The following is a 57,671-nucleotide window of genomic DNA, read 5'->3' on the forward strand; positions in this document are numbered from 1 at the left end:
GTAGGCAAACGAAAGCAGAAAACGGTGTTTCAGTGTACGAGGTGCTTTGAAAAGTTTTTTACATTCCTCTTTTGACAAAACCTCAGGCAATTTCTTTTCCTTTTTAATCACGGGAAGCTTGATAGCATGCTCATCCTGACCAAATAGTCTATACCAAATCGGATCGCCGAAGCGACCTCATTCCGAATACAGTCTGCTTGAAATAGCTCTCCGAAAACCCCTCGTGTACAGACTTGCGGTACAGGTAGCCGTTGACCTCCGCAATGGATACCTCATGCGGTAACCGCATAAAGTGCAATGCAAGATGTGCCACGTTTCGACCATAATTGGTCACCAAACTCTTGCTCAACCGGTCCAGTACAACGCGCTCCTCAAACATTGAGAATGCTTCCCCGAACCCCGGAACCAAGTCTTTAGCCTTGCTAATTGTTGTTGTAAAATCTCCTTTCCTGAATGTCATAAAATGATTGATTTAATGAACTTTCAAGAAAGGATTTATTACGCTATATTGTCCCAGAGATCGGGAGCTACAGAAGGTTTAGTTCAACAGCAGTTTGGCAAAATGGCGGGTTTAGTGTTAAATTCAACGGCAGTTCATTGATTGAACTTTGGTTCAAAAATGAACATTTGTTCTTCGACTTTCACTACATAGCCAAGCTGAAAACCATTGGCAGTAATGGTATAAATCCTTCACAACGAAGAAACTACAACTTAAAAACATAAATTTGTAGCACATAGAAACAAATAATGGACAAACGGTTTACGGACATAATTCAGCTTATAAAGCAATCTCGGACAAACGCAATAAGAGCCGTTAACGCTGAACTGATTAACCTCTATTGGAATATAGGAGAATATATCAGCAAGAAAATTGAGGAATCTGAATGGGGTGACGCTATTGTAATCGAATTAGCCAAGTACCTTCAAACCAATGAACCCGAAATAAAAGGCTTCTCCGATAAGAATATTTGGAGAATGAAACAATTTTACGAGACTTACAAGGACTTTCCAAAACTCTCAACACTGTTGAGAGAAATTAGTTGGTCTCATAATTTGGCTATATTTTCAAGATGCAAGACAGCAGAAGAAAGAGAATTTTATTTGAAACTTGCCAAACAAGAAAATTACAGCTTCCGAGAACTCGACCGACAAATTTCCGCCAGCCATTTCGAGCGGACAATGATAGGTAACACAAAACTCTCAACAGCGTTGAGAGAAAGTAGTAACGACTTAACAAACACCTTCAAAGACAGTTATGTATTTGAATTTTTGAACTTATCTGAACCGCACAGCGAAAATGAGTTACAACGTGGACTTGTAAGACAGATGAAAAACTTCATACTTGAACTTGGAAAGGATTTCCTGTTCATAGGAGAAGAATACAAATTGCAAGTTGGAAACAGCGACTTTTTCATAGACCTACTTTTTTATCACCGTGGACTGCAATGCTTGGTTGCATTTGAACTCAAAGCTGACAAATTTAAGCCAGACCATTTGGGACAGCTGAACTTTTATTTGGAAGCATTAGACCGGGACGTGAAAAAACCGATTGAAAATCCAAGTATTGGAATATTGTTGTGCAAGGACAAAGACAATGAAGTTGTTGAATATTCTTTAAGCAGAAGCCTCTCTCCGACAATGGTTTCGGAGTATAAAACACAATTACCAGACAAGAAGCTTTTGCAACAAAAATTACATGAACTGTTTGACAATGAAACGGACGAGAAATAGAACGACTTCGCAAAGCGCCAAAACGTAATTTATCACCGTATTACACCACCATATTCTCAAACATTTGAAACAAAAAAACAAACCTAAAAAATAAAAATCATGGCACTTATCAATCCGCACATTAACTTCAACGGAAATGCCGAAGAAGCATTCAATTTTTACAAATCAGTATTTGGCGGGGAGTTCGCAAAGATTATACGCCTCAAAGATATATCAAGCCCTGAATTTCCGGTAGCAGAAAATGATGCAAATAAGATCATGCACATTGCTTTGCCAATTGGCAACAACGTTTTAATGGCCAATGATGTTCCGGAATTTATGGGACAAGTAAATGAAAATGAAAACAGGTCTAAGATATCGATCAGTGCAGAAAGTCGTGAAGAGGCTTACAAATTATTTAGCGGACTTTCAGCTGGCGGAAGCATTGAAGCACCTATTGGCGACAGTCCCTGGGGTTCCTATTTTGGAATGTTCAGAGACAAATTCGGTATTGAATGGATGGTGGATTTTGACCCAAAATATAGCGGAAAAGTATAGGCAAAAACAACGAAAGCCTGACAGCGGTTTGGCAAAAAAAGCAATGTTCTGCTATGACACTTTTGTTAAACAAACATCTGTGCATCTAATGAACCGCATCGGCCGATTAGCAACTACGTCGATTTACGCAAAGCTTGTAAATCCGAATTTGCATGCAGTTAAAAGTCCATTTGATACACTTTATGGCTTACGAGGCTGCACACATGGGTGGTCTGACATCCCGGTCAGCAATTATCTGTATAATTCCCCATAAAGATAAAATCCGGAATAATCTCATTCGTACAACGGTCGTATTCACCACATTTTGAGGTGAAACGCGTTTTCGTATATTTACTCCCCAAACTCTCAAAATGAGGCGAATACATATGAGTTATGCGCAACTTCGCAAGACACACTTAGAGATAAATTGAATAAAGTTTTAAACAGAGATTAGGATTTTCAATTAATAAGCAGATAAAACCATGGCAAAAAACAAATTACTAAGAATGGACAATGTCGGCATCGTCGTAGAATCCCTCGATGACGCCATCTCTTTTTTTACGGAAATAGGCCTGAAGCTCGAAGGACGAGCCACAATCGAAGGAGAATGGGCTGGTCGCGTTACCGGACTGGGTTCTCAGTCCGTAGAGATTGCTATGATGGTTACTCCTGATGGCCACAGCCGACTAGAACTTTCGAAATTTATGGCACCACCCATTATATCAGATCACCGGACTGCGCCTGTGAACGCCCTTGGTTATCTGCGTGTCATGTTCACCGTTGAAGACATTGACGAAATGGTATCCAGACTAACCAGGCATGGTGCTCAACTCGTTGGAGAAGTGGTTCAGTATGAGAACTCGTATCGACTATGCTACATTCGGGGAACCGAAGGACTTCTTATTGGATTGGCAGAAGAAATTGGTAACAAATGAGTAAAGGCAGCGCATCACAGCGGTTTGATGAATGTCGGGGTTTTGTGCCTCTATAACAGTGAAGTGCTAAATCAAACTGTTCTGCTTTGTATAAACATTTGCACTAAAAATCCCGCCCTCCGTCAATCCGAAAACCGTTGTTCCACATCTTAAAATCCAAAAAAAGTTATCTATGAAAAGAATTTTAGTTTTAGTTTTTATTGCAATAATTACAATGGGTTTAGTTTATGCCCTGGTTCACTATATCCGGATGGACGGCCTTTCATTCGCATTTGCCCTGAACTTTATGCTGATGGCATGCGTGCTGACTTTTACTGAAACATTGAAAAGCCAACTAAATTCTCCTTACTTTAATGAGAAGAGCTGGGAAATGAGAGGAAAAATATATAAGTCCCTTGGAATAAATTTTTACAGAAAATTATTAGTTTGGACTGGTTGGGAAAAACTGAACAAAAAATCCAAACCGGTAGAAAAGAATACAAACACTTTGCTGAATCTACATTATCTAACAAAACAAGATGAACTGGGGCACATCATTATTATGCTTATTGTGCTGGGATTTAATATTTTTGTAGCATTTAAGTTTGGAATTCTCAAATCGTTGTGGCTGCTGATATTAAATATCTCATTAAATATATACCCAATTTTTCTTCAAAGATACAACCGACCACGAATAGAAAGAGCCATAAATTTAAGTAAACGTAGATAATCCCGCCCAAAACCTCACCGAACCTTCCCCTCTCCCAACCTCTTGTAAAACCAATGTTTCAGTATTTCCGCACAAAACAAATACATCGTTACAATACCCAATAAAACGAAGTAAAACCTGAACGGCAACGGCCCAAATCCCAGCTGTGCGGCGAATGGAAGCCAGGGAATAAAAAGTGCGAGCAGGGCAACAAGGATAGTCGTCCCCAACAAATATTTCCCAGTTTGGCTTTTGAAAAATGGCTTCCGGGTGCGTACCACCAGCACAATCAAAGTCGCAGACACGACCGATTCGATAAACCAGCCAGTCTGGAATTCTGTCTCCCCTGCTTTGAAATAATATAAAAGCACTCCGAAAGTCAGGTAATCAAACACGGAGCTTAACAGGCCGAACACGATCATGAAACGCTTGATGAATGCGATATCCCACTTCCTTGGTTTTTTGATCCACTCCTCATCCACGGTGTCAGAGGCGATGGTCATACCCGGAAAATCCGTCATCAGGTTCGTCAGTAATATTTGCTTTGGTAAAAGCGGCAAAAACGACAAGAACAAGGATGCTCCCGCCATGCTGAACATATTGCCAAAGTTGGCACTGGTGGCCATGAAAATGTATTTCTGTGTATTGGCAAAAGTGCGCCGGCCTTCTTTTACACCTTCAATGAGCACGTTCAGGTCCTGGTCCAAAAGCACAATATCAGCAGCCTCCTTGGCTACATCTACCGCCGTATTGACAGAAATGCCCACATCAGCAGCATGCAACGCCGACGCATCATTGATACCATCTCCCATATAGCCGACCACCTTTCCGGCTTTTTTCAAAGCGAGGATAATACGCTCCTTTTGGTTCGGTTCCACTTCCGCAAAAATATCGGTTCGAAGAACCTGATGTCTTAAAGCATCGTCACTCATGTGCCTGAGATTTTCCCCCGAAAGAAACACCGCATCCTTCATACCGATCTTTTCACTCAAGCTTTTGGCCACGAGCAAATTATCTCCGGTAATGACTTTCAAGCGTATACCGAGCGTGGAAAGATGGGTTATGGTATCATTGATTCCCGGTTTAGGCGGGTCAAACAAAGTCACAAAACCTGCAAAAACCATGTTATTCTCATCCTGCTTGTGGATTGGGCCGTTATTTTCCCAGTCCCTGTATGCTACGCCCAGTGTACGGTAACCCTGCCCGCTGAAAAGCTGATAGTTTTTATTGATTATTTCTAAAACCGATGTTAGCGGCACTTTTTCTCCTTTTTCGTTCTCAGCCAGACTGCAAGCGGCAAGCACCTGGTTTACAGCACCCTTTGTGACCATCTTCACGGTGCCTTCCATTGCAACAAGCAAAGTCAATCGTTTTCTTATAAAGTCATACGGTATTTCATCCAGCCGTTGCGCCTGTTTGAACCCCGGAACATCGAATCCGGAAATGGCTTCATCAATCGGATTTTTAAATCCCTGCTGCAACCCAGCATTCACCTTAGCCAGCGACATGATTTTCGGGCTCTCTACGCCAAAACAATCCGTTCCCTGATAAACTTTCACCTTCCCTTCCGTGAGTGTTCCTGTCTTATCCGAGCACAAAACGTCCATGCTGCCAAAATTCTCGATGGAACTCAATCTTTTGACAATGACATTTTTCTTTGCCATCTTTCTGGCTCCCTGTGATAGATTCACTGTAATGATCGCAGGCAGTAACTGAGGTGTTAGCCCGACTGCGATGGCGAGGGTAAACAAAAATGAATCCAGTATAGGCTTATGCAGAAACACATTAATTCCAAAAATAACAAGAACCAGAAGCATCGTGATCTGCATAAGAAAATACCCGAACTTTTTAATTCCGATCTCAAATTCGGTCAAAGGGATCCTGTTTTTCAGGCTTAGACTGATGTTTCCAAAACCGGTGGAAGTTCCTGTTAGCATCACCAATACGCGAGCCGAGCCACTCACCACATGCGAACCCATGAAAACGGAATTGGAACGTTTAGCCATCACCGTTTCAGCTGGCAAAACGCCCGGCATCTTATCCACCGGAAAAGTTTCTCCGGTAAATGCAGCTTCGTCTACAAACAATTCGTTGGACTCGATGATCAGACAATCCGCAGGAACCACATCACCGGCATCAAGCACAACAATATCGCCAGGCACAATTTCTTCAACCGGGATTTCTTTTTCGGTTTGATCGCGAACAACAGCTGCCGTAATGCGCACCATCGCCAGAAGCTGAGCGACTGCACTTCCGGCGGCCCTTTCCTGCCAAAAACCAAGACCGCTGCTGATCAGAACAATAACAAAAATGATCACCGCGTTGGTATGATCATGCAAAAAATAAGACAAAGCGGCCGCAAGCAGCAGGATAATCGTGATCGGACTTTTAAACTGGTTTAGAAACAGTAAAAGATCTGTCTGGTGGTCTGCCGAGGTGATGCTATTGGCTCCATATTGTTTCCTGCGCTGATTTATATCTTTTCCCGCAAGTCCGGTCCGCGCGGAATTTATTTGTTTAAAAGCCGCGTTCAGGTCCAGTGACCAGAACGCAACGTCCCGATTTTCGCTTACTATATTTTTCATTTCAAATGATGATGATCAAAACCAGACACGCTTCCTTATTTCACTTTCAACATACTTGCATTAATTGCGACCACAATGGTACTCAAAGCCATCAAAGCAGCGCCTACTGCGGGATTTAACAAAATACCCCAGCGGTACAGAACACCGGCAGCCAACGGCAAGGCAACGATGTTATAGGCAGTAGCCCAAATTAAATTCTGAATCATTTTTCGGTGTGTTGCTTTACCAAATAAAATGAGGCTGACAATGTCTTTGGGGTTGCTGTTTACCAGCACAATGCCAGCTGTTTCGGCTGCAATATCGCTGCCGCTGCCTACGGCAATACCGATATCGGCTTGCGCCAAAGCCGGCGCGTCGTTTACACCATCACCTGTCATGGCAACAAACTCCCCGTTTTTTTGAAGCTCCTTTATTTTTTCAAGCTTCTGATCCGGCAGGACTTCGGCCGTAAAACTGTCCATGCCCAGGGTTTCACTCACACTTTTAGCAACCTTAGCATTATCACCGGTCAATAAAATAGACTTGATATTATTTTCTTTCAATGTCCTGATCGCAGCTGCCGATTCCGGCCGAATCTGATCAGAAAGGGCGATATATCCTGCCAGCTCGTTATCGATTATCAAAAAAACAACGGTTTCCGTATCATTGACTTTCAGGTCTTTGACCGTGATGTTATTTACCTTCAAATACCCCGGACTAACGACACGCATGGTTTTGCCTTCAACCGTTGCCTCGATACCCTGGCCGGTGATGGCATTGAAATTTTCAGCTGATGGAATATTCACGGAAAGTTCTTTCGCTTTTTCCAAAATACCGGTGGCAATGGGATGCTCTGATTTTTGCTCCAATGCAGCCGACAGGCGAATGATCTCATTTTCAGTCATCTCCTTTTTGACAGGAACAACTTTTGAAACCTCAAATTTACCAATGGTCAGTGTGCCTGTTTTATCAAATACGACGGTGGTAATTTTCCGGGCATTTTCAAATGCCGACCTGTTTTTAATTAACAGACCGTTTTTTGCAGCCAGCGAAGTCGATCTGGCCACCACCAGCGGTACAGCCAGACCGAGGGCGTGGGGACAGCAGATCACGATGACCGTCACCATACGTTCTATGGCAAAAGCAAGATTATGTCCGCTTAAATACCAATACAGAAATGTGACAATGCCTGTACCGAGGGCGATAAAAGTGAGCCATTTTGCGGCGGTGTCTGCAAGCAGCTGTGTTTGGGATTTGGCTTTCTGCGCATCATCCACGAGCTTGATCACCTTGGAGAGGTACGAATCTTTGGCTGCGTGGGACACCGTTACTTGTATTGAACCATTCCCGTTGATAGAACCCGCAATCACCTTATCTCCGTTTATTTTTTTCACCGGTTTCGATTCGCCAGTCAGCATCGACTCGTTCAGATAGCTTTCTCCTTTTGAAATCACACCATCGGCCGCTATTCTTTCACCGGGCTTTACAAGAATAATATCATGCTGCTGAAGTGTATCCGTTTTTACATCCTGCACCACATCACCAACCATCCTATGGGCATCAGACGGCATCAACTGCACCAGTAATTCAAGCTCTTTTGATGCACCGGCGATAGACTTCATTTCAATCCAATGCCCCAGCAGCATCACCAGTATCAGCGTTGCCAGTTCCCAGTAAAAGTCCATGCCGCGCAGACCAAAAACCGTTGCTGTACTGTACAAATACGATACCGTAATGGCAAAACCGATCAGCGTCATCATGCCCGGATTTTTTTCTCTCAGCTCACTGACCAGCCCTTTTAAAAATGGCCGACCTCCGTAAAAAAAGACAACAGTTGACAAAACGCAAAGGATGTAGGATGAGCCTGCAAACTGCCAGTTTACACCCATGAACTGCTGTATCATCGGTGAGAGCAACATGATGGGCAGCGTAAGCACTAAAACGACATAAAAGCGCTTTTTAAAATCTGCAATCATCATCGAATGATGATCCGCCCCGCCCATGTCGTGCATTGGCATTTTATGCATGGAATGTTCCATATTGTGGTGATTTGTTTTAGACTAAGGAATGGTTAAACCCTTGTGCAAAAGTGGTTAAAATTGCTGTGACAGCCTAAGCGACCACCGAATCTGCAAAGATGAAATTCACGAGCGCCGGAAGTGTTATATGGCGGGTGGAATAAGTTATATAAATCACATGTTGGAAGGGGCAACGGCTTGTCGAATTTCGAAAAAAAGGTTGGCAGATTGATGGGTGGGAGTTCTTAGGGGGTATGAGGCGGTAGAAATTCGGAAAAGCGCTACTGGTATTTTTAAGATAAATAAAGGGAGTGCTAGAAGACTTTCGTATATTACGGAGGGGGGCATAATTCTTTTACAAACGTTCGTCACAAACTCAGTTAAGATTTTTTTTGTAAATTTCCTCTATAAATGTCATGACAAAAGCTATCCATCCCCAGCTAATAAACGGGGTTTAAAATAATTTCCTCTGCGAGCTTTCAGCTCAAACGCAATTTCTTGCCAGTACGACCCTGAATGCCAGTTTGAATAACGGGGTTCTCCCACCACAAATTTAAGGGCCTTAGTGTCGTACAGGTTTTACCACCCTATGCAGCAATTGCTACGTAGGGTTGTTTCTTTTCCAGAATATGCCATATGACGACCAGTATTTTTCTGGCATTGGCAATAAGTGCCTTATTATGGTTCATCCGCTTTTTGAGGGTATTATACCTTACACAAAACCGGCTGGATTTTGTACGACTGGCTCCCCAGGCGCATTGCACCAGCATCACCCTGAGATATTTGTTGCCATGCAGCGTTTTCCTGCCTTTGATCTTACCCGCACTTTCGTCGTTACGCGGTCTAAGTCCGGCCCATCCTACCAGGGATGAAGCTGTCAGAAAAGCTTTCATGTCCACACCTACCTCGGCTATAATGCTGGCGGCGCTGTGCTCCTTGATACCTGGTATAGTCTGCAACAGATCCATTTGCTGGCAATAGTATTGCCGGCAAAGCTCTAAGAGCTTTTGCTTACAATCACTCAACTGTTTTTCAAAGAATTCCATCTCAGCAAAACCCATCGCGAGCATATCCGTATCTACCTGTGATATGATGCCTGTAAGCGAATCCTTTATGCAGTCTATTCCATGCTTATTGGTGATCCTGCCATGCACTAGTTTCACCAGTTGCTGTGGGTCATGATTACCCTCTGAGAGGGCCTTGATCACTTTTCGCATCGACTTGCCACCAATGTTGGACAAATAGTTGCTCAGCCGGATATTACACCGCTGCAAAATTAAATCCATTCCTTGTTCGGCACGCTGTAAATGCCGGTTCAGATAGAATATCTTCCGGTTATAGTGCCGAAGTTGCTGAATTTGATCATCAGGGATGAAGCTGGATTTGATTAATCCCTTTTGCAGTACAATAGCAATCCAGTGCGCATCTTTTACATCCGTTTTTCGCCCGGGAAGCTGACGGATAAAGTAGGGATTTACCAACTTTACATCAAATTCAGATTCCAGAACACGCCATACCGGAACCCAGTAGATACTGGTGCTTTCCAGGGCTACTTCCTTCACATGATGCAGGCACAGCTGCTGACGCAAACGTTCAAGCTCAGGAGTTAAAGTGCCGAACTTCTCTTCAAACTTCTCACCAGAATCTGTTAATATGCACATAAAGACACTATCGCAGCGGCGAACCGTCTTTGTGTACGTCAAGGCCACAAAATCCTTCCATAATTGTTTGGTTTTTGGTACATCACTATAACGCTTTTGGTGGTGATTCTGTGGCCCATTTTTATTCAACGCGATTATAAATCTCGTTTTTATGTTAGTTTGAACTGAAATTTTAAAACGACGAGTAAATGAAATTGCCTAAATACCCATTGGCTTCAAGCGACAAAATGATGACCTTTCAGTTTGTAAGCGACGGAAATAAAGGGCTTATTCATAAACTTGTCAAATATCAACCAACCAACTTGAAGGGCCTGTACAATCTTGCATTTGGCGACAAAGACCTCGAAACCGGAGAAATTGATGATAAAGTAATTTCAAACAATGGAGATAGCGAAAAAATTTTGGCGACAGTAGTTGCGGACAGTTTATGCATTTACCGACAAATATCCTGATGCCTGGATTTATGCAACGGGGAGCACAAAAGCAAGAACAAGACTTTACAAAATGGGAATTTCAAAATTTTTGGAAGAAGTGACATCAGATTTTGAAGTGCTTGGGGAACTAAATGATGATTGGGAAACTTTTAAATCCGATATTGAATATGAAGGTTTTTTGGTAAGACGAAAAATAGAAATAGTAAAAAAATAGAAATATGAAAGTGACAGACGAATTAAAAAAGAGAAAAACTCCAATCGTAAGGGTTGACAAATCGTTGGACAAGTTTGACGACAAAGTATTGTTTCCGGAAAAACTTGAAAAGGCAAACGAAATGCTGAAAAAGATTGGATTACCAAAACAGTGGACTACCAAACAAGTATAGAAAAAGTACCATTATTAACAAATAGGGCTTATACTGGGCGTAGCCGAAATATTGGCACTTCGACCGAGCTCAACACATGCGCTTCGGTAGCTGTTTCCATTTGGGTTTCAATATGGCATGAATATTTCAGGTATAGCGGACTGCCACGTGAATTTATCATTGTCTGCCAAGATTTCCCAATACCCCCTACATTCCAACTACTTATTATCATTTTACGCAGACCTACAAAGAAGTAAAGGTAAATGCTAGCCGTTGTTCCTTAGACAAAATGAGTCGGAATGATCTGACACAAAATGCCGGTAGTGAACTCTGCAAACTATGGAACAGGTTGCCGTGAGATGCTTTATGTGGCCAAATATTGCATTGCGAATTTCCCTTTCTGAGACAATCTCCTTCTGCCAAAAATCCTCAAAACTACCACGACAGCCTAAGCGATCACCGAGCATGCAAAGATGAAAATCACTAGAGTGGGAAGTGCTATATGGCGGGTGGAATAAGTTATATAAATCACATGCTGGAAGTGTATTCGGTCTGTTGAATTTGGGAAAGGAATGGTAGATTTATGGGGGGAAGTTCTTATGGGGTAGAAGGTTGGGGAGGTTTAATATTCTTATTGGTGTTTTTATATTGATCGTTGGTATGTTTAAAACAAACTTAAATACAAGAAGTGCTGCGAAAGTTTGATATATTACTTAGTCAGCGGCAATAGCGACACTATAAAGGCAATGAAACATCACTTTGGCGATTTTTTAGACAGGACAGGCGACTATTGGACGACAGTTCCAAATAGAGAAAGATTTGCGTTTATTGCAGACTTTGAAATTGCCAACAAAAACGATGTAAAAATTCTAACGATTAATAAACATCAAAAACAAGAACATTGGGAACAGGTTTTTGAATGTCTAAATCTTGAAGAATTAACCTTGCACGACCCAAGCAAAGAACAAGTTCAAGCAATTCGTAAATTGACGAAGCTCAAACGAATTAGAGTAACATTTTTTCGAGCAACAGACATAGAATTTCTTGGCGACTTAACAAATATAGAAGAAATTATACTGGAATATGTTTCTGGCTTTTCGGACTTGACACCATTACTTAAATTGACAAAATTAAAATCAATGCATTTTGAAAACCTTCGCAGAGTTTCAAATTTTGACGGGTTAAAAGGACTTGATAGTTTGAGGTACTTACATATTGATGGCACACTCGACTGGAATCAACCAATTGAAAATTTTGAATTTTTGAAAGGACTTCCGAACCTTGAAGTTTTCTCATTAGGCTTTATTATTAACAAGACAGAATTTCCTGCATTTCTACCAATTTTGCATCTGAATAAATTACAGAAAATTAAAATTGGACGGGCAACATTTAAAACTAATGAATATGCATTTCTTCAAACTGCTATACCCAACGTTGAAGGATGTTCGTGGGACTTATGTTGGGACTATCAAAACAATTTTGAATTTTTAGGTAAACGAGCAGGATTCGTAAAAAAGAATAGTCCAATCGTGAAAGATCGTTGCGACGAATTTATTAAACAGTATAACCAAATGAAAAAGGAAGCAATGGCAATTATCAAAAGCTACTGTGGCTAAGATTGCATTGGCATCATAGGGGCTGACGAACATAGGCTCAACTTTTGTAATTCTATCGCACCGATGACCCGGTTATCCTTGGTGCAAGCATTGGGCTGACGAGCCTTGATTTCTCTACTTCGATATATTCAAAAATCCAGCAAAAACCTCAAAACGCCCACCCCCATGAAAACCACCCTATCAACCCTCTTCGCCACCATCGCCTGGCTCGCCGTTTTGACACAGTATTATTTAATGATAGAAAACAGGGTTGCTTCGATTTTTGAAACGACAATCCGCTTCTTCAGTTTCTTTACCATTTTGACAAATTTACTGGTCGCTATCTATTTCACCTTGTCTTTGATCAGGAAAAAAAATGGCTCTTTGTCAATCATTCATAAGCCGGGGACTTTAACTGCCGTCACCGTTTACATCACGATTGTAGGACTTGTTTACCAGATCATTTTACGTCCTATCTGGGATCCAAAGGGCTTGCAAATGATTGTGAATGAATTACTTCATTCGGTCATACCCGTCCTCGTTATTATTTTCTGGTATTTGTACGAAGAAAAAATTCCGGTAACCTATCAACAGATACCGAAATGGTTGATCTACCCGCTTATTTACCTGATCTATATTTTAATCCGGGGAGATTTTTCTAATTTTTACCCTTATCCATTTGTTGACGTAGCAAGTCTCGGTTTATCAAAAGTATTAACCAACAGCGCAGGGCTCATCGTATTATTTATTTGTATATCAGCCTTATATATCAAACTTGGAAAAACCGTCATGAACAAAAAATGAGAACGCCAGCTACCGACAGCACATTTTTTATAGGCGAAGTTTCCTGCTCCGCAGACAGTTTCGTGGTTATGAAAGTTCAGTTCTCAGAACGAACATTTGTGTTAAAAAGCACTTTTAACATTAAGGATACTCAACAATATTTATGACTGGACAAGTAAACCACAAACCGCTGATATTGATAGGTTGTTTAATATGGATAGCGTCATTTTTCGGAGAAGCATTTTTATATCAACCTTATTCAACAGTTGGAATTGTAATTTCTCCGATTTTGACACTTATCGGACTTTTTCATTGGTTCAAGTTTTATAAATTAACGAGAGGGCATTATCCAAAATTTTTGACCGCTTTAAGAGAAAATCAAATTAGAATGAGAAAAAATCCTTTTGCAGGAATGGAATTTATGTTTAAGCATATTTTAGAATTCTGGACTTTTTCAATTCTATTCTGGATGACACTTGTTCTGATTATGGTTCTGACGTTTAGAGAATCTGAGGCATTTGAGGCGACGAAAAGATATTGCGAAAATGATAGAGAAATTTTATCAAAAACAGGTAAAGTTAGGTACTTTGGCATTTTAATTGGAGGAGAAATTTCAACAAAAGGTGAAAGTGGCAGTGCAGACCTTTCATTTACAATTGTTGGCGAAAAAGGTAATTTCTCATCAAACTCTCAGCTGACAAAATCGAATGACGAGTGGACGGTCGACAATTTGACAGTCCGATGAATAAATTTACCTGATCTATATTTTAATCCGGGGAGATTTTTCTAATTTTTACCCTTATCCATTTGTTGACGCAGGAAGTCTCGGTTTATCAAAAGTATTAACCAACAGCGCCGGGCTCATCGTATTATTTATTTGTATATCAGCTTTATATATCAAACTTGGAAAAACCATCATGAACAGGAAATGAGAGAGCAGACAGTTTTATGGTTACAGAAAGTTCGGTGCTATGCCTGAATAGCGGCGGCGAACAGAATTTGAGTTAAAAAGCACACCAAATCCCATAAATCAAATTCCTTTTCCGCAGAAGAACAATTCAAAATGACTCAACAGTAATCAAAAGCGGATATGAATGATAAACTGGAAACTGTACTGAGCAATACAGCCCGCACTTTAATGGCCGATGGAAAGGGCCTGCTCGCCATGGACGAAAGTTCACCGACGAGTAACAAACGATTTGCACTATACGATATCGCTCAAACACCAGAGAACCGTCGAGATTACAGGGAGCTGCTTGCCACCACACCAGGTCTGGGAGAGTATATCAGCGGTGCCATTTTGTATGAAGAAACGGTTCGCCAGCTGACGTCAAAAGATGAAAGTTTTATTGACGTATTAGACCGCGCCGGCATCATTCCGGGAATAAAACTAGATACAGGTACGACCGATCTGGCCAATTTTCCGGGTGAAAAAATCACGGAAGGACTCGATGGATTACCCGCCAGGCTGATCGGTTTTGCAAGCCTGGGGCTACGTTTTGCAAAATGGCGGGTCGTTTTTTCGATTGGCGAAGGAATTCCTACGGACGAATGTATCCATGCAAATACGCAATCACTGGCCAGATATGCCGCTTTATGTCAGCAGGCCGGACTGGTCCCGATCGTAGAGCCGGAAGTGCTGATGGATGGAAATCATAGCTTGGCAACATGCTTTGAGGTTACGGAAAGGGTACTGAAAAGCCTGTTTTATGAATTATACAAACAACGGGTTTTGCTTGAAGGAATCATCCTGAAACCTAATATGGTCCTGCCTGGGCTTGCCTGTGCGAAGCAGAATAGCAATGAAGAAATAGCTGACACTACGGTAAAATGCCTTCTGCGCAGTGTTCCCGCCGCAGTGCCCGGAATTGCCTTTTTATCGGGAGGACAAAGTAGCGAATTAGCCACTGAAAGGCTGAATCAGATGAATTTAAAATATGGCTCCAAACTGCCATGGCCAGTGACATTTTCTTTTTCAAGGGCTATACAACTTCCCGCGTTGGAATGTTGGAAAGGTCAGTCCGAAAATACGGTGGCAGCCCAGAAAATACTGCTCTATAAGGCCCAATGCAATAGCCTGGCACGGAAAGGCCAGTATGTCATGGATCCGAAAACCCCGGTATAGACCTCTAAATGCTCACTTGACATATCAGAAAATATAGTGTCAAATACCGCCATCTGAAATTAATGCAAAGCAATTATTTCAAAACATTATCGACCATGATCTGCGCTTCTGCCAGAATCTGTTTTAAATGTTCTTCACCTACAAAACTTTCTGCGTATATCTTATAAATTTGCTCGGTACCAGAAGGCCGGGCGGCAAACCATCCATTTTCGGTGCTCACTTTCAGTCCACCAATAGAGGCTCCGTTGCCTGGTGCGTTGGTAATCACTGAAGTAATTTTTTCGCCAGCCAACTGCTTCTGATCAAACTGGCTCGTGGAAACCTTGCTCAGGAGCTGTTTTTGAGCAGTTGTTGCAGCTGCTTCAATACGGTCATAATAAGACGTTCCTAGTTCTCTGCTCAGTTCATTATAAATTTCGCCCGGATCTTGTTTTGTCACGGCCAGAATTTCGGCCGATAAGAGCGCAGCGATTATTCCATCTTTGTCTGTTGTCCACACTTCACGATTTATCCGGGCAAAGGAAGCTCCGGCACTTTCTTCACCGCAAAAGCCAAGTGAACCATCCAGCAACCCATCCGCATACCATTTGAAACCAACAGGGACTTCGTATACTTTTCTTCTAAGTCTTGCCGAAACCCGGTCTATCATCTGGCTGCTTACCACCGTTTTACCCACCATCGATTCCGCCGACCAAAGCGGTCTGTTTTTAAAAAGGTAATCAATCATTACCGACAGATAATGGTTGGGAGGCAGCAGTCCAGACTTGCCGGTAACAATTCCATGCCGGTCGTAATCCGTATCGCAGGCGATTGAAATGTCGAATTTATTTTTTAATCCGATCAGGTTTTGCATGGCATACTCAGATGAAGGATCCATCCGTATCTGTCCGTCCCAGTCAACGGGCATAAAAGCGAAGGTCGGATCTGCCCACTGGTTAAAAACCGTCAGGTTCAAACCGTAGCGTTTGGCAATCGGTTCCCAGTAATGCATGCCCGCCCCACCCAGCGCGTCGACCCCAATTTTTAACCCAGAACCTGAAATAGCCTCCATATTGATGATATTATGCAGATCATCAACGTATGTATTCAGATAGTCATAACGATGTGTAGAAGAAATATGCAGTGCCCGGGCAAGAGAAATTCTTTTTACACCTTTCAGTTTAGCACTGAGCATTTCGTTTGCTTTGTTTTCTATCCAGGCCGTTGCGGTGTCGGGGGCCGGGCCGCCAGACGGTGGATTGTATTTAAATCCGCCGTCACCAGGTGGGTTATGCGAGGGAGTTATAATAATTCCGTCTGCAAAACCCGAAGTGCGGCCTTTGTTATAGGTGAGAATGGCGTGGGAAACGGCGGGCGTTGGCGTGAATTCATCGTCCTTTGAAATCATGATCTGCACGCCGTTCGCAGCCAAAACTTCCAGGGCCGTAGAAAATGCCGGAACAGACAAAGCATGCGTATCCATTCCCATAAACAAAGGCCCATCCGTTTTTTGCCCGACACGGAACATACAGATCGCCTGGCAAATAGCCAGAATATGCCATTCGTTAAATGTGTTCTTCAAAGAAGTGCCCCTGTGCCCGGAAGTACCGAAAACAACTTTTTCTTCCTGATTTTCAGCGTCCGGAATTCCTGTATAAAAGGCAGCAACAAGCCCTGGAATGTTGGTCAACATCCAGGGCCCGGCAGGTTTTCCAGCAAACGAACTGATTTTCAAGGTGATGAAGTTTTGATTTTTCGACACATAATAGTTCTTATTTAACCAGATCGTTCGTCAGGATCAATTTTGCCTCCTGATATTCCGCGTTGGTTATTTTCCCGGCTGCAAACCTTTTTTGCAGAATATCAAGCGGAGAATCCTTAGTTCTTCTTTGACCCGGAATATCATAAGGCGTGGCAAATATCCAAAAAAGCATTATCATCCAGACAACCCACCAGAACATGTGCATTCCCCAGAAACTATATTCATTGTAAAACATATAGGTTGATGTTAAGTAGCTATTGGCCGCACGGCGGACCGCAATTAGCTCAATAACCAGACGATTAATAAGTTACTTAAATAAATAGTATGAATAAGAGGATTTCCCCTCCTATTCACCAATTTAATCTGCGAGCGAATAATCGTACTCCACGAGCAGCTCGTTGTTGACTGTCACAACTCCGGGAGCATTCCAGGCAATACGGCCGGCTTCCTCTTTCTGATACCAGGAATCAACATCGCCGGTTAAGGTCACCTTTGTGCCATCTACCTTGACATGAATATTCTGTTCTTTGATGGACCAGTTCCGCGCCAGAGCACTTTCTATACCCATTTTCTCGATCTCATCATGTGTTTCAGATTTGATCGTGATCAGGTTGGATACGCCTTTTATGCCTGCAAGTTTTTTAATGAGCCTTTCAGCTGCTTCTCTCTGGTAATTCCAGTTGAGTTCTCCTTCCAGGGTAATCCAGCCATTTTCAACTTTTACCTTTACTTTGTCGTTGGGAATTTCCCAGTTCCATTTGTAAGCGTTCAATACTTCATTGACCAGATCGTTGTCATCACGGTCGTACAGATTGCTATATGTTTTGATCTCAATTTGTTCAACCACTACTTTTACGCCTGTAACTCTTTTAGCAGCAGCTTCAGCTTCTGATTTTTTGGCGTAACTGTCAACTGTTCCGGAAAGCGTGATAACGCCATCTTTTGCGGTAACGCCTATTTCGGCAGCTTTCAATAATGGTTCCCATTTGATAGCATCCTGAACGTCTTTCTGCAAATCTTCGTTGGTTTTCATAATCTTTGTAGTTATAGTTAATTGTGTTATTACTTAGGTAAAGGTCAGTAAAGTCAGGGCTGATAACTTACATTCTTCCGGTTAAGAGTTGTATCAATCACTGTTTTCAACGCGTCTTTTGTGGATGATCCCGCCGCTGTTCCAACGCTTTGATTTCAGTTTTTTCCCATTTAATATCCTGACGGACAAGGCCAAACAAACTCATATATATATTGGCTATCCATACCAATGAAAATCCTGCTATCAGATAACCCTTCCAGTCTGTCATCAATAAATGATAATCCGTTAAAAAAATAAAAAAGATGGTGACGTAGTGGCTGAAACAATACTCACAGGTAAACAGATAGAAGAATTTACGCTCCAGCAAAGTTTTACCAGAAATGCTTCTTTTCAGGCAATATTCCCTGGGTTCACGAAAAACCTCCTCATGGGTTACTGTCCATGCGATACAGGCAATTGGAATTGCCAGAAAAAACAGCCACAGAATCTGTAAGTGGATTGTCAAAATATTCATAGATAAGTTTGAGAAGCGTTATTTTGAAAATGAAAATTGGTAAGCAAAACAAACGATTTACATCACCAATACTGCCGCTCCTTGTATGCTGCCATTGCGCAGATCAGCCAAAGCCTCATTGGCTTTTTCCAGATTATATAACGTTGTTTTCGTTTTGATCTTCACCTTAGAAGCAAGCGTTAGAAATTCACTGGCATCTTTTCGGGTCAGATTCGCAACCGAGCGCAGCGTTCTTTCACCCCAAAGGATTTCGTAAGGAAATGATGGAATATCACTCATGTGAATGCCTCCGCAAACAACACACCCACCTTTATCTACATCCCTGAGGGCTTTTGGGATCAACTCGCCTGCCGGGGCAAAAATGATGGCCGCATCAAGCTGGATAGGAAGAAGTGAGCTGGAATTTCCCGACCATGCAGCGCCAAGGTCCATTGCAAACGATTGTGACTTTGAATCGCCATCCCTTGTGAAAGCGTAAATTTTCTTTCCCTCATAGTTAGCAACCTGTGTGAGGATATGGGCTGCTGCACCGAAACCGTAAATTCCGATATTTTCTGCGTGCTTTCCGGTCATGTTATAAGACCGGTATCCAATCAACCCGGCACACATCAGCGGAGCACCTGACGGATTAGCATATACGGGATCGATTTTGAAACAAAAATTTTCGACCGCTACGGTATATTCTGCAAATCCGCCGTCCATGGTGTAACCTGTAAAGAGGGCATTTTCGCAAAGATTTTCCTGGTCTTTCAAACAATAACGACAGTATCCGCAGGTATAGCCCAGCCAGGGAATACCCACCAGATCTCCGGGTTTTAACATTGAAACATGACTGCCTGTTTGTACTACGGTGCCAATGATTTCATGTCCCGGAATCAAAGACAGTTTTGGATGCTGCAATTCACTGTCCATAATATGAAGGTCAGTCCGGCAGACCCCACAGGCAATGATTTTAACCAGGACCTGATCTGCAGAAGGCATTGGAAGTGGAAGTGTTTTACTGACAAGCGGCTCACCTTGTATTTCCATGACCATGGCCCGCATTGTTGTTGGCAATGACAGCTCACTGTTTTCCCCGGCATCAATATCCTCAGCACTGGCGCGAACGAATGGATTTGGAAGATTAATCATAACGCGATCATTTGAATTTAAATCCTAAAACCAACCTGAAAATACCAATGACAAGGAAAGCCAAACCGGTAAATGTCACGATGGTCATTCCAGCAAAAACAGGGTTGCGCAATAACATAAAGGAAAAGATCAACCCTCCTATGCCCAAAAATAACAGCCAGCCCCAACCTTTTATCCCGCTGAATTGAAAAGACACGCCAATGGCCATCATCGAACGGAACATTAATCCAAAGCCGACGTAAAATGGTAATATCCCGGCCGTAATCAACGGATTAGATATCAGCATAATGCCCAATAGGAGATCAAAAATACCACCTGCCAGTACCCAGCCGCGGTTACTGGATTTTTGGCTGGAAGCTGCCGAAAAAATCTCAAAAATACCGTTAACCAGGAAGGTGATACTGAAAATGACAGACAAAGCCAGGTAACTTTCTGCCGGTGTGATCAGTACCCAAATGCCGATCAGGATAAACAGGAACCCCAGTAAAAAGGATATCCAGCCAGGTTTAATGGTGTACGGTGCTTGGGTAGTAACTTGGGATGTTTCCATGATTATTTTTTTGAAAAAAAATTGATTTTTACTGTCTAATCTGTGTCTTGACAATTGTATTTTACGCTGATGAGCCTGAAAGTGCCATAACATAAATCCTTGTCCGGATAACTGTAAATGGTTTCTGCATTTTGCATCAATTTGTATCCATTTATTTGCTGGTAATCTTTCAGCGGCGTTGCCCAGGGTAATTGTTTTCCCGCATCAGCGGAGTAACGGTCCTGGGAAATAAAGTTGATCAGCGCACCTTCCTCGTTAAAATACAACCACGCAGAAACGGTGATGTGGTTATTAGTAAATGATGCCTTTACTTTACTGCCCTCAACCGTAAGCCACTTTATTCGCTTATCGATCAGTGTGGCCGGTGCCAAACAGCACATATCATTGAAAAAGGTGACCGTCTCAGACAAATCCATTTCCGGACCATCCTGATACTGAACTTTAAACAGCGATAGCAGCCTGATATCCATCGAAGCACTCCCGTTCTTAAAGCAGTGATAACCGGCAACAGGCAGGTTTTTCATTACTGCTTGCATAAAAAACAGCCTGGTTGGCGTCTGCATAAAATTATACTGCCGGGATGTAAAAGGCATCCAGTCCGACTGCTCGTTCTTTCTGATCTTTCCGGTAAATTCTATTTTGAAGTTGTTTACTTTGAACTTGCCAACCGAGCCGGTAAAACGTAGATATTCCCTTACCAATTCCGGTAAATGTCCCATGTCCTTTTCTGTCAATACAGAATTTTCAAAATAAGCTGTTTGCAGCAAACCGGTTTTTACATCACTTTGATATTTGTTATAATAATCAGCCTTAGCATATCTTATAATGACTACGATTAGAATGATCACATTCACAAGGGTAAGAAACTTCGCTTCCTGCCAAAAGTATATGATCAGAATCTGAAAAATTATCGATACAAAAAATGCTATTCTCATTATTAACTATTTTCAACTGTGTAAACTTTCTTGCCCCAAATGATTACTTCACATTATCCTTGAACAAATCCTTTACTGCGCCTCCAAGCTCATTCATGTCATGCTTGAACTCCCGCTGGAAAGATTCATTTTTGGTCTCCACCGATGCGTCAAACTTATCTATGCTTGCTTCAAATTCAGCATTTTTCGTTTCCAGCTTCCGCTTTTGACTGTCCAACTTTTGCTCTACATTTTTTAAGTCAGCTGTAAGCTTTATCTTTTCTTTCTTGTTGGCTTTCTGAATTTTTTCTTTGAATCTTGTCGTCTGGTTTTGCATCGCCACAATTTCACTATCGGACTCCATCTTGAAGTTTTGCCAATCTGATTTAGCTTTTAATTTTGCTTCGTCGTTGGCATCTACGGCTGCTTCTTTCAAATCTTTATTAGCCTCTTTCAGATTTTTATCCGCATCTTTCATATCCTTTTTGGACGCATCACCGCAGCTCATGATCAATGACATCGTAAAAATTCCTGTTGCAAACAGGATACTTTTTGAATTTTTCATTTTTGTTTTGATTTTAAAGGATGTAAAACTTAGTGGTTTTTCCAGTACATGTTTTAAACAAGGGCCTCAATCAGCTCCCTGTTTAGTTTGGTAAGTTTATCTTCTTGCCTGGAAATTCGTCTTTTGATTAGATTTACCTCTGCCTGCCTGGCGCTTTCACTCACATGAGCCCCAAATGCTTCTATATTTGATTTCATATCACCGACTGTTTCCTTGGTTTTATCCTCGATTCGATTCAGCACTTTTTCACCTTTCTTCTCGCAATCGGAGATTTTGATTTTTCTCTTCTCTTTCAGCGCAGCTATTTTATTTTCAGCCTTTTGCTTGACTTCCCCCGCTGATTGTTTCAGTTCTGCCCTACCTTCTGCAATTTCATCATCAAGCTCATCTATTTTTTCGTTTACAAAATGCCCATATGCGAAATCAACATCGCTTCTGCTTACGACAGCACCCAATTTTTTCATGGCTTGATCGACGATTAAATTACTGTCATCGTCAACCTCCGCAATAATAGAAACGGTACCTGCGCTTACCCCGCTTTCCAGCTTCGATATAAAGTCTGCTTCAAAATTATCTTCACGGATCTCCGAAACCAAACCGATTGCACCACCTGTATACAATCCGATTACAAAACCCAATGGACCAGCCAATATTCCAAACAAGCTTCCAACCGCCATTCCAGTCAGCGTTTGCCATCCCTGAAAACCATCCTGATTTAGTATTTCGTACTGCCCGTTTTCTTTTTTGCGGACCATGGTCTTTTCATAAATGGTAATCTCCCCGAAAGATTCCAACTCACTTAGTTTATCCAAAGCTTGAATAGCTTTTGTTTCCTGAGTAAAAGAAACGACAATAATTTGTGACATTTTCTTATTAATTAAGTTGTTTTCCAATCGTTTGTAAAATACTAAGCCATAACCCCGCCATCCAGAATGATCTGCGTTCCGTTGCAATAGCTGGAATCATCACAAGCCAGATAGATAAATGCCTTGGCAACCTCCGATACTTTTCCGAGCCGTTTTGCAGGCGTGCCCTGTATCCAGGCAGCATGCGTTTCCAAAGGAGCTGCGCTAAGCAAGGGTGTCTCGATATAATAGGGACAGATCGCATTTGCCCGTATATTCTGGGTTGCGTACTGCACGGCAATGTTTTTTGTAAGGCCCATTACTCCATGTTTGGCAGCGGTATAGGGCACCAAACCATGCTCCGCTTTCAATCCGCCCAACGAAGACATGTTTACAATAACGCCTCCACCCTGTTTGAGAAACTGCTGCAATTCATATTTCACACAGTAAAATTGTCCGGTCAGGTTTATCGCTATCACCCGGTCCCAAACGGCTTCCGGCATATCATGAATTCCTGAATAAGGAGCGCCAATACCTGCATTATTAAAAGCCACATCCAACCTTCCAAATCTTTCAACAGTAGCATTGATGGCGGCTTTAACACTCTCCACGTCAGAAACATCGATGGGCGCAAAGAGGCATGGCGCATCAAGGTCAGATATCTCCTGCATGGTTTGTTTGTGATCGCTGCCGGCAAGATCAGCTATGACTATCGTCGCACCTTCCTTTGCCGCTTCAATAGCCGCTGCTTTGCCGATGCCGGAGTTGCCACCAGTGATGAAAACAACTTTATTTTCCAGTTTCTTCATGACAATAATCCCGAGATATGAGTTGAAATTTATTTTAAATGTGACCGCAACAACCAGGCCATATTTTCATGTTTTTCCAAAAGGTAGGTGATGAAATCGCTGGAAGCGGCATCCTTGAATTCAGTCGTAAAACGATGCGCGTTTTCCTTGCAATGGATAACGATACTATCGTGGTCGGAAAGCAATTCTTTGATGTAGGCCAAACTGTCATTTTGATCAGGCGTCGTCTCCGCTAAATGCGTGATTTCCAAAAAGGATTTAAGCGTTGCATAAGCATAATGCTCCATGGAACGAATCCGTTTGGCAATGCTGTCAATGATCTCAGTCAACTGATTGGCCTGGTCATCAAAAAGTTTTTCCCGTTCATAAAAATGGGAGTCTTCCATATTCCAGTATGCATTTCTGGTTTTGGTATACAAAACATACTCATCTGCCAAAAGTTTTAACAATTCTGTTGCAACAGCCTGGCTGCCTGCTTCTGCGATTTCAATATTCGCTTTCATAATTTTGTTGATTAATTTAATTTCCCGTAATGGAATTATTCTTTGAGGCACCTCCTGATCAATGAAAGTAGTGGACATGGAAGGTTATAAATAATAAATAACTATATCCCATATACGCAAAACCATGCAACGCCTTTTTCTCTTTATTGAAATTTTATTTTTCATGGCTAGTTTTTCACAACCCTGTAAAGATTATTTTTTTATCAAAGCGAAGTGTTACACAAGTGAGTCTAAAAGTTACATCAATCACAGAAGTGTGCTTCTAGTCCAGGTGTTGAATCCCGATTAAAATTGGTACCCCCCCTCCCGCTTTTACCAATTTTAATATGTATAATCGATTTCAAGCTCATTTTTAACTGCGTGAACTCCGGGTGCATTCCATGCCATACGGCCGCATTCATCCTTCTGGTACAATGAATGAACCGTTCCACTTAAAGTGACCATATTTCCGGAAACTTTGATTTTCACCTCATCATCATCAATGGAAGCGTTACGCTTAATGGCTTTCTCTATGTCTCTCTTTTCAATACTATCCTTAATTTCTGATTTAACAACCATGCTGTCTGTAATACCAAGAACCCCCAAAAGACCTGTGACTGCTTTTTTTGCCGCTATCTTTTGATAGTTCCATTCAAGCTCCCCATCGAGGGTTACCCATCCATCCTCCACTTTAACTTTGACTTTTTCGTCGGGAATCTCCCAGTTCCATTTGAAAGCATTGATAATTTCCCTGGCCACGTCGCTGTCATCTTTTTTACTGAAGCTGTCGTATTTGATTTCAATTTTTTCAATAACCGCTTTTACACCTGCAACGTTTTTCGCTGCTTTCTCTGCTTCGGTTTTCTTGGCGTAGTTGTCGACCGATCCCGTCAGCGTGATGATTCCATCTTCTGCTATTACGCCTATTTCTGCTGCATGGAGTAAAGGTTCCCATTTGATGGCGTACTGTACATCCTTCTGCAATTCCTCATTGGTTTTCATATTTTGAATATTAATGGTTAGAAATTAACTATACAAAGGGAGCGATTTAACTCCTCAAATAGTTATACATGATTCGCTAAGAGTTGCATCAATCACATATTGAATCCAGAGCTGGCTTGCGCAATGTTGGACTTACCATGTTCAGTTGAAAGACGTTTTATAGTCATCTTGCTTTATTGTGCTTTTTATACAAATTCCTTATCCCCGGCAGCAGCGCCACAACAAGCATCGCAATGGCATAAAACATGTAGAAGGTATGCAGCCAATGTACGGCATCAAGAAATACCATTTCAAGCTGGATCCAGATAATCAGCGCAAATGCCTGATAGACAGAAAAACTCCACTGCCAGCTCATATCTTTGAAAAGATTAAAATATTCAGCAAACGGGCTTTTGACTTTTCTTAACAGCGCATAAATCAATAATAAAGGAAAGACGCCAAGCACAAGAAATAACAGAATTCCTGGTATCAAAAATGTATGAAACGGAGATGGGCCAAGCATCGATAGTGGCATTCCGATCAATTCGCCTGTTGGAGAAATGATCAGTACACCTCCACCAAATATTGCACCTAATCCAAGAAAACCCAACAGAAAAACAAGAACATTTCGTGCACTTTTTGTTTTCATCATTTTGCCTTTGAAAGCTGATAAATTGTTATGAAAATTATAATGACCACAATGCTGATATAAATCTGTTTGTTAAACCTCGCGAGCCAGTTTGGTAAATAAATATCAAAATTATCTTTCTTCGACCTTGAATAGTTACTTGCCAGCAATGTGACAGGGCACACGTTTTTAAAAATTATTAAAATTGTTCCTTCCAGAAATACCAGTCCGTAACAAGCCCATAGATATTTATCAAGCTTATTTGCCACTGCTGCGTAAAGCATGTAAAAAATAACAATATTAAAAAACAGCCATATGATCGTGTGCAAAATTTTAACGAGAATCAGCTTTGCTGCGTTATCCATATCCTTTATTTTGAAAAGCGTACAAAGTTTCCGAAAGGCCGCCGAAGCGAAACCGGATCAGGATAATTTTTCAAATACCCAGTACGTAAAATAAACTGAACCGAATTGCTCATACCCAAAGATTGGGCAAACTTTTGGTTCGTTGCAGGTTCTTCCAAAACCTGCGTCATAGGATGAATAGCAATGTTTTTCTCTCTGACTTTTAGAAATAAACGTTGCATCCGTTTGCCGGTTTCCAAAAGCGAAGCAACCGAATTGTCTTTGCCCGTGATTAATATCCATCCCGCAGATTGCGCTACCTGTTTGCTGACAGTATCAACATTTTGCTCCCTGAAACCCTTTTTCATCACGTTGGCTTTTCCATAGAAATTCCGCGCGGCGGACCGCCTTAAAACCCAACCAGGAATTCCGTCAATTTCCATGCTTGCTGCCGTAAGTCCGTCCCGGTATTTTTCTGCATCCTTACTTGAAAACCTGATCCATTCTGACAATTCTTTCTGAGCCGGGTCCCTATAGGATTGTAGCCTGTTGGCTTCTATGGTCTGTTCGCTTATCCATCCAGATTCCTTTGAAATTTTGGGTAAAAAATGTAAGAAATCAGGACTTTCATTTGTGAGAAACCTGACATCCTGTTTTTTCAGATTATCTGAAAGATAGTTTAACCTGACGGTTCTTCGCTGTTTTATTTTTTGGATATCGTATGTGCGAACGATTGATTTAATCAGCTTGGCCTCTACACCATTTTCCTCCTGATTAGTTGCTGTCAATAGCTTAAAATCACAATCATAACCCAGGTTTCCGGCAGCATATTCGAGGTTTTGCAAAAAAGCACCAATCGATAATATCGTTTCCCGCTGCGTTGGATCCACACCCGGCAGCCATTTACTCTTATCGTTCCCGATTATCCAGTGATAAGGTTCTATATATTTTACAAACCAAGGCTGCGTGTTATGCCCGCTTGGCGCCAGAGAGGCAAGATACAAAATCTCAATCTCATCCGGGTTCAACGGCGATCCACCCGCTTTATCAGGCCTAATATCTGACCTTTTAAAATTGCTTCTATCACTCAGTGCATAACAGGTAAACCCTGCCAGGATCACCGCGCCCGTGGCCAGTCCCAGGAATCTCTTTCTGTCTATCAATATTTTTTCCATAATCTTGCTCCTATTCTTATAACCGGTGACACATCCGCATTAGGGATATTGTAAGTTGCCTCTCCAAAATCAACACTGTTATTACGTCTTAAATAAAGGTGCAAGCCAGGCTGTACATAGAAATATTTCCCGATAAAAAACTGATAGCTAATACCAAGACCGGTATCCACGCTTTTCAGGTCCTTTTTCATATCCGTACTTTTTTGTGTGATTTTAAAAGTATGAAACTCCAGATAGCTGTAAACTTCCAGGTTTTTCCAGACATTGTATCCAAAGAAAACACCAGGCGAAGTCGTGTAATACCTTTTAAAATCTGCTGACGAATTTTTCAAACCCGCAGTTTCGGCGTTGTAAGTACCGCCGTTAATAACGCTCGCCCGAATCCTGAATTTTTTGTACCGGTAACCCAGTGCAAAGTGATAGCCGCCTGTAAAAAACATGGGCACCAGGCTCTCTACTTCCAAGGCATGTTTTACAGTGTAAACAGCAGGATTAGGATGCCAGAAAGTACCGGCAGATGTGTCGTTTTGTGCTGATACATTAAATATTGCAAAAAACAGCATAAGCAGTAATAAGAAATAATTTTTCATTGTCCGTCATTTATTAAAATGTTGTGAGGCATTGACATACGGTCAATTGAATACATACAAAGCTTGCAGTTGGCAAAGACATAACTGTTGTATCATCTATACAAATTATTACATACTTCACGCTTTTATACAGTACCAAATGTGTGATTCATACAACTATTTGACTGTCTCATGTAAACTTTCCTGTCTGAATACTGTCACCTTTGATGGTAGGATCCAGTCAAAATAAGCTCATCAAATGAATAATCCATTCAATCCATTATTCGACGCGCCATTGGCTTGTGATTTCACAGCTACGCTTGCACACGAAATACGTAATCCCTTGGCGACAATCGATCTGTCTCTCGAACTGATGCTTTCAGAACGTAAAGATGATGATCTGAAAACATACATGGATATCATCAAACGAAGTACGGACAGAATTAACGATCTGGTCAATGAAATGATCAAAAACCGTAGTTTGGATGAAGCTCAGATTGCAAACCAGTCACTTCATCATCTGCTTGATGAAGTCGTTGAAATGGCAAAGGACAGGATCATGCTTAAAAATATTATGGTTTGTAAAGAATATGATCCCACAGACTGTATTGTTGCTTTAAATCGTCCGAAAATGAAAATTGCTCTAACCAATATTATTGTAAATGCGATTGAGGCAATGGATACACAGCAGGGAGAACTGAAACTGGTTACCATGTCCATTGCCGGAAAATATGTTGTCCAGATCGAGGATAACGGCCGTGGTATCAGCGAAAAAAACCTGAAAAATATATTTCAAGCAAATTATACGAACAAGCCCGGCGGCATGGGTATTGGGCTGGCGTCGACTTATGATATTCTTGAATCAAATCATGTGAAAGTACATGTAGAGTCAGAGGTAGGATCGGGAACCCAATTCTTTCTGCTATTTGATAAAAATTAAAAGATTTTTGGCTTAAAGACCCCGGCCAGTTCAGCTCAAACCAGTAATCAGCAAACTAACAACCAACTTCAACAAATATGGCCATTCAAACGGTTGACCCCAATACAAACCAGCTTCTCAAATCATTCGAAGAAATGAGTGTTTTTCAGGTAGATGAAGCGATTTCGGAAGCTACTACCGCTTTTACTTCGTGGAGAAAAACAAGCTACGAAGAGCGCGCTCATTTACTCCGCAAAGTAGCCACCCTGATGCGTGACCAAAAGCAATATCTGGCCAGGCTCATTACCATGGAAATGGGCAAACTTATTTCACAGGCAGAAGGCGAGATCACTTTAAGTGCTGATATCCTTGATTATTACGCTGATAACGGCGCAAAATTTCTGGCTGATAAACCACTTTCTCCAGAATATGGCAAAGCATTTATCCGTTACAGCCCAGTCGGTGTTTTACTGGGTGTTGAACCCTGGAATTTCCCCTTTTACCAGGTTGCGCGGTTTGCTGCACCCAATATCATGGCAGGCAATACCGTACTTGTCAAACATGCGTCCATTGTTCCCCAATGCGCAATCGCCATTGAAGACCTGTTCAAAGAGGCCGGTGCGCCAAAAGGTATTTACACAAACCTGTTGATTTCCGGTAAACGTGCATCCATGCTGGTATCTGACAAACGCATCAAGGGCGTTTCACTTACAGGAAGCGAAGCGGCCGGAGCCAGTATCGCGTCCGAAGCTGGAAAAAACCTGAAAAAATCGGTTCTAGAATTAGGGGGAAGTGATGCTTTTATCATTCTGGAAGATGCTGATATTGATAAAGCGGTTGAGTGGGCGGTTGTCGGACGGATCAATAACAACGGAGAGTGCTGCGTAGCCGCCAAGCGGTTTATTGCGGTAGAGTCCATTGCAGACGAATTTATCACAAAATTCAAGGACAAAATGGCCGAACTGATTGTGGGAGATCCTATGGATGCTGCAACTCAATTGGGACCGTTAAGTAGCGAAGAAGCCGCAGTTTCGCTGGCGGACCAGGTACAAAGATCTGTGGACGCCGGGGCAAAAGTGCTCCTGGGCGGAAAACGCCCGGTCAGACCAGGTGCTTTCATGGAACCAACGATTCTGACGGATCTACACCCGGGCATTCCAGCTTACTATGAAGAATTATTTGGCCCGGTTGCTTCTTTTTACAGGGTAAAAGATGAACAGGCAGCCATAGATCTGGCCAATGATTCTCCCTTTGGTTTGGGTGGATCCGTATTCACCCAGGATATTGAACGTGGTAAGTTGATTGCCGATCAGATTGATACCGGGATGGTATTTATCAACCACCCGACATGGACCCAGGCAGATCTGCCTTTCGGAGGAACAAAAGGCTCTGGTTATGGCCGCGAATTATCTGAATTAGGCATTGATGAATTTGTCAATAAAAAACTCATCCGGGTAAGTGAACTGAACGATCCGTTTTAAATTTTTTGCTGGGGCAAAACATACAATACCCTTACATATCATCAAACAAATTGGAAAGAAGACATCTGAAAATGTCTTCTTTCCTTACTTTAAATCAGTGTCATGACAACAAGACAAATTGTACTTGCCTCCAGGCCGGTGGGGGTGCCAACCAAAGAAAACTTCAGGTTTGAAAATATTGATCTGCCCGAGTTAAAAGAAGGAGAAGTGCTTCTCAAAGGGCTGTACAGCTAAGTCGATATTAAATTAATCCTATGAAAAAACATTATGATACGGTCAGCGTGGCTATTGAAAAACTCCGGAAACTGGGTTTTACAGAGGACTTTAACTTAAAAGAAAATTGCCTGGCCCACCCACCGGACATGATCAAAGCTGATGACTTTATTATCGTGGACGTGTACCGTTACGAAGGTAATTCTGATCCGGCGGATGAAGCGGCAGTTTATGCAATTGAATCATTTTCCGGTATTAAGGGTATTCTTGTAACAGGTTATGGTATTTCTTCCGATTCCGCTTCGGAGGAAATACTAAAAAAACTCAATATAAGGGAGTAATAAAACCATTTATCCTGCAAACAAAATCATGCTCCGACACTCTGGCACACATCGTACACCAAAGCATAATCTGAAACTGGCAACCCTGCTCGGTCTAACAGCCGGGTTCGTTAATGCAGAAGGATTTCTTGGATTCTCCGTGCTTACTACCAATATAACCGGCCATGCTGCCTTATTAGCTGAGGGGATTGCACAGCAAAACTGGCAAAATGCACAAGTCATTGTTTTATGGATGCTTTTATTTCTTGCAGGTGCTTTTACATCCGGATTATCCTTATCTCTTTTTGGCGTACATCAACGCTATTCGTACTCCATCCCGATCGTGATCGAAATAACCATACTTGTCTTTTCGGCACTTTATGGATACAAATACGATGGGACCATTTTATCCAAAATAGTCTTTGCCGGCAGTCTGCTTTTTTCAATGGGTTTGCAGAATGCATTGGTTTCACTGGTTTCCGGATCTGTGGTAAGAACAACCCATCTTACCGGTACATTTACAGACCTTGGAATTGAACTGGCACAATTGGTAAACACCAACAATAATGACCGTACAGTCATTCATTCCAAAATAAAACTTAAACTATTTATCATCTGCTCCTTTATGTCAGGCGCGATTGCCGGTGCTTATCTGTTTCAACGTGTCGGATTTAAATCATTTTTTGTCCCTGTTCTTATTTTAACTTTTGTTCTGCTATACGATATATTGAGAGTCAATGTAAAACGGTATTATCATACAACTACAAAGGCTTTCAAAAAGGATATTAGTTAAACCGGTAATTCTATGCCAAGAATTTACAGGATGTAGTTGACAAATGGATCGTTGAGATATCCCGTTTCCCTAAAAATTAACCCGCAAATTATCAGATCCAATTCCTTAGATATATCCTAAATCTTCCAGTTTGAGCGTTTTGTTAGTAGCAAAGATTTCCTCCCAAGTTTCAGAATCAAGAATTTCTATGTTTTCACATTTTGATTTAAAATGAAATAATTCTCCACCCGACGTAGATTCGGTGCCTGGAAGTTTTTGAAGTAGTGTCAGCAGCTCTTCTTTTTCTTTCGAGGTTTTCACCATGATAATAACTTTATTGAATTTGTAAGGAGATCGTTTAATGGAAAATGGTAGTCCCTTAATTCCCATATCTTCAAACCAATTCAGATTATCTACCCATCTCCATTCTCGTTCATGAGTCCAATCTATGGGATTTATTTTTCCACCCAGATTGGTAGCTACATAACGATATTGTTCGTTTAGGCTTATTCCTGATGTACTAGATAGGTTTCTGAAACCATCTATATCTTCTTCTACCGGGTCAGAAGTCAATCCATAAATCACTGGCCGAGTACCTGCTCGAAATAATTCTTCTTTCAAAAATGCAATGCCGTATTCACTTACATATTTCGGATCTCGCTGCTTGACATATTCTAAAATTGCTCCTAAAGGCATTTCTGTAAAACATATTGCAGGCTTCGGCCCATAAATTGTCCTTTTCCCACTGCGTTCAGACCAGCTACACTTTAAATATCCATCCGTTAAAATTTGCTTTAAAACCGAAAACGGTCCATTTTTTCTTGCATTTTCTTGAAATTTTCGAAGCCCCCCTTCTATAAGGGCGTTATAGCCGTCTGTGTTTTTTTTGTGTACAAAATGAGTTAACCATTTAGTTGTATCGTAACGGATCATAAATTTCTAAAAATTGGATATTATTGAACTCAAATTATAAAGTATGAGAAGAGCATAATTTAGCAAAAAGGCGGGAGAAATTATAAAAACATGATTTCTCCCGCCTTTCACTTAATGAAGTCTAATCTACTACTTAATAATCGGTATCACCCAAAACACACTTGCCTGAATGACGCTGTTTTTGAAATCGGGGCTGATCTCTTTTCCCGAAAAGTCCCCTACTTCCGATATTCCCGCCATGTACCGGAGTCCAACGCCCAAACCATTATCAGACTGATAACCCAATCCTGCACCCAGTGACAGATCCAGGCTTTTTGCAAAATTGTTGATCGTCTGGTCCGGGATACTTTCCGACAACCGCAAACCAGCCTGAGGACCCGCCTCAATATAAAATCCTGTTGCAATCCGAAACTTTAACATGACCGGAATGTTCAGATAATTGATTTTAAAATCTTTCTTACTACCATCACTTTCAACTTTGGCTCCCTGGGTAGAAAAAAGAACTTCAGGTTGAACTGAGAAAATTTCTCCAAAACCAAAATTGAGAACTCCACCTAAATGATAACCCACTTTCGCATCTGAATTAATATCCCCGCCAGAATAATTACTGAGGTTGATACCAGCCTTGGGGCCAAAACTGAATGTCTGGGCAAAAGAGCATGTGCTTAAAGCGAGCAGTAGAAATGTAATTGATAACTTTTTCATTACGTTGTTTTAGTTAAACTTAAAATTGATTTTGCTACTACATCCATACGGTTCGGGAATATCAAGCGAAGCTTTTTTTATTGCAGGTAAAAGTCCCGACGGACTATTGGTAATCCCTGGAATTAATATATAATTCCTGCTAAAAAAGGTATTGGCACGGTTGTAGTGGTTAATCTTTTACTATTACAAAGCTTGCCCGATTTGACATGGCAATTGTTACACATCAATTTCCATTAGTTGCATTAATCACAGATTAGCAAACTGACTTATGCATTTTTTGACTAGTGAAAATCACCTTCCCACATCATTATGATACTGTACATCAAATATATGGTCAGTTTACGCTGCAAAATTCTGGTGAAAGACGAATTGACCAAATTAGGACTTCATTATGTGATCGTGGATTTGGGAACTGTCGAAATCCTTGAAGACATTACCCAAGAACAGCACAATGAACTAAAAAAAAATCTGCTCCGGTCGGGTCTTGAACTGCTTGATGACAAAAAGGGCATATTGATCGAAAAAATAAAGGCTGTAATCATAGAGATGGTTCACTATGCCGAAGAATTGCCTGTAACCAATTATTCTGACTACATCAGTGAAAAACTTGGCTATGACTATACGTACCTTTCCAACACTTTTTCAGAGGTAAAAGGAATAAACATTCAACAGTTCATCATTCTTCACAAAATCGAAAAGGTAAAAGAACTATTATTATATGAAGATCTCAATTTAACTGAAATAGCATACATGCTGCATTATAGCAGCGTATCGCACCTGTCAAACCAGTTCAAAAAAATTACCGGACTGTCTCCCTCCTATTTCAAAAAACTTAAAATGCAGCGAATTGAAAACCTGGAAAATGTGTAAGATATGTAACATCTTCCGGTTCTTGTGTAAGGTATAAAAGTGATAATGTGCACACCTTTGTAAAACATTGGGTTATCTCAAATTTACAAAAACAACATGAAACCAGAAAAACAGCAACGTGTCACGGAAATCATCCAGGCGCTTAACGCTAACCTGAAAATCGATGAAAACAATACGGAGACCTCAAAACAGGAAAATGTGATCCGCAAAGCGGCAAAGAAGCTCTACGAAGATTTTGTACACATTGCAAAAAAGAAATTGTCAAAAGAAAACAAACTATTTGCATTTGAACTAAAAAAACAACTTAAAGAGGCCAGAAAAGCCGAAAGGACACTTGCCGTCACTGCCTTGCTTAAAAATAATATCGAACGCGCCTGACTTTGAAGCGTGTGGCTTATTTGTTCAGGATCTCTTTGATACTTAATTGATAGGACCGTTCTCTGTAATCTTCAAACAACTCATTTACGCTACATTTAGAATCATGACAAAAACCATAGAAGTCCAAAAATCCTGGGAGCCCGATTATGATTCCGAAGCTGCCAGACTTGAAACCGATAAAAACCTGAAAGAAAAAGTAATAAATGCGTTGCGGACCAACGTATTTATTAACTGTGAAAAAATAAGGGTACGTGTTACAGGCCGCCTTGTATTTTTAGAAGGAACGGTCCATCTGCAAAAGGAAAGAATTTCAGCTCAAAAATGCATCCGGGACATCTTCGGGATCCGGGCAGTGATAAACTACTTAACCTACCACAATGAGTACGCTGAGTAAACAACTATACTCGTAAGCCAAAATAATATGTTGTTTATCAGATATTTAAAAAGGAGATAATGATCATTACCTCCTTTTCTTTGTGCCATAAAACCTAAAAACGGCATATCATAAACTAATTCTCCTGCTCTTATCCACTATTGTAATAACTATCACAACCGATTGTGATGATAGTCATCAATTTCGGCAATACATACTCCTACCTTTCGTCTAGGTTAAAAATATCAGGCTAAATAAGCTATCAACATCAGATTTCATTGTAACTATAAATCAAACTTAGAATATATGGTACTCTATATTAAGAACATGGTTAGTTTACGCTGTAAAATCAGGGTGAAAGAAGAATTGGTAAAACTGGGACTGGACTATTATGAAATTGATCTGGGTGTGGTTCGGTTGATGAAAAAAATAACATTACAGCAGCGTAAATGCCTGAGAGAAAACTTGCTCGGATCGGGATTGGAGCTATTGGAAGATAAACGAAGTATTTTGATTGAAAAAATAAAAAACGTGATCATTGAACTTGTCCACTATACCGATGATCTCCCAAAAACCAATTATTCCGACTACATCAGCAAAAAGGTAGGTTATGATTACACCTATTTATCCAACGTGTTTTCCGAAGAGAAAGGTATTGATATCCAGCATTTTATAATTAATCATAAAATTGAAAGGGTCAAGGAACTGCTTCAATATAAAGAACTAAACCTGACAGAAATTTCCTACAAACTACATTACAGCAGCGTCTCTCATCTTTCGAACCAGTTCAAGAAAGTGACAGGGCTATCTCCATCCATCTACAAACATCAAAGTCAAAAAAGGTGGAATACTTTGGAAAACATGTGAAAAGTGTAACTTCTTACATGTTAAATGTAACACTTTATGACCAAAACTATTGCAATTTTATGTGTGCTGCTTAAATGATGAGATTAGGTTTTGAGAAAAGTCCTAATTTACGTATATAGTTTATAGTTAAATAAATTATTCTTCAACAGCAATCTTAAAAGCCAAATTAATATGAGAATCGGAAAAGGATTATGCAGTTTGATGCTTGCCAGCTCGGCAGGCCTTGCAATAGGAATATTGTTTGCTCCTGATAAAGGTTCGCAGACCAGGAAAAAAATACAGCAGAAAGCAGAAGACATTCTGGAAAATGAAATCATTGGTTACAACCGCATTGTTTGCAATGTAAAAACAAAAATTGATGCGATTTTAAATGGAGTGTCCATACCGGTCGATGATAATATACGCAACTGGGCCGATACCGATCAAAAAAATGAAATCATTGTTTAACCAAACAACTTATGACTCATTACATCCAATATATCCTAAAACAACTTCTGGCCAAATCCGGTAGCAGCAAGATTGTAACTCCTAAAAATACCCCGGATGGCCTGGAAGCATTTATGGCAAGGGTTAAAATCAATTCCCGCAGATTACGATAAAAAAAGAGGATGACCTGATAATCTTCTGTATATTGCAGTACATCATTCGCTACGATTTGCGCAAATTTCATGGAAAATTCGGCCCTGTTGAAAGCGATCATAGAAAATGCGATCGATGGCATCATCACAATAGACAACAAAGGAACGATTGAAACAATTAATCCGTCCGGATGTCAGCTGTTTGAATACGACCAAAGCGAGGTAATCGGACAAAACATATCCATGCTTATGCCACCGCCCGACCGGGACCAGCATGACAATTATCTTCTAAATTACCACCAGACCTCAAAAAAATCTATTATTGGAACGGGAAGAGAAGTAACAGGCCTCAGAAAATCGGGAGCGGTTTTTCCATTCCGTTTAGGTATCAGTGAAGTGCAATTTTCAGGACGTAAAATCTACACGGGGTTCATTCATGATCTAAGCCGTGAAAAACACGCCGAAGAAAAATTAAAGGAATATGCCATCCATTTGGAAGATCAGGTGCAACAGCGCACCCGTTTATTGAATGAAACCGTAACAGCGCTGGGCGAAGCCAAAGAAAAAGTGAGCAAATTACTGGAAAAGGAAATGGAACTAGGCCAGCTGAAAAGCCGCTTTGTGTCGATGGCTTCTCACGAATTCCGTACTCCATTGAGCGCAATTCAGCTTTCTTCGATTTTGATTGAAAAATACTCCGGAGATTCTATAAGCCCCAATATTTCCAGGCATACGGCTAAAATCAAGGTTTTGGTAGCTCACCTTACCGGCGTGCTGAATGACTTTCTTTCGCTGGAAAGGCTTGAAGCCGGAGAATTTAAGCCTGTTTTAACAGAATTTGACATTGTAAAATTCTCAGAGGAAATTACCGAAGATATGCAGCTGATTTCAAAACAAAATCAGCAGATTATTTATCAGCACACAGGCACGTCTGCCACTGTAAATCTGGATCAGTCGCTGTTGAGAAATGCCATTATCAACCTGATCAGCAATGCAATCAAATACTCTGGTGAAAATACTTTCATTGAGTTCAATACTGAAATTACGCCGGCTTTGGTGACCGTTTGTATTAAAGACAACGGGATTGGTATACCAAAAGAGGACCAGAAACATTTATTTGAAGCTTTTTTCAGGGCGCACAATACTGGTACTATTCCGGGAACGGGTTTAGGTCTTAACATTGTCAGCAGATATATCAAGCTAATGGATGGACAGGTTAAGTTTACAAGCAACGTGAATCAGGGCACTTCATTCACCCTTTCTTTTCCCAAACAGCCATGAATGAAAAAATCCTAATCATTGAGGATAATAATGATATCAGGGAAAGCACCGCTGAAATTCTTGAATTTTCAGGTTATATAGTCACGCAGGCCAATAATGGAAAAAAAGGTGTTGAACTGGCGTTTCAGAACAGGCCGGATTTGATACTTTGTGATATCATGATGCCCGAAATGGACGGTTACGGTGTGTTGTATATGCTTGGAAAAAACGTAGAGACCGACTCGATCCCTTTTATCTTCCTGACGGCAAAAGCAGAGCGCATCGATTTCAGGAAAGGAATGGAAATGGGTGCTGATGATTACCTAACCAAACCTTTTGATGAATTGGAGCTCCTGAAAGCAATTGAAGGAAGACTTGCAAAAGAGCAGAAACAAAAAGCCTATCATAGTAAAACACTGCAAAAACTGGAAAACCTGACAGCGGATTCGGAAAGTGGGACATCGTACCTGAAAGCATTGATCGCCGGCCGTAAAATCCGACAGATTAAAAAAGGCCAGATTCTTTACTACGATGGTGATCAGCCCCTTGGTATCTACCTGGTTTTGGATGGTTCCATTAAAACCGCTAAAAGATCAGAGGACGGCAGGGAACTTATGACAGGGCTTTTCAGAACGGATGATTATCTGGGCGTAAGCGCGTTACTTTTAGAGCAAGCTTTCACGGAGACCGCCGAAGCACTGGAAGACTCTGCCATATGTATGCTGCAAAAAGATTCGGTCATCTCACTTCTCAACCGGTATCCGGATATAGGCACTCAGTTTATTAAAATTTTGTCGAATGATATCCGCGATAAGGAAGAACAATTGCTGGATCTTGCGTATCATTCAGTTAGAAAGCGCTTGTCAAACGTATTGATCAGACTAAGCACACAGGGACAGCTAACAGAATTTAAAATTTCGAGGGATGAGCTTGCTTCCATGGCTGGTATCGCCTCAGAAACCGTAAGCCGAACGTTAACTGATTTTAAAGAGGAAGGTTTGATCGATAAAAAAGGGAGCATGATTTTCATTCTGGATCTGGATAGGATGCAAAAAATGAAGAACTGATAAGCATCACATAAAAGCGTGATGTTATTTGCCGTTGACATGATCCGTTATGGGTAAATTCGTGCAATCGAAAAAACCCATAACATGAAAGTAGTAGCATATAGTGTAAAAACCTTCGAAAAGAAGTTTTTGGCCAGGGCCAATCAAAAAAAACACGACATTACGCTGATATCTAACGCACTGAGCTTAGCTACCTGCGGTTTCGCCGAAGGAAAAGAGGCGGTGCTTGTATCTGCTAATGATGATGTTTCTGCACTAGTAATTAATAAATTGGCCGATATAGGTATTAAATACATCGCAACACGTTCTGCCGGAACCGATCAGATTGATAAAAAGACTGCCGAGCTTAGAGGAATAGAACTTGCCAGTGTTCCGGCTTATTCCCCCACCTCCATCGCAGAACATGCAGTTGCATTGGCAATGGCACTAAACCGCCATCTCATACAAGCCGACGCCGACAGCCATCATTACAACTTCAAACTGGATGGTCTGACAGGATTTACCTTTTCCGGAAAAACGGTTGGAATAATTGGGTTGGGAAATACAGGCCAGGCTGCCGCAGCTATTTTTAATGGCATGGGATGTCATGTTTTGGGTTCTGATGTTTTCCCTAACGACAAACTGGAAAGAATTGAGCAGGTTTCTCTGGAAACTTTGTTAGATCAATCAGACATTATCTCACTGCATTTGCCTTTAACACCTCAGACAAAGCACATGATCAATGCTTCCAGCATAGCGCTTATGAAAAATGGAGTGATGCTGATTAACACTTCCAGGGGCGCATTAATCAATTCAGCTGACTTGCCCGACGCGCTTGATCAGGGAAAGATCGGATATTTGGGAATTGATGTTTATGAATATGAAAAAGACATTTTCTACGGAGAAAATTCTTCCAGTCAGGTTAAAGATGTTTTACTTCTAAAACTATTAGCTTATCCAAATGTAATCATTACGCCGCATCAGGCTTTTTTAACTATTGAAGCTTTGGAGGAAATTGCCAGCCAGACCATTCTAAGTTTAAATCATTGGCAGGATGAACTATTGGTGACCGCCGCCAGCAGCTGACAAATCTCCAAATAAATTCTATCATACGTATAAAAAGTCAATATACCGAGCTGTCCGATAAGCTTCCGATATTCATCATAAATTTTAAAAACTACAAATGGCCTACACCGCATTGATCACAGGCGCTTCCAGCGGAATTGGCCAGGAACTGGCAAAAATCCATGCTTCAAAAGGAGGCAATCTGGTTTTGGTTGCAAGAAACAAAATAAAACTTGATAAGCTCAAATCCGAACTGGTTGAAAAGTACAGGATCTCCGTTTCCATCATGGTGATGGATCTTTCCGTTGAAGGTTCAGCGCAGAAGATTTACGATCAGACTACATTGGAAAAGATTCAGATCGATTGCCTGATCAACAACGCAGGTTTCGGGGACTTTGGTTTCTTTTCCCTAACGGATACAGAAAAACAAGTGAACATGATAAATCTGAATATCATAGCGCTGACGTTATTAACGAAGTTATACCTGAAAGATATGCTCGACAGAAAAGGCGGCCGAATAATGAATGTTGCCTCCATAGCCGCCTTTCAGCCCGGCCCAAAAATGGCGGTATATTCAGCGACCAAAGCATATGTCTTAAGTTTTTCACAAGCTGTTGGTAATGAGGTCCGTCATCAGGGAGTAACCATTACCGCACTTTGTCCCGGCGCAACAGAAAGCGGATTTCAGGAAGCGGCGTCCATGCAGCACAGTAAAATGTTTAATAAAGCCAAACTTCCCTCTTCCAAAGAAGTTGCTGAGTATGGTTATGATGCGATGATAAAAGGGAGAAGTGTAGCCATACCTGGTTTCCTAAATAATATCATGGCGGACGCGGTCGGCTTTATTCCCAGAAATTGGGTTCTTAAACTGGTAAGAAAAATTCAGGATGCAGCTTAAAACAAAAATATACCGCGGCTATGCGCAGCCCAGGCATCTGGAAACAGCACGTGCTCTTTTACGTTCTACTTTCGCTGACAAGCTGTAAAAGCAATCCGCAAAAGTTGAAGCCTTCGCTGGAACCTATTAGCGAATCGGTGTATTAAGTGAATAATCGTGGAACGGGTCAATTAATATTTAAATACCTTCATCTTTTCAATAACACGGTTAGCAATAATTTTATACCCCTTATCATTTAGATGGATGTCATCCGTCGTAATATCTGCCCTCATACCTCTTGGGAAATTCAGGTTTTCAAGATCCCCAAGATCGTCAGAAGTCGGACTATAACTGATCGCAGCCATTTCCGATTCTGTTGGTGGTGTTGTCTCAACGAATGATTCGCCATATTTCGTTGCAAGCCTGGCATTAATCGCAATCACCTGATTGTAGTTTTCAGTCCCTTTGTTCTCCTTCGCATCGGTAAGAACTCCCAAAACAATATATCTGGCGGGTGCTGTAATATAGGCTATGGAACTGTCAAGGGAAGAAATTATTTCTTCCTCAGCACTGGTTTCTCCAATATCATTCCGACCATACCATAAAATTTGTGTTGCGGTTTTGAGCCTGGCGGCATCCTCCAATAAAAATTCAGAATCCGCAGGAACGCCAATCACACTTACTGTCGCCGGAGTGATCGTATACATTTCGCCATTTGCATTGGCCGTACGTCTTATGGTGCATCGTACTCCGGCAACAGAGCCAGTTCTGCTGTACTCGTCGTAGTTTGAAGGCGTGGATAAAAATGAACTGCTCAGTTTGGTAATCCTGACTGGTTGGATTCCATTTAATTTATTGCCTTCGATGGTTATTTTTAATGGGACACCACCCTGTCGGACGGCAATGCGTGATGCAATCTGGCCCACGATCCCGTCACTTACAATAGGCCTGCCTTCAAACGCGGCTGCAACAATGCTCCCATAAGGTACAGTGCCGCCTGCACCAATAGTCAAACTATCTCCAAAAAAAGCAAGTGTTTTATCCCGGTCTTCAGACTTATCGCTTTTAGGGAAAATATCGTCTATTACATTGCATGACGATAAAAATGTTGTGGTTAAAATAGCCGCTCCGGAATTTCGAAAAAACTGTCTGCGGGATAATAGATTTTCAGTATTTGAAATGTGCAGTTTGGTCGGATGCCCTTCGATCATTTTTAAACAAGATATTGAATTATGCTGATGATCTTCTTTTATAATAATCGTTCCAAGTGCATTTAGAAAATAAATCTTATGCTATGTTTACCAAATGGGAAAGTCAGATTCTGTCACTTATTGCCAAAAGGATGTAATTAAATTGCTGTTGCAAAAATGAATAAAGGTTATCCTATACGATGCAGAACTCTTTCAAAAAAGGCTTGAAGAAGCTAAAAACGGCAGTGGACCAGTGTTATACGATATTATCATTGAGATTTTCAACGATCACAAAAACATTGAGCTGAGACTAAAAGATTAGCCACCATGATCCAAAACGTTTTGCCAACTGCTCTGCGTCTTGATATAGCTGTACGCTATTTTCGTGGTAAGAATACGGAAAATTAATACTCATTCATTACAAATCCTTTTAGTTACCTACTCTTTTTTGAAGATGAGCAGGATACCGATCTCCCTTCACATCAATTTTTGCCGCAGTTTCTTCGATTTCGCGAAGGTCATTTTCTGAAAGTTCTATTTCAGCAGCTCCAACATTTTCTTCAAGACGATGCAATTTTGTAGTTCCTGGTATAGGTGCAATCCACGGCTTTTGTGCCAGAAGCCAGGCAAGGGCAATCTGGGCTGGTGTTGCATTTTTTTCCTGCGCTACCTTGGCAAGCAATTCTACCAATGCCTGATTTGCTTTACGGGCTTCCGCTGTAAAACGGGGAACGATATTTCGGAAATCTGTGCTGTCAAACGTCGTATTTTCGTCGATTTTCCCTGTCAGAAATCCTTTTCCAAGCGGACTGAAAGGAACAAAACCGATTCCAAGTTCTTCCAGTGCAGGTATGATTTCAAGTTCAGGCTCTCTCCACCAAAGCGAATATTCGCTTTGCAATGCAGAAACAGGCTGAATTGCATGGGCACGGCGGATGGTCGTTGCTCCAGCTTCAGAAAGTCCGAAATACTTCACTTTTCCCTGCTGAATAAGTTCTTTCACGGTTCCGGCTACCTCTTCAATCGGAACATTCGGATCCACCCGATGTTGGTACAAAAGGTCAATTCGATCCGTTTTAAGCCGTTTCAACGCTGATTCAACGTAGGCTTTGATGGTTTCTGGTTTGCTGTCAAGGCCAGCCCTGGAATCTCCTCCTTCAAAACCAAATTTTGTAGCAATCACAATTTGGTCACGAAAAGGAGCCACCGCCTCTCCTACCAGTTCTTCATTCACAAATGGACCGTAAGCCTCAGCCGTGTCAAAAAAAGTAACTCCACGTTCGAAAGCAGTTCTTATTAATTTGATCGCATCCTGTGTATCTGTGGCAGGGCCGTAACCAAAGCTCAAACCCATGCAACCAAGACCTAAAGCTGAAACTTCAAGGCCATTGTTTCCTAATTTTCTATTTTCCATTTTTTAGCTTTTATCAGTTAATGATTTCCCCAGTTAAGCAATCGGAAGCTAATAAGAGGTCGTATGCAAATTTACCAGCTTCCATTTATTGTTTTTTTTCGTATAAATAAGTCTGTATTACCGCCATTAACTGTAAAAATGGCCTTACCAACTAACACCGCTATATTTCCATAGACCTTAACCGATGCTTCTTTTTGCTCAATTTTGGTATGGACAAACTGTCGGGATCTCAATTGTCTAATCCATTCCGCTTTCGTGGTAACATGACCAGTCAGGTGAATAAAAATCAGACCATCGTCAAACAAATCTTCCACCAGGTCCATCCTCCCTTCTGTTTTCCACCTGAATTTTTCCAGTGACAAATCAAGAATTTTATTTTCTTTTGGCAATGTTACCAGGCAGTTCAATCACAGGCATGTTGGTTTTAATCGCTCCCGGAGTAAAAGGCAGAAAGTTGGCATGTAAATCCGTGGTCGGATCAAACTTTGTATCGGGCGTAATGTTACCTGCAAGCGCCCCCTTCGGGCTCTCGTGTCCAGATAGAATACTGGTTTTGAACTGCCGCAACCGGATAGATCGCGTGCTTTCAGCACCTATAACAGCTTTCCATGTCCCGAAACTCAGGTTCATACAGCCCATACCCAGGGCAGATACTTTAAGTCCGCTATTCCCTAATCTACGTTTTTTCATTGCGATCTATTTGTGATAGTCCAAAGTTCGTTCGTTAATTGACGTTATAGTTAACGAGTTTCAAACAAAAAAGTAATGATTTCAAACAATTCAAGCTCTTATCGACTTAGGAACCGTGCCAGTTACTTTTTTGAAATAATTGTTAAAATGCGTCGGGTATTCAAAACCAAGCCCATAGGCAATATCCCCAATACTCCAGTCAGTATGCTGCAAAAGTGCTTTTGCTTCGATGATAATCCGTTCGGTAATTAGCGTAGTTGTTGATTTGCCCGTAACCTCTCGAACCGAGCGATTCAAATGATTGACATGGACAGAAAGCTGCGCAGCATAATCCTGAGCCGTTTTCAGTAAAAGAGGACGTTCGTGGCTTTCAATGGGAAATTGCCTTTCCAGCAATTCAAGAAAAAGAGAAGTAATCCGGGAAGATGCATTTTTGTGTTTGAAGAAATTCGCTGATGGTTCTAACTTTAAAGCTTCGTGAATTATAAGATGTATATAATTACGGATCAGTTCATCTTTGTACACATAATCAGTGTTTTGCTCTAAAAGCATTTTGTTGAAAATGGTAGTAATAAATTCCTTCTGATCATTTCCCAGAAGAAACAGCGGTGTACCGCCCAGCTTGAACAATGGAGATTGCTGCAGACTTTCCGAACGGTCGTGGGTTTTAAGAAATTCTTCTGTAAATAAACAGGCGTATCCGGTCTGCGCTTCACAGAGCACTTCTGACGAATATGGAATATGAGGATTGGCAAAAAATAAGAATGTACCATCCAGTTCAATACCTTTATCCGCATAATGAATCAGGGTTTTGCCCGAAATCATACAAATCTTGTAAAAATCCCTGCGGCTATATTTCGGAACCGGACTCACCGCAGTTTCTATCTCATAAACTTTAAATCCTTTTAGTTTAAGATCAACAGTACTAAAACCGGAAACGGACGAAACGAGCTGATTATCCATATCGAAAAATTAAATGAATCAAATAACGCAAACATAATTCTTAGTTCAAAATTCAGAATAAGAAAACTACTTATTGAACGTCCTGAATTTCAGCAAAAAAAGTAACCATCCAAGTCGATTAAACTTTTGATGGTTACTTTTATATTAACTCTTTATTCGACAAACTTTAAACCCCCACGTACTGCATTTGCTGTGCATCATAACGTGTACCTGCTGTAATGCCAACCGGAATGATCGATTCCAGCTGTGCTTTTTCTCCTGCTGTTAATGTTACATTAGCTGCTGCTGCATTTTCTTCAATATATTTGATACGTTTTGTCCCCGGTATAGCAACAATACCATTTGAAATAACCCAGGCTAATGCCAGCTGTGAAGGTGTAATTCCCTTCTTTTCTGCTATTACCTGTATTTGTTTCAAAAGATCCAGGTTTTTGTAGAAGTTCTCACCCTGATATCTTGGAATACTTTTGCGAAAATCATTGTCGGAAAAATCATCCGGACTTTTGATTTCTCCGGTAATAAAACCCCTTCCAAGCGGCGAATAAGCTACAAATCCGATTCCAAGTTCTTTTAAAGTATCCAGAACGCCATTGGCTTCAGGCTCACGTTCGAATAGAGAATACTCAGTTTGTACGGCCGATAACGGATGAACCTGATGTGCTTTTCTAATTGTTTCAGCAGAAACTTCGGAAAGGCCGATGTATCTAACTTTTCCGGATTTCACCAGCTCAGACATCGCTCCCACTGTTTCTTCAACCGATGTATTTGGGTCCAGACGGTGCAGATAATAAAGATCAATATAATCCGTTTCCAAATTTTTCAACGAACGGTCAACTGCTTTTCTAACATAATCCGGAGAGCCGTTGAATCCCCAGGTTAGCTGCTCGCTGTCATCTATCTCATAACCAAATTTTGTAGCAATCGTATATTGGTCACGGTTTCCTTTTATCGCTTTCGCTACCAGACGTTCGTTCAGCAATGGACCGTACAAATCTGCTGTATCCAGGAAATTTATTCCAAGTTCCAGTGCACGATGGATTGTGGCAATGGATTCCTTTTCATCAGCCTTACCGTAAATATCTCCTCCGGCAATGGTGGTCATCCCCATACAGCCCAAACCTTCGGCAGATACTTCCAATCCCTGACTGCCCAGTTTTATCTTTTTAATTGTGCTCATTTGATTTCAGTTAATATTATAAAGTGATTTGATTTCAAACTAATAATTCACCCAATGCTCTGAAACATTGAATTTGAATTTCTGAATATGATAACAAAGGTAGAATTGTAAATCCTGACCTGATTAAAGAAATCAAAGTGTTTATTATAAAAATCAACGGATCAAATTTTGCACAAAAATTCTGATCCGGGAGACTAATTTAGACTGATCAATTAATTGTTCCGGATTCCGGCAGGCGTAACACCTGCATGTTTTTTGAAGAAGTTATTGAAATAGGAAGCATATTCAAAACCAAGGCAGAAGGCAATCTCGGCAACACTCCAGTCGGTATGTTTCAATAAAGATTTCGCTTCAGAAATGATCCTTTCGTTAATATGTGTAGTCGTCGATTTTCCGGTTATTTCCTGTACCGCGGCATTTAAGTGATTTACATGCACAGTCAGTTTTTCCGCATAATCACCTGCTTTTTTTAGTTGTAAAGGACGTTGAGGAGAATCGACAGGAAATTGTTTTTCAAGCAAACCAATAAATAATTTTGCAATACGTGAAGCTGCATTTTGAGGTGCAGGATAAGCCACAGCCGGCTGCATTTTGATAGCTTCATGAATCAACAGATTTAACTGACTGCGAATCAGTTCATATTTGAAATAATATTCACTATCAATTTCTGAACGCATCCGGATGAACAAACTGCTGATGTATTTTAACTGTTCTTCATCCAATAGGTACACGGGATTACCTCCTGCTTTAAAAAGAGTAGATTCCTGAAGACTTCCCATTCTATCTCCGGCATGAAGAAAATCATTTGAAAACACACAAAAATATCCCGCTTCTTCATATTCCTCTCCGTCAGAACTTCCCCATGAATAAGGTACCAGCGGATTTGTAAAAACCAGCGCAGGTTTATTTATTTCGATGTCTCTGTTCGCATACAGAAGTTGACTTTTACCTTTTAGAACAAGGGTGATTTTATAAAAATCACGCCGGTTGTAAGAAGTAAGTTTACATTTATTCTCTCCAATAGCAGCTACACGAAACTGTGCAGATTCGACTTGAATAGCCTGAAAACAGTGTGCCGATTTTTCTATCAAATCCAGATCTTCCATAAACGAAGTTAAACATTTCAAAGGAAAAACAACAATGGTGTAAAATATTAAAACTGCCAAATTCTTATAAACCAGTATGAAATTCAGCACCAAAAAAATCACTTTGAGTGACCAAAAATGTGAAATCCGTACTATGTATCAGGAGCACTTATCTGATATACACACTATGCGGAGAAAAAATGATATTCTTTTAAAAAGTGCTTTTGAAGAAGCCTTTCCGGATTTATTGCGTTTTTTCTTTCCGGAAACAGATTCCATTTTCGATCTAAGTCATGGCTTTGAATTCATGGATAAGGAGTTAAACGAACTTTTCCCTGAACTGGAAAGAAAAGGCGGCAGCCGTTTTGTCGATATGCTCGTGAAAACGTATCTCAAAAACGGGACGGAAGAATGGATCCTTATTCATCTTGAAATTCAGGGAGAAAGAACTGATAATTTTGCTTTTCGAATGTTTCAATATTGGTACCGGATCTATGATCGCTTTGAAACGGACATAATCGCTCTTGCTGTATTTACAGGCGGTAAAAATCAAAAGCGCCCCAATCATTTTCTTAAAAGTTTTTTAGGAACCGAAATCCGGTACAAATACAACGCTTACCATATTCTTGATCATACCGAACAGCAGTTGTTAAGTATGGAAAATCCCTTTGCGCTGATTATTCTGGCAGCACAAAAGGCGTTATTGGCAGATAAAATCCCCGAACAAGAACTTGGTGAGCAAAGACTTACCATTGCCAGAGCATTAATTCAAAGCAAGAAATATGACAACGAACAGATCAGGCGTTTTCTGTACTTTCTCAAAACCTTTCTTCACATTGACAATCCGAAAATAAATATTAAATTTGATCAGGAGATCGATATCCTGACAAAAAACAAACATGCTATGGGAATTATTGAAACTATTAAAATGATCACTCTTGAAGAAGGAAAAATGGATTTTGTTAAATCCCTTTTGTTAGATACTGATTTTGATGATCAAAAAATTGCTGCACTCTGTAAAGTTGAAGAATCAGAAGTTAAACAATTGCGGCAAGATCTAGCTCTCTAAACAAACATGCTATGGGAATTATTGAGACGATTAAAATGCTGGCCAGGGAAGAAGGTATTAAAATTGGTATTGCAAAGGTGAGAAATAACGTTTTAAGATCACTAATTCTAGATACCGCGACCTTGATAACCGGTTAATTGCAGAAATAGGCGGGGTTGAGGAATCAACAATAATACAAATGCGGCAAGATCTTAATATCTAATAATAAATATTCTAATAATAGAAAAAGCGGTCGCACAAAATGTGCGACCGCTTTTTCTATTATCAGGATTATATTAAAATCAGAAATACCAATTTATCAATACCCGGTATTATTCGGCAACAGGTTAGGATTCACGTCTGATTCCTGTTTTGGAATTGGGAACAATAAATTCTTTTCTGCGAATGTGGCATTGTAAACGGTTTTATGACCAATAAAATCATCCCAGTTACCTGTCACATCATTATGTACTTTACGGGTACGGATCATGTCAAACCACATTTTGTTTTCAAAACACAATTCGAAATAACGCTGAGCCCACACTTCGTGCTCAAAATCTGTCTGACTTAAAGTACCAATATTGGCAAGATCAGCACGTTTCCGTATAGCATTTACTACATCAATGGCCTTACTGTTTGGTCCGCCTTCTGCACGGTTTGAAGCTTCTGCGTACATTAAATAAACATCAGCCAAACGGTACAAAGAGTAGTTAAGATCGGATTTAATTGTACTTGTTGCCGCGGTAACATCAAACCATTTGTAAATATATGTGTTTCTGAAAACCACGGGCTGTCCAGTTTTTGCACTTGGATACGTAGTAAAGAAAAATTGTTTTTCCTGTACACGTTTATCTCCGGCAGGGAACGATTTGATAAATTGAGGCGTAGGGTAAACCGATCCATATTCATCCGCATATAACGAAATCCCGGAATAATTTGGAATAGTAAGCGGTGTCAAAGGATTTGTTGATGGCACACTTGCAGCATACTGAACCTGGAAAATAAATTCACCCGTATTTTTATTAACAGGCAAAATCATATCCGTATAATTCGGGAACAAGGTATAACCTCCGTTGGTGATAACAGCTAATGAACGTTTCGCTGATTCTGCATAATATTGTGCACCGCCGTTAATCGCTGCTCCTGCATAAGTCAAATAAACATCCGCCAAAACAGATTCAATTGCGCCCATCGAAACTTTCCCGGTATTATCAGACCATGGCAAAGTTGATTTTTCTGCCAAAAGAAGATCAGGAAGGATAATCTTGTCATAAATATCTTTGGCTGCAGTACGTGGCAAATTCAGATCAAGATTCTTTGGCACTTCCGTTACACTTGGTACTGCACCGTACATTCTTACCAGATAAAAATAATACAATGCGCGCAGTGTATGAGCTTCTGCCAGCATATTCGTTTTTTGTGCATCCGTAAGCCCGGCTGCATTAATCGTCGGGATACTTTGAATCGCAAGATTACAAGCACCGATTCCCTGATACATTTGTTGCCACCAGGTATCAATATAAAACGCGGTATTGTTGTAACTCAGGTTTTGGAAATTGACAAAACCAGTCTGGCCTAAATCACTGTTGGCCTTACCTGTTACAAATTCCATTAAATTCCAGGTATTTCCACCATAGGAAGATGCCTGTCCGGCAAGGAATCCCTGTAAATTGGCATAACCTGCGTTGGCATAGGCCCGGGCCACTTTCACGCTTGATACGTCAGAGTCAGGCGTTAAAAACCCCGTTGGTTTTTCTTCTAAAAAATCTTTACACGAGCCCAACGATAACATTGAGGCTGCTAATAGGATATGTTTGAGCACTTTCATGTCTATTGATTTTCAGGTTAAAAAGTAAGTGTTGCACCTAGGTTCCAGACACGCGGGCGAGGATTTGCAAAAAAGTCCAGGTTTTGAGAAAACGAACTATTTGCTCCGTAACCAGAGTTAAACGTATCTACCTCAGGATCATAACCTGTGTATTTTGTAATTACGAAAAGGTTTTGCACGCTGGCATAAACACGCAAACGGCTCAGTTTCAGCTTTTGCAACATCGGATCCTGCAATGAGTAACCCAGCATAAAGTTTTGTCCGCGGATGAATGATCCGTTTTCAACCCACCAGGTATCGAAATGTGAATCCTGAGCAAATTTGTAGTTACGAACCTGCGAGACCATAGTGTTCTGATGCGTTGGAGTCCATGCATCCAAAACCGTAGCAAGGCTGTTCGAAAGCGTTTGTCTGTCTTCCGTAGAGTGTTTGAAGGTTGCTGCTGTGTTCAATCCTTCAACAAAACGGATATCAAATGTGAAGTCCCATGCTTTGTATTTTACTGTACTGCTGAAAGTGCCAGTCCATTTTGGCGTTGTACGGCCAATAATGCTATAATAGTTACTGCCATCAGCATTGTAAATATACTTTCTGTCACCCGGTTTCAGATTGTGAGCAGCAGCAAGATCCGCTTCATCCGTACCATAAGTTCCCAAACGTGTCATACCATATAAAGAACCGATTGGCTGTCCTACACGCAAAATGTTGGTTTGTCCCAAAAAGTTTGGCCCAGGGAAAATATCAGCATTACCGTGGTTCAAGTTTAAAATCTTGTTTTTGTTCGCTGCAAAAATGAAATTAGTCGTCCAGGTAAAATGGTCAGTCTGGATGTTTGTCGTATTCAAAGCAACTTCAAAACCTGAGTTTCTTACCGATCCTACGTTTTGATACACGTTCGCATTGGTTTCACCGGCCGACCATGGAATTGGTGCCTGAAGTAAAAGATCTTTTGTTGTGCGGTTATAATAATCAACCACAAGGTTGATGTTTTCCCGAATTCCCAATTCTACACCCGCATCAAATTGCAATGATCTTTCCCATTTCAAATTAGGGTTTCCAAGGTAACTTGGCAATAAAGTAGATTGTTGAGCGCCACCTAAAACAGTAGTTCCCGGTTGAATTTGTGCAATAGACTGGTATTGTCCAATTTCCTGGTTACCCGACATACCATAACTGGCACGCACCTTCAGATTGGTAATGTTTTTATTGCCTTTCAGGAAACCTTCTTCAGACACACGCCATGCTCCACCCACAGATGGGAAAAACGCAAATTTGTTATTTGCTCCAAATTTGGAAGAACCATCATAACGGCCTGTCGCTGTGAACAAATACTTTTCGTCAAGGTTGTAAGTCACGCGGGCAAAATATGAATTCATGGCCCATTTGTAATCACCTGATGTTGAAGAAGCCTTAACAGATCCGGAACCTAGCGTATGCCAGGAGAAAACATCATCAATGAAATTCTGAGTTTCTACATAGTTCGTTTCCTGATTGTATTGCTGCCAGGATGCTCCTAATAAAGCAGTAAATCTCTGACGGGAATTTATTGTTTTATTGTAAGTAAGGTAGTTTTCCGATTGCCAGTACGTATTGTTATAGTTTCTGATACTCGCTACCCCGCCCTGATCCGCAGATAAGTGGGCCAGGTTTTGAGAAGAAAAGAAATTATTCTTTTGAGAACTTAAATTATAACCGAAATCCGTTTTGAAATCCAGATCTTTGGTAATGTGAAACAGCAAATAGTTATTCCCAAGAAGCTGGAAAGTATTATTGATCGTATAACGGTTGTTAGCAATATTTACCGGATTCGGTCCTCCTTCAAGCCCGGCGATATCGTTATTTCCTCCCCAGGTTCCATTCGGATATTTAACGGGAACGATAGGAACTTCCTCAGAAACCATGCGCGGCACGTTCAAACCTCCGTTACCATCAGAAACCAGACGCTGTGTGCTTTTGATAGCCGAAAGACTACCTCCCACTTTTAGCCATTTGCTAACATCACTATCCATGGTAATCCTCGCAGAATAACGATTAAATCCTGATGTTGCCATCAAACCTTTTTGATTAAGATAACCAAGTGATACACTGAACAGTGTCTTTTCACTTCCACCCTGGAAATTCAGCTGATGATTGTGTGAAAAAGCAGGTTTATATACTTCCTTTTCCCAGTTAGTATTGTACAAAGGTTTGTCGTTTGCATCAAATAATAATGGGTAATTCGTATGATTCAATGCTGCGGCTGGTGCCCAGGTACCGCCCGCAGGGTCAAATTTTTGTCCGTTTGCAAAAGCTGTATTATACGTTTTGACAAATTCATCCGAGTTCAGTGTTTTTACGTGGCGATATAAATCACTAACGTTCACGTTTCCGTCATAAGAAACTTTTGTTCCACCTACTCTTCCGCGTTTTGTCGTGATCATGATTACACCATTCGCGCCGCGTGCACCATAAATCGCTGTGGATGAAGCATCTTTTAAAACTTCCAGCGAAGCAATATCATTCGGATTGATTGAATTTCCGTCCACACCAATTACGCCGTCCACTACATAAAGCGGATCAATGTTGGAATTGATAGATCCCAAACCGCGCACACGAACTTTTGCCGCAGCGCCCGGCGCATTACTGTTTACGCTTACTTCAACCCCTGCAATTTTACCCTGCAAAGCCTGAGACACGTTTGGAACCGGCTTGTCCATCAACTGCTCACCTTTGATAGTGGCAACCGATCCGGTCAAATCCGATTTCCTCACCGTTCCGTAACCAATAACAACTACTTCGCTAAGTGCTTTGGAATCCGAAGTAAGCGAAACAGAAAGCGCTGTTTTATTCCCAACAGGAACTTCCTGGCTTACAAATCCAACAAAGCTGAAAACAAGAACAGACGATTCGCTCGGAACTGAAATTGTAAAATTTCCATCTGCATCTGTCGACGTTCCGGTGCTTGTTCCTTTTACAACGACATTCACACCCGGAAGAGTTGAATTATTCGCTGCATCAATTACTTTTCCTTTGACTACTTTTTCTGCCAAATGCAGACCAGCGTTACCTGCGAAAGATGCAAAACCACTTGCTAATAATAAGTTCAGTAAGATTATTTTGATAATCTTTCCCGACTGAACGACGGGTCTCGGTACACAACTTTTCATACGATTAAGATAGGTTGACGGTTGAATTTATTTCAAAAATGTATTTAGAGAAAACGCTGAGATGCAGCCGGGGAGCGGATATTTATTTTCATGTGGTTGTGTAATTAAAAAATGAAAGATCACTTTTATATGTATAAATGTTTATACATATAAAAAACAAATATTTATATTAATGAAGTAATATATTAAAACGTTTTAGCAGTGTAAATTTTGTGTCAAATGTAAGGTTATAATGATTTTAAACGATGTCTATTGCGTAATTAAACCGATCACCCAGGGCGTAGGTCCAGCCTATTGCCAATGTTATAAAACGTGCAATATCGATGGCATAAGTAAACCTGTCTGCCCGATAATAGCCCAGGTTATATTCAATAAGCCTGTCGCCGGGATCACAAACAATTCTTTTGCGTAACAAAACCGGATCACCCGTTTTCATGTGCAAAATATTGGCCAGACTTTCATCGGCCAGTGTAGCGCTAATCTCTTCTTTTGAAACGGCCACCACGGTGTGATGATCTTTTTCCAGCATTTCATACAAAGGTTTTGAAAAATCTTCATCCCCTGTAAGACCAACTCTTGGATGGAAATAGGATATAAAATTGACAATCGGTCCTATATCTAACCCTCTCAGTCTTTCAAGCTTCAAAACTTTGGTATCCTTGCTGATCCCAAATAATTCTGATACTGACTGATCCGCGTTAACCCAATCCACTTTCAGGTCATACGTTTTGAAGGCCACTCCCTTTTCATGCATTTCAAGTGTAAAACTCGACCATTTGTTTAATTTGGTTGTAATGTTGCTTTTTGAAACCTTTGTACCAACTCCTTTTTTTCTCGTCAAAAGCTGCTCGTAAACCAGTTTGTTAAGTGCCTGCCTGACAGTATTTCTGGAAATTCCCAATCGCTTGGCAATGTCTACTTCGTTCGGGAAAAGCTTTCCGTTTTGATATTCAGGATCACCAATCAGCCCTCTCAAAATTTCCTCTACCTGTACATGTAGGGGAAGAGCGCTGTCATGGTCTATACTGAATATTTCCATTTCCCTCTTGCTATGTTTATACATATGAACATTCAAATTTGAAACTAATTATTTTAACAGAAAAATATTATTACTACTATTTTGAGATTTTTTGTAAAATTTAATCTACACAGCGCTGGAACTTTTTTGTATATCTCTGTAACATCTCCATTATATACTTAATTAACCTCGAATTATACCAGGAAAAGTACATAAAAATATGCCCTAATTAACGCTATTGGGCACATTACTTAAAAGCCAGACAAAGCGGCGCCCAAAATTAAAGGACTCGTAAATCCAGCTTTTTCAATTCACCTCTTATGAAGATTCAAAGTAGGAATTAAAACAACATTAAAAAAAGTTAGTTAAATTTTAATATAATTAAAAATGAAAATTATTACATTTGTATTTTATATGTCCATACATACCAACATATCAATTTAGTATGTTCCTATTAAATCATTGTAATGAATCGTTAAGCATGTTTTTCATGATATAAGAAGTCTGTTTGCACGCATATAAACGAAATCCATCTCTAACCCGTTAATGATCTCTTCCATTGAAAAAATGTAAATACTTATTTCTGCTGATCACTTTATTCTGTCTTCCTGCTTTTGCCCAACAAAAGACGATCTGGGAAATAGGAGAAAATGACAACGCTGCCACAGGCATGGCGCTCGCTCCCGATCAGTTCAAACGTTTCGTGGAAAATGATTTTGGTTACGAGGATCGTTTTTTTCTGATTGGACATTCTGATGCAAAAAAAGACTGGCCTTATATCCTTCCAGGCCCGGTCAACGGCTGGGGAGGCACAGGAAATACAGCAGGAATCCGTTCGCACTTTTTGACTGTTTTCTTTGAAATAAAAGACAAACCTGCTACCGGTAAATGGCAATTGGTAATAGACATACTTGATACAGATTCTCTTAACGCACCTTTTTTCAAAGTATTGGTTAATGAAAAATCCTGGGAATTTAAATTGAATAAGGGATCAAGTTTCAAAGATCCCGATCACTTCATCGCAAACCCGAAAGAGCAGTTAATCAAAATAGATATTCCTTCGGATTTAATAAAAACCGGCGCCAATGAAATCGTGATGACTTCCCTGGAAGGTGGCTGGCTGGCTTTTGACCAAGTAAAACTGGAAGGACCGGAAACAACGAAATTGGCTGCTCCGGGAGATATTCTTATTCGTAACATCACAACAGCTGATTACGAAGTAAGTAAAAATGGAAAATTGTTTCAGCCACTTTTGGTTGATCTGTCTCATATCAAAGGAAATCCAACAATTCAGATAAAACTGGATGGACAGATAATCCTAAACCAAGTTATTGAACAAGATCGCTACATTCTGGAAGCGCCGATGCCTGCGGTTAATGACAAAAAATCAAGTCAATATCAGGTTTTGATAAACAATATTCCGGTAAGACAAGGAACGGTTGAACGAGCAAAAATGAAATTGAAAACTCCGGCTGGTTATGTCAATACCATGATGGGGGCCGGGCATTCCCGGTGGATGATAGCACCCGGGCCGTGGATGCCATTTGGCATGGTGAAGCTTAGTCCGGACAATCAAAATAGTGGCTGGCAGGCTGGTTACGATCCTACTTTTGAATCTATCGGAACATTCAGTCATATTCACGAATGGACGATGACTGGTTTGGGAACATTCCCGACCAGCGGACCTTTACAGATAAAAATGGGTGATCAAAGTCATCCGGATGAGGGTTACCGTTCCAGGATCGACAAAAGTTCTGAACAGGCTCCGCTTGGTTATTACAAAGTAAACCTTATTGATAACAATATTACAGCCGAGCTGACTTCCACTACCCGCGCCTCATTTCAGCGTTATACTTACCATCAAAGTGATATTGGCCGCGTTATGGTCGATTTCCAAATTCCCACGGAGTACGGTTACAAGATTAAAAATATTAAAATTGATAAAATAAATGACCGTAGAATTGAAGGTTACAGCGACCAGCTTTCACGCAATGTCTGGTCAGGTGGTGTTGATCAGCAATACAAAGTACATTTTGTTATCGAGTTTGATCAGCCTATAAAAAACTATGGTGTCTGGTTAAATGACGAGGTTAAGGAAAACACAAATCTGCTGGCTGACAGCGCGAAAAATGCAGGGATTTATCTTGAATTTGATACCAAAAACAATAAAGTTGTTCAGCTGAGATCAGGGATTTCCTACGTCAGTATTGAAAATGCTTCACTGAATTTGAAAACGGAAATTTCCGATCCTTTCAACTGGAATTTTGATCTGGTCAGAAATAATCAGGAAAAAGTTTGGAACGATTTACTGGGACGCGTTGCAATTACCAGCAATGATCAACGTGAAAAAGAAAGATTTTACACGAATATGTACCGCTCTCTGGCAAGCAGAAATACGTTCAGCGATGTGGACGGAAGCTGGCGTGATGCGGATGAAAAAGTAAATAAATTCCGGAATAAAGATGATATCGCTTTGGGTTGTGATGCGTTTTGGAACACATTCTGGAACCTGAACCAGTTCTGGAATCTGGTAACGCCGGAATGGTCGAACCGTTGGGTGAAATCACAGTTGGCTATGTATGACAGCGGCGGATGGCTCGCAAAAGGCCCGGCCGGAATGGAATATATTCCTGTGATGGTGGCAGAACACGAAATTCCGTTGATCGTCGGCGCTTACCAAATGGGCATTCGGGGATACAATGTGAACAAAGCGTACGAAGCTGTTCATAAGATGCAGACAACGCCAGCAGCAACGGTGGGAGGCGGACGTGCAGGAAATGAGGATCTGGTTACTTACCTGAAACACAAATATGTACCGTACGATGAGGGACGTTTTTCCAATTCGCTGGAATACAGTTTTGACGATTACACCGTTTCCCAATTCGCAAAAGCATTAGGCAAAAAAGAGGATTACCAGATTTTCAAAGACAGAGGAAACTGGTGGAAAAATGTGATAGATCCAAAAACCGGTTTTGCCCGAATGAAAGATGCCAAAGGAAACTGGCTGACAGATTTTGATCCGTTTAAATCCGGAGCAAATCATCATTACGTAGAAGGAAATGCCTGGCAATTAACGTTTTTCGTACCGCAGGATGTGACCGGACTGGCGAAAACAATCGGAGAAGCAGAATTTGTGAAACGATTGGATTGGGGTTTCAACGAAAGTGTAAAATGGAGATACAACGGCCCAAATGATCAATATTGGGATTATCCGGTAGTGCAGGGAAACCAACAATCCATGCATTTCGCCTTTCTTTTTAATTGGGTTAAAAAACCATGGCTGACACAAAAATGGAGCCGATCCATTGTCGACCGATATTACGGTCACGAAGTTTCCAACGCCTATCTGGGTGATGAAGATCAGGGACAAATGAGCGCATGGTTTGTCATGAACGCACTCGGACTTTTCCAAACCGACGGAGGCACAAGAGTAAATCCTATCTACGAAATCGGCAGTCCATTATTTGAAAAAGCAATAATTGATTTAGGTGAAAAATTCGGCCGGGGAAAAGCCTTTACAATCGAAGCCAAAAACACGTCAAGAAAAAACATTTACATACAAAAAGCCTCACTAAACGGAAAACCACTAAACAACTTCTGGTTCAACGCCTCCGACTTACTAAAAGGCGGATCGCTGATATTAGAAATGGGCCCAAAACCAAACACAAACTGGGGAACCACCACCCTCCCACCAACCGAATAATTATAAATCAAAATACTTAGCGCGTTGCGTTTGTCCTTTTTTGCTTTGCGTGAAAT

Annotated in this window: 61 protein-coding genes; 30 read left to right on the forward strand and 31 right to left on the reverse strand. The window is 40.9% G+C overall.

Annotation, left to right across the window (positions count from 1 at the left end):
- The first annotated feature begins 747 nt into the window (after positions 1-747).
- From FDK13_RS32400 to FDK13_RS32415, 4 genes are all read left to right on the forward strand, one after another.
- Positions 748-1,731 (forward strand): PDDEXK nuclease domain-containing protein, encoded by a 984-nt coding sequence (locus FDK13_RS32400; protein WP_137344177.1) that lies wholly within the window; start codon positions 748-750, stop codon positions 1,729-1,731.
- Positions 1,732-1,830: 99 nt separating this feature from the next.
- Positions 1,831-2,268 (forward strand): VOC family protein, encoded by a 438-nt coding sequence (locus FDK13_RS32405; protein ID WP_137344178.1) that lies wholly within the window; start codon positions 1,831-1,833, stop codon positions 2,266-2,268.
- 485 nt (positions 2,269-2,753) lie between these two features.
- Complete coding sequence (locus tag FDK13_RS32410) at positions 2,754-3,182, forward strand: VOC family protein (protein WP_229216316.1); 429 nt, start codon at positions 2,754-2,756, stop codon at positions 3,180-3,182.
- A 172-nt stretch (positions 3,183-3,354) separates the two neighbouring features.
- Positions 3,355-3,891: a glycosyl-4,4'-diaponeurosporenoate acyltransferase CrtO family protein gene (locus tag FDK13_RS32415; protein WP_137344180.1), complete on the forward strand. Its 537-nt coding sequence runs from the start codon at positions 3,355-3,357 to the stop codon at positions 3,889-3,891.
- A 14-nt stretch (positions 3,892-3,905) separates the two neighbouring features.
- On the opposite strand, the gene mgtA is transcribed toward FDK13_RS32415, so the two are convergent.
- The 3 genes from mgtA to FDK13_RS32430 all read right to left on the reverse strand — a co-directional run bounded on the left by mgtA (position 3,906) and on the right by FDK13_RS32430 (position 10,113).
- A complete protein-coding gene (gene mgtA / locus FDK13_RS32420) occupies positions 3,906-6,455 on the reverse strand; it encodes a magnesium-translocating P-type ATPase (protein WP_137344181.1) in 2,550 nt (849 codons plus the stop codon).
- Positions 6,456-6,490: 35 nt separating this feature from the next.
- The gene (locus FDK13_RS32425; protein WP_137344182.1) at positions 6,491-8,473 is read right to left on the reverse strand and encodes a copper-translocating P-type ATPase; all 1,983 of its coding nucleotides are present in this window, start codon (positions 8,471-8,473) and stop codon (positions 6,491-6,493) included.
- A gap of 566 nt (positions 8,474-9,039) precedes the next feature.
- Positions 9,040-10,113, reverse strand: a complete 1,074-nt coding sequence (locus FDK13_RS32430) for an IS110 family RNA-guided transposase (protein WP_220417484.1) — start codon at positions 10,111-10,113, stop codon at positions 9,040-9,042.
- Positions 10,114-10,301: 188 nt separating this feature from the next.
- Here FDK13_RS32430 and FDK13_RS35955 point away from each other — a divergent pair, with 188 nt between their 5' ends.
- From FDK13_RS35955 to FDK13_RS32455, 8 genes are all read left to right on the forward strand, one after another.
- Positions 10,302-10,565 (forward strand): DUF6934 family protein, encoded by a 264-nt coding sequence (locus tag FDK13_RS35955; RefSeq protein ID WP_220417485.1) that lies wholly within the window; start codon positions 10,302-10,304, stop codon positions 10,563-10,565.
- A complete protein-coding gene (locus tag FDK13_RS36805) occupies positions 10,528-10,761 on the forward strand; it encodes a DUF6934 family protein (protein WP_374756121.1) in 234 nt (77 codons plus the stop codon). The genes FDK13_RS35955 and FDK13_RS36805 overlap by 38 nt, the downstream gene beginning before the upstream one ends.
- 4 nt (positions 10,762-10,765) lie before the next feature.
- Positions 10,766-10,933 carry a hypothetical protein gene (locus FDK13_RS35635; RefSeq protein WP_170982976.1) on the forward strand — a complete coding sequence of 56 codons (168 nt, stop codon included), beginning with the start codon at positions 10,766-10,768 and terminating at the stop codon, positions 10,931-10,933.
- 725 nt (positions 10,934-11,658) lie between these two features.
- Positions 11,659-12,528, forward strand: coding sequence for a leucine-rich repeat domain-containing protein (locus tag FDK13_RS32440; protein ID WP_137344183.1), 870 nt, complete (start codon positions 11,659-11,661; stop codon positions 12,526-12,528).
- A gap of 165 nt (positions 12,529-12,693) precedes the next feature.
- On the forward strand, positions 12,694-13,311 hold the full coding sequence (locus FDK13_RS32445) for a Pr6Pr family membrane protein (RefSeq protein WP_137344184.1): 618 nt from the start codon (positions 12,694-12,696) through the stop codon (positions 13,309-13,311).
- A gap of 367 nt (positions 13,312-13,678) precedes the next feature.
- Positions 13,679-14,035, forward strand: a complete 357-nt coding sequence (locus FDK13_RS35640) for a cytochrome c oxidase assembly factor Coa1 family protein (protein ID WP_170982977.1) — start codon at positions 13,679-13,681, stop codon at positions 14,033-14,035.
- Positions 14,036-14,048: 13 nt separating this feature from the next.
- Positions 14,049-14,222, forward strand: a complete 174-nt coding sequence (locus tag FDK13_RS36810; protein ID WP_374756122.1) for a Pr6Pr family membrane protein — start codon at positions 14,049-14,051, stop codon at positions 14,220-14,222.
- Positions 14,223-14,380: 158 nt separating this feature from the next.
- The gene (locus FDK13_RS32455; protein ID WP_137344186.1) at positions 14,381-15,415 is read left to right on the forward strand and encodes a class I fructose-bisphosphate aldolase; all 1,035 of its coding nucleotides are present in this window, start codon (positions 14,381-14,383) and stop codon (positions 15,413-15,415) included.
- A 73-nt stretch (positions 15,416-15,488) separates the two neighbouring features.
- Here FDK13_RS32455 and pgm read toward each other — a convergent pair whose 3' ends face one another.
- The 16 genes from pgm to FDK13_RS32535 form a co-directional block, all read right to left on the reverse strand.
- Entirely contained in the window at positions 15,489-17,129 is a 1,641-nt protein-coding gene (pgm, locus tag FDK13_RS32460; RefSeq protein WP_137344187.1) for a phosphoglucomutase (alpha-D-glucose-1,6-bisphosphate-dependent), read from the reverse strand.
- Positions 17,130-17,166: 37 nt separating this feature from the next.
- A complete protein-coding gene (locus FDK13_RS32465) occupies positions 17,167-17,391 on the reverse strand; it encodes an SHOCT domain-containing protein (protein ID WP_137344188.1) in 225 nt (74 codons plus the stop codon).
- Positions 17,392-17,514: 123 nt separating this feature from the next.
- Positions 17,515-18,189, reverse strand: coding sequence for a BON domain-containing protein (locus tag FDK13_RS32470; RefSeq protein WP_137344189.1), 675 nt, complete (start codon positions 18,187-18,189; stop codon positions 17,515-17,517).
- A gap of 106 nt (positions 18,190-18,295) precedes the next feature.
- The gene (locus FDK13_RS32475) at positions 18,296-18,703 is read right to left on the reverse strand and encodes a hypothetical protein (RefSeq protein WP_229216317.1); all 408 of its coding nucleotides are present in this window, start codon (positions 18,701-18,703) and stop codon (positions 18,296-18,298) included.
- 57 nt (positions 18,704-18,760) lie between these two features.
- A complete protein-coding gene (locus FDK13_RS32480) occupies positions 18,761-19,834 on the reverse strand; it encodes a zinc-dependent alcohol dehydrogenase family protein (protein ID WP_220417487.1) in 1,074 nt (357 codons plus the stop codon).
- A gap of 7 nt (positions 19,835-19,841) precedes the next feature.
- A complete protein-coding gene (locus tag FDK13_RS32485; protein ID WP_137344190.1) occupies positions 19,842-20,384 on the reverse strand; it encodes an HdeD family acid-resistance protein in 543 nt (180 codons plus the stop codon).
- Between the two features lie 35 nt (positions 20,385-20,419).
- On the reverse strand, positions 20,420-21,319 hold the full coding sequence (locus tag FDK13_RS32490) for a DUF6544 family protein (protein ID WP_137344191.1): 900 nt from the start codon (positions 21,317-21,319) through the stop codon (positions 20,420-20,422).
- Between the two features lie 43 nt (positions 21,320-21,362).
- Positions 21,363-21,863 carry a hypothetical protein gene (locus tag FDK13_RS32495; RefSeq protein ID WP_137344192.1) on the reverse strand — a complete coding sequence of 167 codons (501 nt, stop codon included), beginning with the start codon at positions 21,861-21,863 and terminating at the stop codon, positions 21,363-21,365.
- A 53-nt stretch (positions 21,864-21,916) separates the two neighbouring features.
- Positions 21,917-22,729, reverse strand: coding sequence for a DUF1269 domain-containing protein (locus FDK13_RS32500; RefSeq protein WP_137344193.1), 813 nt, complete (start codon positions 22,727-22,729; stop codon positions 21,917-21,919).
- 41 nt (positions 22,730-22,770) lie between these two features.
- A complete protein-coding gene (locus tag FDK13_RS32505) occupies positions 22,771-23,517 on the reverse strand; it encodes an SDR family NAD(P)-dependent oxidoreductase (RefSeq protein ID WP_137344194.1) in 747 nt (248 codons plus the stop codon).
- A 29-nt stretch (positions 23,518-23,546) separates the two neighbouring features.
- A complete protein-coding gene (locus FDK13_RS32510; protein WP_137344195.1) occupies positions 23,547-24,020 on the reverse strand; it encodes a Dps family protein in 474 nt (157 codons plus the stop codon).
- 321 nt (positions 24,021-24,341) lie between these two features.
- A complete protein-coding gene (locus FDK13_RS32515) occupies positions 24,342-25,001 on the reverse strand; it encodes a BON domain-containing protein (protein ID WP_137344196.1) in 660 nt (219 codons plus the stop codon).
- 163 nt (positions 25,002-25,164) lie between these two features.
- Positions 25,165-25,632 (reverse strand): hypothetical protein, encoded by a 468-nt coding sequence (locus FDK13_RS32520; RefSeq protein ID WP_220417488.1) that lies wholly within the window; start codon positions 25,630-25,632, stop codon positions 25,165-25,167.
- Positions 25,629-25,973 carry a hypothetical protein gene (locus tag FDK13_RS32525; RefSeq protein ID WP_137344197.1) on the reverse strand — a complete coding sequence of 115 codons (345 nt, stop codon included), beginning with the start codon at positions 25,971-25,973 and terminating at the stop codon, positions 25,629-25,631. Before FDK13_RS32525 ends, FDK13_RS32520 begins: the two co-directional genes overlap by 4 nt.
- A 5-nt stretch (positions 25,974-25,978) precedes the next feature.
- Positions 25,979-27,127 carry an Acg family FMN-binding oxidoreductase gene (locus tag FDK13_RS32530; protein WP_220417489.1) on the reverse strand — a complete coding sequence of 383 codons (1,149 nt, stop codon included), beginning with the start codon at positions 27,125-27,127 and terminating at the stop codon, positions 25,979-25,981.
- Entirely contained in the window at positions 27,112-27,717 is a 606-nt protein-coding gene (locus tag FDK13_RS32535) for a hypothetical protein (RefSeq protein ID WP_137344198.1), read from the reverse strand. The genes FDK13_RS32530 and FDK13_RS32535 overlap by 16 nt, the downstream gene beginning before the upstream one ends.
- Positions 27,718-27,955: 238 nt before the next feature.
- On the opposite strand from FDK13_RS32535, the gene FDK13_RS32540 reads away from it, so the two are divergent.
- The 5 genes from FDK13_RS32540 (at position 27,956) to FDK13_RS32560 (ending at position 31,422) form a co-directional block, all read left to right on the forward strand.
- A complete protein-coding gene (locus FDK13_RS32540) occupies positions 27,956-28,636 on the forward strand; it encodes a two-component system sensor histidine kinase NtrB (protein ID WP_137344199.1) in 681 nt (226 codons plus the stop codon).
- Between the two features lie 77 nt (positions 28,637-28,713).
- Positions 28,714-30,096 carry an NAD-dependent succinate-semialdehyde dehydrogenase gene (locus FDK13_RS32545; RefSeq protein WP_137344200.1) on the forward strand — a complete coding sequence of 461 codons (1,383 nt, stop codon included), beginning with the start codon at positions 28,714-28,716 and terminating at the stop codon, positions 30,094-30,096.
- A 102-nt stretch (positions 30,097-30,198) separates the two neighbouring features.
- Positions 30,199-30,330, forward strand: a complete 132-nt coding sequence (locus FDK13_RS32550) for a hypothetical protein (RefSeq protein WP_137344201.1) — start codon at positions 30,199-30,201, stop codon at positions 30,328-30,330.
- A 20-nt stretch (positions 30,331-30,350) separates the two neighbouring features.
- Positions 30,351-30,650, forward strand: a complete 300-nt coding sequence (locus FDK13_RS32555) for a hypothetical protein (RefSeq protein WP_137344202.1) — start codon at positions 30,351-30,353, stop codon at positions 30,648-30,650.
- A gap of 28 nt (positions 30,651-30,678) precedes the next feature.
- Positions 30,679-31,422, forward strand: coding sequence for a YoaK family protein (locus FDK13_RS32560; protein WP_137344203.1), 744 nt, complete (start codon positions 30,679-30,681; stop codon positions 31,420-31,422).
- Between the two features lie 105 nt (positions 31,423-31,527).
- Here the strand turns inward: FDK13_RS32560 and FDK13_RS32565 are convergent, their stop codons facing one another.
- Positions 31,528-32,334 (reverse strand): hypothetical protein, encoded by an 807-nt coding sequence (locus FDK13_RS32565; protein WP_137344204.1) that lies wholly within the window; start codon positions 32,332-32,334, stop codon positions 31,528-31,530.
- A gap of 129 nt (positions 32,335-32,463) precedes the next feature.
- Positions 32,464-33,039 carry a porin family protein gene (locus FDK13_RS32570; protein ID WP_137344205.1) on the reverse strand — a complete coding sequence of 192 codons (576 nt, stop codon included), beginning with the start codon at positions 33,037-33,039 and terminating at the stop codon, positions 32,464-32,466.
- A 309-nt stretch (positions 33,040-33,348) separates the two neighbouring features.
- On the opposite strand from FDK13_RS32570, the gene FDK13_RS32575 reads away from it, so the two are divergent.
- The 10 genes from FDK13_RS32575 to FDK13_RS32615 all read left to right on the forward strand — a co-directional run bounded on the left by FDK13_RS32575 (position 33,349) and on the right by FDK13_RS32615 (position 40,374).
- The gene (locus FDK13_RS32575) at positions 33,349-33,909 is read left to right on the forward strand and encodes a helix-turn-helix domain-containing protein (protein WP_137344206.1); all 561 of its coding nucleotides are present in this window, start codon (positions 33,349-33,351) and stop codon (positions 33,907-33,909) included.
- A gap of 96 nt (positions 33,910-34,005) precedes the next feature.
- Positions 34,006-34,287, forward strand: coding sequence for a hypothetical protein (locus FDK13_RS32580; RefSeq protein ID WP_137344207.1), 282 nt, complete (start codon positions 34,006-34,008; stop codon positions 34,285-34,287).
- Positions 34,288-34,390: 103 nt separating this feature from the next.
- Positions 34,391-34,681 (forward strand): BON domain-containing protein, encoded by a 291-nt coding sequence (locus tag FDK13_RS32585; protein ID WP_137344208.1) that lies wholly within the window; start codon positions 34,391-34,393, stop codon positions 34,679-34,681.
- Between the two features lie 285 nt (positions 34,682-34,966).
- The gene (locus FDK13_RS32590) at positions 34,967-35,527 is read left to right on the forward strand and encodes a helix-turn-helix domain-containing protein (RefSeq protein WP_137344209.1); all 561 of its coding nucleotides are present in this window, start codon (positions 34,967-34,969) and stop codon (positions 35,525-35,527) included.
- Positions 35,528-35,698: 171 nt separating this feature from the next.
- A complete protein-coding gene (locus FDK13_RS32595) occupies positions 35,699-35,974 on the forward strand; it encodes a YtxH domain-containing protein (protein WP_137344210.1) in 276 nt (91 codons plus the stop codon).
- Between the two features lie 11 nt (positions 35,975-35,985).
- Positions 35,986-36,126, forward strand: coding sequence for a hypothetical protein (locus FDK13_RS35650; protein WP_170982978.1), 141 nt, complete (start codon positions 35,986-35,988; stop codon positions 36,124-36,126).
- A gap of 69 nt (positions 36,127-36,195) precedes the next feature.
- Positions 36,196-37,386 carry a PAS domain-containing sensor histidine kinase gene (locus tag FDK13_RS32600; RefSeq protein WP_137344211.1) on the forward strand — a complete coding sequence of 397 codons (1,191 nt, stop codon included), beginning with the start codon at positions 36,196-36,198 and terminating at the stop codon, positions 37,384-37,386.
- Complete coding sequence (locus FDK13_RS32605) at positions 37,383-38,432, forward strand: response regulator (RefSeq protein ID WP_137344212.1); 1,050 nt, start codon at positions 37,383-37,385, stop codon at positions 38,430-38,432. The genes FDK13_RS32600 and FDK13_RS32605 overlap by 4 nt, the downstream gene beginning before the upstream one ends.
- Before the next feature lie 84 nt (positions 38,433-38,516).
- Positions 38,517-39,497 carry a 2-hydroxyacid dehydrogenase gene (locus FDK13_RS32610; RefSeq protein WP_137344213.1) on the forward strand — a complete coding sequence of 327 codons (981 nt, stop codon included), beginning with the start codon at positions 38,517-38,519 and terminating at the stop codon, positions 39,495-39,497.
- 97 nt (positions 39,498-39,594) lie between these two features.
- The gene (locus tag FDK13_RS32615) at positions 39,595-40,374 is read left to right on the forward strand and encodes an SDR family NAD(P)-dependent oxidoreductase (RefSeq protein WP_137344214.1); all 780 of its coding nucleotides are present in this window, start codon (positions 39,595-39,597) and stop codon (positions 40,372-40,374) included.
- A 170-nt stretch (positions 40,375-40,544) separates the two neighbouring features.
- Here FDK13_RS32615 and FDK13_RS32620 read toward each other — a convergent pair whose 3' ends face one another.
- The 7 genes from FDK13_RS32620 to FDK13_RS32650 all read right to left on the reverse strand — a co-directional run bounded on the left by FDK13_RS32620 (position 40,545) and on the right by FDK13_RS32650 (position 46,893).
- Positions 40,545-41,564 (reverse strand): SGNH/GDSL hydrolase family protein, encoded by a 1,020-nt coding sequence (locus FDK13_RS32620; protein ID WP_137344215.1) that lies wholly within the window; start codon positions 41,562-41,564, stop codon positions 40,545-40,547.
- Between the two features lie 409 nt (positions 41,565-41,973).
- Positions 41,974-42,957 (reverse strand): aldo/keto reductase, encoded by a 984-nt coding sequence (locus FDK13_RS32625; protein WP_137344216.1) that lies wholly within the window; start codon positions 42,955-42,957, stop codon positions 41,974-41,976.
- 71 nt (positions 42,958-43,028) lie between these two features.
- Entirely contained in the window at positions 43,029-43,364 is a 336-nt protein-coding gene (locus tag FDK13_RS32630; RefSeq protein ID WP_170982979.1) for a nuclear transport factor 2 family protein, read from the reverse strand.
- Complete coding sequence (locus FDK13_RS32635) at positions 43,330-43,647, reverse strand: hypothetical protein (protein ID WP_137344218.1); 318 nt, start codon at positions 43,645-43,647, stop codon at positions 43,330-43,332. The genes FDK13_RS32630 and FDK13_RS32635 overlap by 35 nt, the downstream gene beginning before the upstream one ends.
- A 90-nt stretch (positions 43,648-43,737) precedes the next feature.
- Entirely contained in the window at positions 43,738-44,610 is an 873-nt protein-coding gene (locus tag FDK13_RS32640; RefSeq protein ID WP_137344219.1) for a helix-turn-helix domain-containing protein, read from the reverse strand.
- Positions 44,611-44,776: 166 nt separating this feature from the next.
- Complete coding sequence (locus FDK13_RS32645) at positions 44,777-45,787, reverse strand: aldo/keto reductase (RefSeq protein ID WP_137344220.1); 1,011 nt, start codon at positions 45,785-45,787, stop codon at positions 44,777-44,779.
- Positions 45,788-45,999: 212 nt separating this feature from the next.
- On the reverse strand, positions 46,000-46,893 hold the full coding sequence (locus FDK13_RS32650; protein WP_137344221.1) for a helix-turn-helix domain-containing protein: 894 nt from the start codon (positions 46,891-46,893) through the stop codon (positions 46,000-46,002).
- Between the two features lie 76 nt (positions 46,894-46,969).
- Here FDK13_RS32650 and FDK13_RS32655 point away from each other — a divergent pair, with 76 nt between their 5' ends.
- Both FDK13_RS32655 and FDK13_RS36465 read left to right on the forward strand, forming a co-directional pair.
- Positions 46,970-47,941, forward strand: coding sequence for an RpnC/YadD family protein (locus FDK13_RS32655; protein ID WP_229216318.1), 972 nt, complete (start codon positions 46,970-46,972; stop codon positions 47,939-47,941).
- Positions 47,942-47,952: 11 nt separating this feature from the next.
- Positions 47,953-48,078, forward strand: a complete 126-nt coding sequence (locus tag FDK13_RS36465; RefSeq protein ID WP_262711840.1) for a hypothetical protein — start codon at positions 47,953-47,955, stop codon at positions 48,076-48,078.
- Between the two features lie 161 nt (positions 48,079-48,239).
- Here the strand turns inward: FDK13_RS36465 and FDK13_RS32660 are convergent, their stop codons facing one another.
- From FDK13_RS32660 to FDK13_RS32670, 3 genes are all read right to left on the reverse strand, one after another.
- Positions 48,240-49,748 (reverse strand): RagB/SusD family nutrient uptake outer membrane protein, encoded by a 1,509-nt coding sequence (locus FDK13_RS32660; protein WP_137344222.1) that lies wholly within the window; start codon positions 49,746-49,748, stop codon positions 48,240-48,242.
- Between the two features lie 17 nt (positions 49,749-49,765).
- Entirely contained in the window at positions 49,766-52,894 is a 3,129-nt protein-coding gene (locus FDK13_RS32665; RefSeq protein ID WP_137344223.1) for a SusC/RagA family TonB-linked outer membrane protein, read from the reverse strand.
- 238 nt (positions 52,895-53,132) lie between these two features.
- Entirely contained in the window at positions 53,133-53,933 is an 801-nt protein-coding gene (locus FDK13_RS32670; RefSeq protein ID WP_137344224.1) for a GntR family transcriptional regulator, read from the reverse strand.
- Between the two features lie 538 nt (positions 53,934-54,471).
- On the opposite strand from FDK13_RS32670, the gene FDK13_RS32675 reads away from it, so the two are divergent.
- Entirely contained in the window at positions 54,472-57,615 is a 3,144-nt protein-coding gene (locus FDK13_RS32675) for a glycoside hydrolase family 92 protein (RefSeq protein WP_137344225.1), read from the forward strand.
- Positions 57,616-57,671: the final 56 nt, after the last annotated feature.

It is taken from the genome of Dyadobacter frigoris, assembly GCF_005280585.1.
Taxonomy (GTDB): domain Bacteria; phylum Bacteroidota; class Bacteroidia; order Cytophagales; family Spirosomataceae; genus Dyadobacter; species Dyadobacter frigoris.

Bases quoted from the DNA above. Each gene is read 5' to 3' on its own strand.
- FDK13_RS32640 (WP_137344219.1), bottom strand. From the start codon at position 44,610: ATGGATAATCAGCTCGTTTCGTCCGTTTCCGGTTTTAGTACTGTTGAT.
- FDK13_RS32555 (WP_137344202.1), top strand. From the start codon at position 30,351: ATGAAAAAACATTATGATACGGTCAGCGTGGCTATTGAAAAACTCCGG.
- FDK13_RS32550 (WP_137344201.1), top strand. From the start codon at position 30,199: ATGACAACAAGACAAATTGTACTTGCCTCCAGGCCGGTGGGGGTGCCA.
- FDK13_RS32475 (WP_229216317.1), bottom strand. From the start codon at position 18,703: ATGAATATTTTGACAATCCACTTACAGATTCTGTGGCTGTTTTTTCTG.
- FDK13_RS32535 (WP_137344198.1), bottom strand. From the start codon at position 27,717: ATGAAAAATTATTTCTTATTACTGCTTATGCTGTTTTTTGCAATATTT.
- FDK13_RS32580 (WP_137344207.1), top strand. From the start codon at position 34,006: ATGAAACCAGAAAAACAGCAACGTGTCACGGAAATCATCCAGGCGCTT.
- FDK13_RS35640 (WP_170982977.1), top strand. From the start codon at position 13,679: ATGAGAAAAAATCCTTTTGCAGGAATGGAATTTATGTTTAAGCATATT.
- FDK13_RS32540 (WP_137344199.1), top strand. From the start codon at position 27,956: ATGAATAATCCATTCAATCCATTATTCGACGCGCCATTGGCTTGTGAT.
- FDK13_RS32670 (WP_137344224.1), bottom strand. From the start codon at position 53,933: ATGGAAATATTCAGTATAGACCATGACAGCGCTCTTCCCCTACATGTA.
- FDK13_RS32615 (WP_137344214.1), top strand. From the start codon at position 39,595: ATGGCCTACACCGCATTGATCACAGGCGCTTCCAGCGGAATTGGCCAG.
- FDK13_RS32425 (WP_137344182.1), bottom strand. From the start codon at position 8,473: ATGGAACATTCCATGCATAAAATGCCAATGCACGACATGGGCGGGGCG.
- FDK13_RS32635 (WP_137344218.1), bottom strand. From the start codon at position 43,647: ATGAAAAAACGTAGATTAGGGAATAGCGGACTTAAAGTATCTGCCCTG.
- FDK13_RS32520 (WP_220417488.1), bottom strand. From the start codon at position 25,632: ATGATGAAAACAAAAAGTGCACGAAATGTTCTTGTTTTTCTGTTGGGT.
- FDK13_RS32565 (WP_137344204.1), bottom strand. From the start codon at position 32,334: ATGATCCGTTACGATACAACTAAATGGTTAACTCATTTTGTACACAAA.
- FDK13_RS32515 (WP_137344196.1), bottom strand. From the start codon at position 25,001: ATGAAAACCAATGAGGAATTGCAGAAGGATGTACAGTACGCCATCAAA.
- FDK13_RS35635 (WP_170982976.1), top strand. From the start codon at position 10,766: ATGAAAGTGACAGACGAATTAAAAAAGAGAAAAACTCCAATCGTAAGG.
- FDK13_RS32400 (WP_137344177.1), top strand. From the start codon at position 748: ATGGACAAACGGTTTACGGACATAATTCAGCTTATAAAGCAATCTCGG.
- FDK13_RS32445 (WP_137344184.1), top strand. From the start codon at position 12,694: ATGAAAACCACCCTATCAACCCTCTTCGCCACCATCGCCTGGCTCGCC.
- FDK13_RS32415 (WP_137344180.1), top strand. From the start codon at position 3,355: ATGAAAAGAATTTTAGTTTTAGTTTTTATTGCAATAATTACAATGGGT.
- FDK13_RS32650 (WP_137344221.1), bottom strand. From the start codon at position 46,893: ATGGAAGATCTGGATTTGATAGAAAAATCGGCACACTGTTTTCAGGCT.
- FDK13_RS32645 (WP_137344220.1), bottom strand. From the start codon at position 45,787: ATGAGCACAATTAAAAAGATAAAACTGGGCAGTCAGGGATTGGAAGTA.
- FDK13_RS36465 (WP_262711840.1), top strand. From the start codon at position 47,953: ATGGGAATTATTGAGACGATTAAAATGCTGGCCAGGGAAGAAGGTATT.
- FDK13_RS32545 (WP_137344200.1), top strand. From the start codon at position 28,714: ATGGCCATTCAAACGGTTGACCCCAATACAAACCAGCTTCTCAAATCA.
- FDK13_RS32560 (WP_137344203.1), top strand. From the start codon at position 30,679: ATGCTCCGACACTCTGGCACACATCGTACACCAAAGCATAATCTGAAA.
- FDK13_RS32465 (WP_137344188.1), bottom strand. From the start codon at position 17,391: ATGTTTTACAATGAATATAGTTTCTGGGGAATGCACATGTTCTGGTGG.
- FDK13_RS32495 (WP_137344192.1), bottom strand. From the start codon at position 21,863: ATGAAAAATTCAAAAAGTATCCTGTTTGCAACAGGAATTTTTACGATG.
- FDK13_RS32585 (WP_137344208.1), top strand. From the start codon at position 34,391: ATGACAAAAACCATAGAAGTCCAAAAATCCTGGGAGCCCGATTATGAT.
- FDK13_RS32430 (WP_220417484.1), bottom strand. From the start codon at position 10,113: ATGTGCATATTAACAGATTCTGGTGAGAAGTTTGAAGAGAAGTTCGGC.
- FDK13_RS32525 (WP_137344197.1), bottom strand. From the start codon at position 25,973: ATGGATAACGCAGCAAAGCTGATTCTCGTTAAAATTTTGCACACGATC.
- mgtA (WP_137344181.1), bottom strand. From the start codon at position 6,455: ATGAAAAATATAGTAAGCGAAAATCGGGACGTTGCGTTCTGGTCACTG.
- FDK13_RS32510 (WP_137344195.1), bottom strand. From the start codon at position 24,020: ATGAAAGCGAATATTGAAATCGCAGAAGCAGGCAGCCAGGCTGTTGCA.
- FDK13_RS32440 (WP_137344183.1), top strand. From the start codon at position 11,659: ATGAAACATCACTTTGGCGATTTTTTAGACAGGACAGGCGACTATTGG.
- FDK13_RS32600 (WP_137344211.1), top strand. From the start codon at position 36,196: ATGGAAAATTCGGCCCTGTTGAAAGCGATCATAGAAAATGCGATCGAT.
- FDK13_RS32590 (WP_137344209.1), top strand. From the start codon at position 34,967: ATGGTACTCTATATTAAGAACATGGTTAGTTTACGCTGTAAAATCAGG.
- FDK13_RS32530 (WP_220417489.1), bottom strand. From the start codon at position 27,127: ATGGAAAAAATATTGATAGACAGAAAGAGATTCCTGGGACTGGCCACG.
- FDK13_RS32470 (WP_137344189.1), bottom strand. From the start codon at position 18,189: ATGAAAACCAACGAAGATTTGCAGAAAGACGTTCAGGATGCTATCAAA.
- FDK13_RS32620 (WP_137344215.1), bottom strand. From the start codon at position 41,564: ATGATCGAAGGGCATCCGACCAAACTGCACATTTCAAATACTGAAAAT.
- FDK13_RS32660 (WP_137344222.1), bottom strand. From the start codon at position 49,748: ATGAAAGTGCTCAAACATATCCTATTAGCAGCCTCAATGTTATCGTTG.
- FDK13_RS32595 (WP_137344210.1), top strand. From the start codon at position 35,699: ATGAGAATCGGAAAAGGATTATGCAGTTTGATGCTTGCCAGCTCGGCA.
- FDK13_RS32610 (WP_137344213.1), top strand. From the start codon at position 38,517: ATGAAAGTAGTAGCATATAGTGTAAAAACCTTCGAAAAGAAGTTTTTG.
- FDK13_RS32655 (WP_229216318.1), top strand. From the start codon at position 46,970: ATGAAATTCAGCACCAAAAAAATCACTTTGAGTGACCAAAAATGTGAA.
- FDK13_RS35650 (WP_170982978.1), top strand. From the start codon at position 35,986: ATGACTCATTACATCCAATATATCCTAAAACAACTTCTGGCCAAATCC.
- FDK13_RS32505 (WP_137344194.1), bottom strand. From the start codon at position 23,517: ATGAAGAAACTGGAAAATAAAGTTGTTTTCATCACTGGTGGCAACTCC.
- FDK13_RS32485 (WP_137344190.1), bottom strand. From the start codon at position 20,384: ATGGAAACATCCCAAGTTACTACCCAAGCACCGTACACCATTAAACCT.
- FDK13_RS32405 (WP_137344178.1), top strand. From the start codon at position 1,831: ATGGCACTTATCAATCCGCACATTAACTTCAACGGAAATGCCGAAGAA.
- FDK13_RS32480 (WP_220417487.1), bottom strand. From the start codon at position 19,834: ATGATTAATCTTCCAAATCCATTCGTTCGCGCCAGTGCTGAGGATATT.
- FDK13_RS32500 (WP_137344193.1), bottom strand. From the start codon at position 22,729: ATGTCACAAATTATTGTCGTTTCTTTTACTCAGGAAACAAAAGCTATT.
- FDK13_RS32625 (WP_137344216.1), bottom strand. From the start codon at position 42,957: ATGGAAAATAGAAAATTAGGAAACAATGGCCTTGAAGTTTCAGCTTTA.
- FDK13_RS32575 (WP_137344206.1), top strand. From the start codon at position 33,349: ATGATACTGTACATCAAATATATGGTCAGTTTACGCTGCAAAATTCTG.
- FDK13_RS35955 (WP_220417485.1), top strand. From the start codon at position 10,302: ATGAAATTGCCTAAATACCCATTGGCTTCAAGCGACAAAATGATGACC.
- FDK13_RS32570 (WP_137344205.1), bottom strand. From the start codon at position 33,039: ATGAAAAAGTTATCAATTACATTTCTACTGCTCGCTTTAAGCACATGC.
- FDK13_RS32605 (WP_137344212.1), top strand. From the start codon at position 37,383: ATGAATGAAAAAATCCTAATCATTGAGGATAATAATGATATCAGGGAA.
- FDK13_RS32490 (WP_137344191.1), bottom strand. From the start codon at position 21,319: ATGAGAATAGCATTTTTTGTATCGATAATTTTTCAGATTCTGATCATA.
- FDK13_RS32665 (WP_137344223.1), bottom strand. From the start codon at position 52,894: ATGAAAAGTTGTGTACCGAGACCCGTCGTTCAGTCGGGAAAGATTATC.
- FDK13_RS32410 (WP_229216316.1), top strand. From the start codon at position 2,754: ATGGACAATGTCGGCATCGTCGTAGAATCCCTCGATGACGCCATCTCT.
- FDK13_RS32455 (WP_137344186.1), top strand. From the start codon at position 14,381: ATGAATGATAAACTGGAAACTGTACTGAGCAATACAGCCCGCACTTTA.